This is a genomic window from Bacillus ndiopicus (assembly GCF_000612805.1).
GTDB lineage: Bacteria > Bacillota > Bacilli > Bacillales_A > Planococcaceae > Metasolibacillus > Metasolibacillus ndiopicus.
In genome coordinates, this window is the sequence record NZ_HG964403.1 from 288,358 (window position 1) to 346,028 (window position 57,671).

At 38.5% G+C, this 57,671-nt stretch carries 51 protein-coding genes and 1 riboswitch (2 of these 52 only partly in view); of the genes, 36 read left to right on the forward strand and 15 right to left on the reverse strand.

The annotated features are described in order from the left end of the window. Both TY13_RS01335 and TY13_RS01340 read left to right on the forward strand, forming a co-directional pair. Nucleotides 1-258 carry the end of an ABC transporter permease gene (locus TY13_RS01335; protein ID WP_042470689.1) on the forward strand. 762 nt of this gene lie to the left of the window's left edge, so the window shows 258 of its 1,020 coding nt (coding positions 763-1,020); the start codon falls outside the window, past its left edge; the stop codon is at nt 256-258. Further along, nucleotides 251-1,045, forward strand: a complete 795-nt coding sequence (locus TY13_RS01340; protein WP_042470691.1) for an ABC transporter ATP-binding protein — start codon at nt 251-253, stop codon at nt 1,043-1,045. The genes TY13_RS01335 and TY13_RS01340 overlap by 8 nt, the downstream gene beginning before the upstream one ends. A 19-nt stretch (nt 1,046-1,064) precedes the next feature. Here the strand turns inward: TY13_RS01340 and TY13_RS01345 are convergent, their stop codons facing one another. Continuing rightward, nucleotides 1,065-1,616, reverse strand: coding sequence for an AAA family ATPase (locus tag TY13_RS01345; RefSeq protein WP_042470693.1), 552 nt, complete (start codon nt 1,614-1,616; stop codon nt 1,065-1,067). Between the two features lie 103 nt (nt 1,617-1,719). On the opposite strand from TY13_RS01345, the gene TY13_RS01350 reads away from it, so the two are divergent. Both TY13_RS01350 and TY13_RS19630 read left to right on the forward strand, forming a co-directional pair. After that, nucleotides 1,720-2,112, forward strand: a complete 393-nt coding sequence (locus tag TY13_RS01350) for a nuclease-related domain-containing protein (RefSeq protein ID WP_230199374.1) — start codon at nt 1,720-1,722, stop codon at nt 2,110-2,112. Next, nucleotides 2,060-2,668, forward strand: coding sequence for a hypothetical protein (locus tag TY13_RS19630; RefSeq protein WP_195891641.1), 609 nt, complete (start codon nt 2,060-2,062; stop codon nt 2,666-2,668). Before TY13_RS01350 ends, TY13_RS19630 begins: the two co-directional genes overlap by 53 nt. Nucleotides 2,669-2,795: 127 nt before the next feature. Here TY13_RS19630 and ilvA read toward each other — a convergent pair whose 3' ends face one another. The 5 genes from ilvA to thiD all read right to left on the reverse strand — a co-directional run bounded on the left by ilvA (nt 2,796) and on the right by thiD (nt 7,873). After that, the gene (ilvA, locus tag TY13_RS01360) at nt 2,796-4,061 is read right to left on the reverse strand and encodes a threonine ammonia-lyase IlvA (protein ID WP_042470696.1); all 1,266 of its coding nucleotides are present in this window, start codon (nt 4,059-4,061) and stop codon (nt 2,796-2,798) included. Nucleotides 4,062-4,328: 267 nt separating this feature from the next. Then, a complete protein-coding gene (locus TY13_RS01365; RefSeq protein WP_042472307.1) occupies nt 4,329-5,681 on the reverse strand; it encodes a YjiH family protein in 1,353 nt (450 codons plus the stop codon). A gap of 187 nt (nt 5,682-5,868) precedes the next feature. Beyond that, a complete protein-coding gene (bshB2, locus tag TY13_RS01370) occupies nt 5,869-6,579 on the reverse strand; it encodes a bacillithiol biosynthesis deacetylase BshB2 (protein ID WP_042470698.1) in 711 nt (236 codons plus the stop codon). A gap of 12 nt (nt 6,580-6,591) precedes the next feature. Beyond that, on the reverse strand, nt 6,592-6,942 hold the full coding sequence (locus tag TY13_RS01375) for a YojF family protein (RefSeq protein WP_042470699.1): 351 nt from the start codon (nt 6,940-6,942) through the stop codon (nt 6,592-6,594). Nucleotides 6,943-7,042: 100 nt separating this feature from the next. Further along, nucleotides 7,043-7,873, reverse strand: coding sequence for a bifunctional hydroxymethylpyrimidine kinase/phosphomethylpyrimidine kinase (gene thiD / locus TY13_RS01380; protein ID WP_042470701.1), 831 nt, complete (start codon nt 7,871-7,873; stop codon nt 7,043-7,045). A gap of 140 nt (nt 7,874-8,013) precedes the next feature. On the opposite strand from thiD, the gene TY13_RS01385 reads away from it, so the two are divergent. The 5 genes from TY13_RS01385 (at nt 8,014) to TY13_RS21405 (ending at nt 11,766) form a co-directional block, all read left to right on the forward strand. Beyond that, nucleotides 8,014-8,691, forward strand: a complete 678-nt coding sequence (locus TY13_RS01385; protein ID WP_042470705.1) for a uracil-DNA glycosylase — start codon at nt 8,014-8,016, stop codon at nt 8,689-8,691. A gap of 262 nt (nt 8,692-8,953) precedes the next feature. Then, the gene (locus tag TY13_RS01390) at nt 8,954-9,124 is read left to right on the forward strand and encodes a hypothetical protein (RefSeq protein ID WP_042470708.1); all 171 of its coding nucleotides are present in this window, start codon (nt 8,954-8,956) and stop codon (nt 9,122-9,124) included. Then, nucleotides 9,121-9,384 carry a YwdI family protein gene (locus tag TY13_RS01395; protein ID WP_154661489.1) on the forward strand — a complete coding sequence of 88 codons (264 nt, stop codon included), beginning with the start codon at nt 9,121-9,123 and terminating at the stop codon, nt 9,382-9,384. The genes TY13_RS01390 and TY13_RS01395 overlap by 4 nt, the downstream gene beginning before the upstream one ends. A gap of 39 nt (nt 9,385-9,423) precedes the next feature. Beyond that, nucleotides 9,424-9,801 (forward strand): DUF423 domain-containing protein, encoded by a 378-nt coding sequence (locus TY13_RS01400; RefSeq protein ID WP_042470714.1) that lies wholly within the window; start codon nt 9,424-9,426, stop codon nt 9,799-9,801. A gap of 279 nt (nt 9,802-10,080) precedes the next feature. After that, complete coding sequence (locus TY13_RS21405) at nt 10,081-11,766, forward strand: methyl-accepting chemotaxis protein (protein ID WP_042470715.1); 1,686 nt, start codon at nt 10,081-10,083, stop codon at nt 11,764-11,766. Between the two features lie 92 nt (nt 11,767-11,858). On the opposite strand, the gene gerQ is transcribed toward TY13_RS21405, so the two are convergent. After that, on the reverse strand, nt 11,859-12,134 hold the full coding sequence (gene gerQ / locus TY13_RS01410; protein ID WP_042472310.1) for a spore coat protein GerQ: 276 nt from the start codon (nt 12,132-12,134) through the stop codon (nt 11,859-11,861). Nucleotides 12,135-12,175: 41 nt separating this feature from the next. Next, entirely contained in the window at nt 12,176-12,595 is a 420-nt protein-coding gene (locus tag TY13_RS01415) for a cell wall hydrolase (RefSeq protein ID WP_042470718.1), read from the reverse strand. Nucleotides 12,596-12,661: 66 nt separating this feature from the next. Between TY13_RS01415 and TY13_RS19635 the strand changes: the two genes are divergently transcribed. Beyond that, on the forward strand, nt 12,662-12,883 hold the full coding sequence (locus TY13_RS19635; RefSeq protein ID WP_195891663.1) for a hypothetical protein: 222 nt from the start codon (nt 12,662-12,664) through the stop codon (nt 12,881-12,883). Nucleotides 12,884-13,062: 179 nt separating this feature from the next. Here TY13_RS19635 and hemQ read toward each other — a convergent pair whose 3' ends face one another. Continuing rightward, entirely contained in the window at nt 13,063-13,812 is a 750-nt protein-coding gene (hemQ, locus tag TY13_RS01425) for a hydrogen peroxide-dependent heme synthase (protein WP_042470721.1), read from the reverse strand. 171 nt (nt 13,813-13,983) lie between these two features. Here hemQ and TY13_RS01430 point away from each other — a divergent pair, with 171 nt between their 5' ends. Beyond that, nucleotides 13,984-14,811 carry a lipoate--protein ligase family protein gene (locus TY13_RS01430; RefSeq protein ID WP_042470723.1) on the forward strand — a complete coding sequence of 276 codons (828 nt, stop codon included), beginning with the start codon at nt 13,984-13,986 and terminating at the stop codon, nt 14,809-14,811. A 193-nt stretch (nt 14,812-15,004) separates the two neighbouring features. On the opposite strand, the gene TY13_RS01435 is transcribed toward TY13_RS01430, so the two are convergent. Beyond that, nucleotides 15,005-15,640: an RsfA family transcriptional regulator gene (locus TY13_RS01435; RefSeq protein ID WP_042470725.1), complete on the reverse strand. Its 636-nt coding sequence runs from the start codon at nt 15,638-15,640 to the stop codon at nt 15,005-15,007. A gap of 194 nt (nt 15,641-15,834) precedes the next feature. Between TY13_RS01435 and TY13_RS01440 the strand changes: the two genes are divergently transcribed. The 4 genes from TY13_RS01440 (at nt 15,835) to TY13_RS01455 (ending at nt 24,132) form a co-directional block, all read left to right on the forward strand. Continuing rightward, nucleotides 15,835-16,059 carry a DUF1450 domain-containing protein gene (locus tag TY13_RS01440; protein WP_042470727.1) on the forward strand — a complete coding sequence of 75 codons (225 nt, stop codon included), beginning with the start codon at nt 15,835-15,837 and terminating at the stop codon, nt 16,057-16,059. 169 nt (nt 16,060-16,228) lie between these two features. Then, entirely contained in the window at nt 16,229-17,533 is a 1,305-nt protein-coding gene (locus TY13_RS01445; RefSeq protein WP_195891643.1) for an HD domain-containing protein, read from the forward strand. Nucleotides 17,534-17,808: 275 nt separating this feature from the next. Further along, nucleotides 17,809-18,033, forward strand: a complete 225-nt coding sequence (locus tag TY13_RS01450; RefSeq protein ID WP_042470733.1) for a hypothetical protein — start codon at nt 17,809-17,811, stop codon at nt 18,031-18,033. A 429-nt stretch (nt 18,034-18,462) separates the two neighbouring features. Then, complete coding sequence (locus TY13_RS01455) at nt 18,463-24,132, forward strand: collagen binding domain-containing protein (protein ID WP_042470736.1); 5,670 nt, start codon at nt 18,463-18,465, stop codon at nt 24,130-24,132. Nucleotides 24,133-24,197: 65 nt separating this feature from the next. On the opposite strand, the gene TY13_RS01460 is transcribed toward TY13_RS01455, so the two are convergent. Both TY13_RS01460 and TY13_RS01465 read right to left on the reverse strand, forming a co-directional pair. After that, the gene (locus TY13_RS01460; RefSeq protein ID WP_042470738.1) at nt 24,198-24,881 is read right to left on the reverse strand and encodes a class A sortase; all 684 of its coding nucleotides are present in this window, start codon (nt 24,879-24,881) and stop codon (nt 24,198-24,200) included. 155 nt (nt 24,882-25,036) lie between these two features. After that, nucleotides 25,037-25,222, reverse strand: a complete 186-nt coding sequence (locus TY13_RS01465) for a 2-hydroxymuconate tautomerase (RefSeq protein ID WP_042470740.1) — start codon at nt 25,220-25,222, stop codon at nt 25,037-25,039. Between the two features lie 66 nt (nt 25,223-25,288). Between TY13_RS01465 and TY13_RS01470 the strand changes: the two genes are divergently transcribed. Next, on the forward strand, nt 25,289-25,801 hold the full coding sequence (locus TY13_RS01470) for a YwhD family protein (RefSeq protein WP_042470742.1): 513 nt from the start codon (nt 25,289-25,291) through the stop codon (nt 25,799-25,801). 585 nt (nt 25,802-26,386) lie between these two features. Here the strand turns inward: TY13_RS01470 and TY13_RS01475 are convergent. Continuing rightward, nucleotides 26,387-28,438 (reverse strand): transglycosylase domain-containing protein, encoded by a 2,052-nt coding sequence (locus TY13_RS01475; protein ID WP_042470745.1) that lies wholly within the window; start codon nt 28,436-28,438, stop codon nt 26,387-26,389. 248 nt (nt 28,439-28,686) lie between these two features. Between TY13_RS01475 and speB the strand changes: the two genes are divergently transcribed. From speB to argS, 4 genes are all read left to right on the forward strand, one after another. Then, nucleotides 28,687-29,559: an agmatinase gene (gene speB / locus TY13_RS01480; protein WP_042470747.1), complete on the forward strand. Its 873-nt coding sequence runs from the start codon at nt 28,687-28,689 to the stop codon at nt 29,557-29,559. An 845-nt stretch (nt 29,560-30,404) separates the two neighbouring features. Further along, complete coding sequence (locus TY13_RS19640) at nt 30,405-30,962, forward strand: cupin domain-containing protein (protein ID WP_052344198.1); 558 nt, start codon at nt 30,405-30,407, stop codon at nt 30,960-30,962. 155 nt (nt 30,963-31,117) lie between these two features. After that, nucleotides 31,118-31,552 (forward strand): DUF1934 domain-containing protein, encoded by a 435-nt coding sequence (locus TY13_RS01490; RefSeq protein ID WP_042470750.1) that lies wholly within the window; start codon nt 31,118-31,120, stop codon nt 31,550-31,552. Further along, a complete protein-coding gene (argS, locus tag TY13_RS01495; protein WP_042470752.1) occupies nt 31,552-33,219 on the forward strand; it encodes an arginine--tRNA ligase in 1,668 nt (555 codons plus the stop codon). Before TY13_RS01490 ends, argS begins: the two co-directional genes overlap by 1 nt. Before the next feature lie 50 nt (nt 33,220-33,269). On the opposite strand, the gene TY13_RS01500 is transcribed toward argS, so the two are convergent. After that, nucleotides 33,270-34,136, reverse strand: a complete 867-nt coding sequence (locus TY13_RS01500; RefSeq protein WP_042470755.1) for a VOC family protein — start codon at nt 34,134-34,136, stop codon at nt 33,270-33,272. A gap of 359 nt (nt 34,137-34,495) precedes the next feature. Between TY13_RS01500 and TY13_RS01505 the strand changes: the two genes are divergently transcribed. From TY13_RS01505 to TY13_RS01570, 14 genes are all read left to right on the forward strand, one after another. Then, nucleotides 34,496-35,656: an acyl-CoA dehydrogenase family protein gene (locus tag TY13_RS01505; RefSeq protein ID WP_042470758.1), complete on the forward strand. Its 1,161-nt coding sequence runs from the start codon at nt 34,496-34,498 to the stop codon at nt 35,654-35,656. 140 nt (nt 35,657-35,796) lie between these two features. Continuing rightward, nucleotides 35,797-35,978, forward strand: a riboswitch (cobalamin riboswitch). Between the two features lie 113 nt (nt 35,979-36,091). Beyond that, nucleotides 36,092-37,036: an ABC transporter substrate-binding protein gene (locus tag TY13_RS01510; protein ID WP_042470760.1), complete on the forward strand. Its 945-nt coding sequence runs from the start codon at nt 36,092-36,094 to the stop codon at nt 37,034-37,036. Nucleotides 37,037-37,087: 51 nt separating this feature from the next. Next, nucleotides 37,088-38,092 (forward strand): FecCD family ABC transporter permease, encoded by a 1,005-nt coding sequence (locus TY13_RS01515; protein ID WP_042470762.1) that lies wholly within the window; start codon nt 37,088-37,090, stop codon nt 38,090-38,092. Then, a complete protein-coding gene (locus TY13_RS01520) occupies nt 38,092-39,546 on the forward strand; it encodes an adenosylcobinamide amidohydrolase (RefSeq protein WP_042470765.1) in 1,455 nt (484 codons plus the stop codon). Before TY13_RS01515 ends, TY13_RS01520 begins: the two co-directional genes overlap by 1 nt. Nucleotides 39,547-39,551: 5 nt before the next feature. Continuing rightward, entirely contained in the window at nt 39,552-40,112 is a 561-nt protein-coding gene (locus TY13_RS01525; protein ID WP_042470768.1) for a cob(I)yrinic acid a,c-diamide adenosyltransferase, read from the forward strand. 376 nt (nt 40,113-40,488) lie between these two features. After that, a complete protein-coding gene (locus TY13_RS01530; protein WP_042470772.1) occupies nt 40,489-42,861 on the forward strand; it encodes a (Fe-S)-binding protein in 2,373 nt (790 codons plus the stop codon). A gap of 208 nt (nt 42,862-43,069) precedes the next feature. Then, nucleotides 43,070-44,266: an acetyl-CoA C-acetyltransferase gene (locus tag TY13_RS01535; RefSeq protein ID WP_042470775.1), complete on the forward strand. Its 1,197-nt coding sequence runs from the start codon at nt 43,070-43,072 to the stop codon at nt 44,264-44,266. Next, on the forward strand, nt 44,263-45,111 hold the full coding sequence (locus tag TY13_RS01540) for a 3-hydroxybutyryl-CoA dehydrogenase (protein ID WP_042470777.1): 849 nt from the start codon (nt 44,263-44,265) through the stop codon (nt 45,109-45,111). The genes TY13_RS01535 and TY13_RS01540 overlap by 4 nt, the downstream gene beginning before the upstream one ends. Nucleotides 45,112-45,123: 12 nt before the next feature. After that, on the forward strand, nt 45,124-46,260 hold the full coding sequence (locus tag TY13_RS01545; protein WP_042470780.1) for an acyl-CoA dehydrogenase: 1,137 nt from the start codon (nt 45,124-45,126) through the stop codon (nt 46,258-46,260). A gap of 20 nt (nt 46,261-46,280) precedes the next feature. Then, nucleotides 46,281-47,417, forward strand: coding sequence for an acyl-CoA dehydrogenase (locus tag TY13_RS01550; protein ID WP_042470783.1), 1,137 nt, complete (start codon nt 46,281-46,283; stop codon nt 47,415-47,417). 3 nt (nt 47,418-47,420) lie between these two features. After that, the gene (locus TY13_RS01555) at nt 47,421-48,053 is read left to right on the forward strand and encodes a TetR/AcrR family transcriptional regulator (RefSeq protein WP_042470786.1); all 633 of its coding nucleotides are present in this window, start codon (nt 47,421-47,423) and stop codon (nt 48,051-48,053) included. A 192-nt stretch (nt 48,054-48,245) separates the two neighbouring features. Next, on the forward strand, nt 48,246-51,485 hold the full coding sequence (gene icmF / locus TY13_RS01560; RefSeq protein ID WP_042470788.1) for a fused isobutyryl-CoA mutase/GTPase IcmF: 3,240 nt from the start codon (nt 48,246-48,248) through the stop codon (nt 51,483-51,485). Nucleotides 51,486-52,280: 795 nt separating this feature from the next. Next, nucleotides 52,281-52,832, forward strand: coding sequence for a DNA-directed RNA polymerase subunit delta (rpoE, locus tag TY13_RS01565; RefSeq protein WP_195891644.1), 552 nt, complete (start codon nt 52,281-52,283; stop codon nt 52,830-52,832). Nucleotides 52,833-53,252: 420 nt separating this feature from the next. After that, nucleotides 53,253-54,857, forward strand: a complete 1,605-nt coding sequence (locus TY13_RS01570) for a CTP synthase (RefSeq protein WP_042470794.1) — start codon at nt 53,253-53,255, stop codon at nt 54,855-54,857. A 193-nt stretch (nt 54,858-55,050) separates the two neighbouring features. On the opposite strand, the gene TY13_RS01575 is transcribed toward TY13_RS01570, so the two are convergent. Beyond that, nucleotides 55,051-55,818, reverse strand: a complete 768-nt coding sequence (locus TY13_RS01575; RefSeq protein WP_042470797.1) for an IclR family transcriptional regulator — start codon at nt 55,816-55,818, stop codon at nt 55,051-55,053. A gap of 213 nt (nt 55,819-56,031) precedes the next feature. Here TY13_RS01575 and kduI point away from each other — a divergent pair, with 213 nt between their 5' ends. Together kduI and TY13_RS01585 are read left to right on the forward strand one after the other, a co-directional pair. Next, the gene (gene kduI / locus TY13_RS01580) at nt 56,032-56,862 is read left to right on the forward strand and encodes a 5-dehydro-4-deoxy-D-glucuronate isomerase (RefSeq protein ID WP_042470800.1); all 831 of its coding nucleotides are present in this window, start codon (nt 56,032-56,034) and stop codon (nt 56,860-56,862) included. A gap of 22 nt (nt 56,863-56,884) precedes the next feature. After that, nucleotides 56,885-57,671 carry the 5' portion of a C-terminal binding protein gene (locus TY13_RS01585; protein WP_042470802.1) on the forward strand. It continues 170 nt past the right edge of the window, so the window shows 787 of its 957 coding nt (coding positions 1-787); its start codon is at nt 56,885-56,887; the stop codon falls past the right edge of the window.

Sequence of the window (57,671 nt, forward strand, 5' to 3'; positions counted from 1 at the left end):
GCAATTTTTGGTACAAAAACAATTTTCAGCACAACATTAGCTGTAGTTGTTGGGGCGATTGTTTACCGCATTATTTATGCGATTGCACTACGCATTGATTGGTTAGATACAGGGGACATGAAGTTAATAACAGCAGTTATTGTTATTTTGGCACTTGTTATTCCGCAAGTATTAAATAAACGTAAGCAGCAAAAAAGTAAGGCAAAGCGCTTAGCAGAAAAACAATTGACGAAGCAAGGAGGTCAGCCACTTGCTTAAATTAGAACATATTAACAAGATTTTTAACGAAGGCACACCTGACGAAAAGGTTGCGTTAAACGAGATTAATTTACATTTAGCGCCAGGGGATTTTGTAACAATTATCGGCAGTAATGGTGCAGGGAAATCAACGATGATGAATATGATTTCAGGTGCATTAACGCCTGATTATGGAACTGTTTCAATCGATACTACAGATGTAACGCGCATGCCAGAATATAAGCGTTCACAATATCTTGGGCGAGTATTCCAAGACCCAATGGCAGGGACAGCCCCTTCTATGACGATTGAGGAAAACATAGCTATTGCTTATTCACGTAATGCAAAACGCACTTTGCGTAGAGGCGTGGACCGTGAACGTCGCGATTTTTTCCGTACATCGCTTGAGAGACTACATTTAAACTTAGAAAATCGCTTAAATGCAAAGGTAGGTTTATTGTCAGGTGGAGAGCGTCAAGCATTGTCATTATTAATGGCAACATTCACAAAACCAGCCATTTTGCTATTGGACGAGCATACAGCGGCATTAGATCCCTCACGCGCAGAGCTTATTACGCGTTTAACGAAGGAGCTAGTAGAGGCTGATAATTTAACGACATTAATGGTTACACATAATATGCAGCAGGCTTTAGATTTAGGCAATCGCTTAATTATGATGGATAAGGGACAAATCATTTTACAAATAGATGAGGCAACGAAGCCTGGTTTAACGATTCCAGACTTAATGGCAGAATTCGAGCGCATTCGCGGCGAGAAGATGAATTCGGATCGAGCGTTGTTGGGGTAATGTTCAAAAGCGCAATCTCTTAATGAGGTTGCGCTATTTGAACTATTTTTTGAATGACTAAGTTATTTTCATTATTATCTTCTATTATAAATATATAATCAGCTTCATCACAGGATATATTTGCTGAGGATTCATTTTGTTGTATAAGAATTTGCTCGAAGTTTGAGTGGGGGCCTCTAAATATATTTGTATTTCGTTTACTTTCCTTTATTCTTTTAAAAAGTATTTCATCAGAAATATCAAAATGTACTATAATGCGAATAAATTTCTCTTTAGTGAAAAATTCTTCAAACAACTGCAAGCGACTGCTTTTGCTACGATTTGCATTACACACAATAATATGTAGATTTGTTTGCTCAATGGCATAATCAATAATGTATTTTGAAAGACCGTTTTTTAATGTGTTAGCACCTGATTTAGGTAGTAATTTTTTATAATAAGCATTAATAAACTCAGCATGATTATCTTGATCCATTATAAAAGAGTGATGCAATTCTTTTTCTAATTCTTTAGCAAAGGTGCTTTTTCCACTGTGTGTTTTTCCAACTGTCATAATCAATAGCCGTTTCATTTTTCATCCCCCAATCATGTACTTATCTAATTATAAATGAAAGGAAATTTCCTGGGGAATATTATATAATATTGTCTAAAAAGGAGGGATGTAAGTGATTGTTATGCATAGAAAAATTCCAGACCAGTTACTCTATTTAGAAACATTGTTGCCGAGAAATAGCAGTGATGCAAATTTATTTGAGCAGTATCAAAGGATTAAGGCAGGTTATACAGGGGAATGTAGAGTAGATCGCGAATGGAATGATATTTTTTTAGAGCAAGAGCATTATCTTTTTCATGATTATCAAATTACCAATCAAGCGAAATTCACACATCAAATTGACACGGTTTTTATTTGCCAATCCTTTGTGCTGCTTATTGAAGTGAAGCATATTATTGGACGGTTAGATTTTGAAACACATACACATCAATTTATCCGCACGAAAAGCGATGGCACTCAAAATGTTTATCGTAACCCAATCGACCAAATTGGAACGGCATCGCCTTTTTATTGAAGCGCTTCTTCAGAAATGGGGAATAGAGCTTCCCGTTATACCAGCTGTCATTGTGACAAGCCCCTCAACACATATCGGTATGACCCCACCGCATTATTTCATTTTCCAAGTGACAGGTCTACGCACAAAGCTTCAGCAGCTTATCGAAAAATATTCTCCTAGTATTACAAGCGAGCAATTAAATATTTTAAAAGATTTATTGCTTTCAAGCTATGAGAGAAAGCAATTTTCCATTCCTGCTATTCCAGACAATACAATAGTAGGCGCACTGTGTCCACATTGTCAGCCAGCTGTTCGCATACAGCATTGGCGCGGTAAAAGCTTTCAATGCCATCGCTGTACAAAGCACTTTGATGATGCAATTTTAAAAGGCTTGCGTGATTATAAAATATTATTCGGTGAGACGATAACAAATCGCGCATTTCGGCAGTTTTTTGGGATTGCTGATGTGAAGGTGGCAGGGAATTTGTTAGCACAGCTTAATTTAGAGGGGATTGGGGAGAGAAAAACACGCAAATATATAATCCCAGATGAGGTAACATGGAATAAACTCTGAAAAACGTGGAATAAAACCAAAAAACATGGAATAAACTCCGGAAAACATGGAATAAACTTCATAAAACATGGAATAAAATCCAGAACCCTGAATCCAACAAAAAATCCCCCAAAATAGGGGGACTTAGTTAAACTAATAATGCGAACAATGTACTATCTTTATTAACTTCTTTATAATCAAAGCCATTTTCCTGCATGCGTTCTAGTAAGCCTTGATAATCGTTACGGTGTGCAACCTCGATACCTACGAGTGCGGGCCCGCTTTCTTTATTGTTTTTCTTTGTGTACTCGAATGTTGTGATATCGTCGTTTGGGCCGAGCACAGATGTTAGGAATTGGCGTAGTGCACCGGAACGCTGTGGGAAGCTGACGATGAAATAGTAGAGCAAGCCTTCGTAAATTAATGAACGCTCTTTAATTTCTTGCATACGACCGATGTCATTGTTGCCGCCACTAATAATGATTACAACAGATTTCCCTTTAATTTCTTCTGCGTAAAAGTCTAATGCTGCAACGGAAAGGGCACCAGCAGGCTCAGCAACGATTGCGTGTTTATTATATAAGTCTAAAATCGTTGTACATACTTTGCCTTCTGGAATTAGTATGATATCGTCCAAATACTTGCGGCAAGTATTATAGGTGTTTGAACCAACACATTGTACAGCTGCACCATCTACGAATTTATCGATTGAACCAAGAGCAGTAGGTTTATCATTGGCAAATGCCGCTCTCATGCTACCTGCACCAGCAGGCTCGACGCCGATGATTTTGCTAGTAGGAGAGAGGTTTTTTACGTATGTTGAAACGCCCGCCATTAAGCCACCACCACCAATACTACCGAAAATATAATCAATTGGCTCTTCGATATCATTCATAATCTCGACAGCAACTGTACCTTGTCCAGCAATAACATCAAAATCATCAAAAGGATGGATGAATATTTTCTGGTTTTCCTCACAATATGCTAAAGCACTTTTTGCTGAGTCATCAAATGTGTCGCCCGATAAAACTATTTCTACATAACTCCGACCGAACATGCGGACTTGATCAATTTTTTGCTTTGGTGTTGTTTTCGGCATGAAAATTGTTGCTTGAATTTGCAAATGGGCGCATGCATAGGCAACACCTTGTGCATGGTTACCAGCACTCGCACAAACAACGCCAACTTCACGTGCTTGTTCTTCAATTTGTTTTATTTTATAGTATGCACCTCGCAATTTAAATGAGCGTACATGCTGTAAATCTTCGCGTTTTAAATATATGTTTGCCCCGTATTTTTCAGATAAGTAGTCATTTTTTTGAAGTGGTGTATGTGCAACAACATCCTTTAAAAAATGATGAGCAATTAAAATATTTTCTACAGCAACGCTTTTTGATTGTGCAACTTCTTCCATATATAGCAACCCCCATAATCAATTACGCCTCGGTGTAATTGGTTCAGATTTCTTTAAAACTTATGCTATCCACCTAAGGCTTTATCCCGATTCTTTGCTTTATTGCTCAATCAAGATAAAATATTTATTAATTCTAACACAAATTAATGACGAAATGTTGAAAATATTTAGTTAATTTGAATGTTTACAAAATGTTCATAATGAAAGCGCATACGTTTGGAAAAATAAAAAAAACCACATGAAATACTCATGTGGTCATAGTCGAGCTTAGAAAATCCAATGTGCAACTGCGGCAACGATTGGAATTGAAATGATTGTGCGGATTAAGAATATAATGAATAAATCCCATAATTTTAAAGGTAATCTTGTTCCTAAAATTAATCCACCAACCTCTGATAAGTAAATTAATTGTGTAACAGAAACTGTTGCAATGAAGAAACGTGTCATATCTGATTCGATGCCAGCGCCTAAAACAGATGGCAACAGCATGTCGGCGAATCCAACAATCATTGTTTGAGCTGCTTCGCCAGCTTCAGGAATTTGTAGCATCGCTAAAATAGGTTCAAATGGCATACCTAAAATGCGGAAGAAGCTTGTGAACTCTGCTAACACTAAAGCAATTGTAGCAAATGCCATAATAATTGGCGTGACAGCAAGCCACATTTCAAGCACGTTTTTAGAGCCAGCTGCAAAAATATTCCCCAAATTTTTATTTTCCTCAGCTTTTTCTAATGCATTTTTTAAACCGAATGAGAATACATTAAAGCCTTCTGCTACTTTTTCACGTTCCCCACTTGGAGTCTTACCATTGTAAAATTTATCTGGCTTTTTGCTTAATGGATAAATGCGTGGCATAATAAGCGCCAATATAATCGTTGCCAAAATTACTGTACCGTAAAATTGTAGGAAATACTGCTCAATGCGAATTGTTTCAACAACGACTAAACAGAATGTAATTGATACAACTGAAAACGTCGAAGCAATTGTAGCTGCTTCACGCGCAGTATAGTTGTTTTCTTCATATTGACGATTTGTTAGTAGAACGCCAATTGTGCCATCCCCAACGAAGGAAGCAAGACAGTCAATAGCGGCACGCCCTGGAATTTTAAATAATGGGCGCATAATCTTAACCATCATCGAACCGAAGAAATCAAGTAAACCGAAGTCCGTTAATAATGGTAGTAATAAACCAGCGAAGAAAAACAGGACAAACATATATGTAACGAGACCGCCACCAGGATCAAGTAAAATACCCGCTGTATCATCACTATTTATTTGCTTTGGACCGAAATCAAATAAATACATTGTCGCAAAGATGGCTGCTAATACACGAACAATTGTCCAAAACCAATTAACACGGAATAACGAATCCAACAATGTGTTTGTACCAACACGCTTTGGGAACGCTTTAATGATAAGTGCGCCTGCCGCTGCGATAGTAAAGATGATAAGTGCGAACCAATGAATAAACGGCTCAACGATACCAGCAAGATAGTTAGCTAGTAAAGCTATAGGTACTTTGATACCGCTTTCAGTACCTACAGGAACGATAAATAAAAAGACCCCTAAACTAGATAATGCAATAAATAAAAACCAAATGTAAAACGAATGTTTTTTCATAATATATAACAATTCTCCCCCCTTATATATTCTGAATAATTATAAAATAGATGTATAAAAAAAGCTACAATATTTTGATGCGATATAAGGGGAGTAAGGGTTTGGCAGAAAATGGGGTTATGCAAAAAAGCCCGTAAAGATGGCTGAAAGGGGATGTAGGCTCACACCTATATCCCCTTTCAGTTTCCTAATATTGTACACGTTGAATTGGCTCGCCAAGTTCATCTGGTTGTTGGATTACATAAAATTTTTCAATATTTAACCAGCTTTCACTCATCGGTTGACCTTCATCTACACGCTTTGCTGTTTCAGCCATCATCCAAGCTGTTTGAGAAGCATGTGCTTGCAATGCTTTTACTTTATAGTCTTTAACACTCTCAATATTAACTATAACATGTGGTTCACCAAGCTCCGCTAAAGTGTTGTTTGCAAATGCACAGCCTAATAGACGTGGGCGCACTGTTTTATCAATGCGACTCACAGCCTCTTTCACAGCACGTGCTGTAGCTTCGTGATCTGGATGCACAGCATAGCGAGGGTAGAATGAATAAATAACAGATGGATTTAGTTCTTCAATTAATGATGTTACGAGTTGCACCATTTTTTCATCATCTTCAAATTCAATCGTTTTATCGCGTAGACCCATCATACGTAAATCAGGAATCGCCATTGCCTCACATGCGGCAATTAGCTCTTGACGGCGAATTTCTGGTAAAGATTCACGTGTAGCAAACGGCGGATTGCCTAAATTACGTCCCATTTCACCAAGCGTTAAGCAAGCATATGTAACGGGTACGCCCATCTGGTGATATAGTCTAGCAATACCTGCGACAGAAAAGGCTTCGTCGTCAGGGTGTGGGAAAATAATTAATACATGACGCTCTGAAGGTAATGTCATTTCTTTCACTCCTTAATAAGAAAATGGTGTTTCGCTAATTTGCAGCGCTATAGCAAGCTTACCTGTATAATCTAAGCCAGCCATTAATAAGCGTCCATGTTCATCTAGTTCATAGTGTGTAATGCCTTGAGCATATACCCATCCATGCTCCATTTTTAATCCGATACGATGCGGTGTGTCATCAACTACTTTTCCAAGCTCATAACGAATTTTTGCATTGCGAATAAAAGCACCAGCGTTAAAAACCTTCGTGTCAAAATGACTTGCATAAGCGCCATTCGTCGTTTCTAAATGAATATAAACATCTTTATTAGCAAAAGAATTAAGCAATTCCTGAAGTGTTTCGATATGTACCTCTTTCATTTATCGGAACCCCTTTCTAAACTATCTAAATGATAGTATAGTAGAATTTTTTTCAGAATGAAAAGAAGATGTCTCGTGAATGCGAAACATCTTCAAATAATTAAATTTCAGTAACAGTAATTTCTGGTGCACCAAAGCGAGATTTAGCTCCATGCATTACTGGACCTACATATTCATTTAAAGCCCAACCATGTGCAATAGCAGCTGAAACGAATTCCTTCGCTTCAATAACAGCATCTTCTACAGAAAGGCCGTTTGCTAAATTTGCACAGACACTTGCAGCGAATGTACAGCCTGCACCGTGATTATGAGTAGATTCTACTTTCTCAGAGGCAAGCAGCTTGAATGAAGTGCCATCATAGAATAAATCAACGGCTTTGTCTGATGCTAATGCTTTGCCACCTTTAATTACGACATTTTTCGCACCGAGTTCATGAATTTTTGTGGCAGCAGCCTTCATTTCCTCAATTGTTTTTGGTGTACCCGTTCCAGCAAGCTGACCTGCTTCAAAAAGGTTTGGCGTTACGACTGTTGCATACGGCAGCAAATGTTCAATCATTGCTGTTGTATTGCCAGGGTTTAATACCTCATCCTCTCCTTTACATACCATTACCGGATCAATAACAACAATATTTGTGCCAGATTTTTGAATTGCATTGCTCGCAATTTTAATAATTTCCTCTGTTGAAAGCATGCCTGTTTTAATGGCATCCACTTTTGTTGATAGCGCTGTATCGATTTGCTTTTGCAATAGCTCTGTTGGTAGTGGCGTTACTTGATGGTGCCAGCCGTTCGGGTCCATCGTTACGACTACAGTTAATGCGACCATACCATATGTGCCGTGCTCCTGAAAGGCTTTTAAGTCCGCTTGCATACCCGCACCAGCAGATGTATCAGAACCAGCAATTGTTAATGTCTTTTTTAATGTCATAGTTGAATACCCCTTTTAAATTGATTTACATACAACTATACATTTATTCTGACTTTATAAAAATAGTCAGAAATTGTTTTTTCTTTAATGTCAGATACTGAGGAATCTTGTAGTATACTATTTAAAAAGAGGTGAGTTTTATGGTAAAACAAGTATTTAACAACGACTGGCAGCAAGTAATTGGTGATGAGTTAGAAAAGCCATATTTTAATGAGCTACGTTCATTTATTGCAAAAGAATATAGTAATGAAACGATTTATCCGAAGCAGGAAGACGTTATGAATGCCTTCCATGCAACGAGCTATCAAGATGTAAAGGTTGTTATTTTAGGGCAAGATCCATATCATGGACCGAATCAAGCACATGGTATGAGCTTCTCAGTACAGCCAGGTATAGCACAGCCCCCAAGTCTCCGCAATATGCTACAGGAGCTACAGGATGATTTAGGCTATCCACTTCCGAATCATGGCTATTTAATGAAGTGGGCACAACAAGGCGTACTACTATTAAATACAGTATTAACTGTGCGAGCTGGACAAGCACATTCACATAAGGATAAAGGCTGGGAGCAGTTTACTGATGCCGTTATTGAAAAGCTTGCAGAGCGTGAGGAGCCCATTATCTTTATTTTATGGGGAAGACCGGCACAATCAAAAGCGTCGATTATTAAGCGAAGCAAAACAGCACACGTTATTTTACAGGCACCACATCCAAGCCCATTAAGCTCGTATCGAGGCTTTTTTGGTAGCAAGCCATATTCAAAGGTGAATGCTCAGCTAACGGAATGGGGCAAAGAGCCAATCGATTGGAGCCTATAAAGAGAAACTTCAATCGGTGGGAGAGTTCCTCATCCCACACTGATTGTTGATAGAAGAACACAAGCTAAGAACTTCATATCCTGTGAAAACGCTTGTGTGACCAACATCGTGTTGGTCTCAATTGGGCTTTTATTGACAGTTATCGTCCACTTACCCCTTTGGTTTTTCTAAAGTCTTGAGGTGGGCGTCTTACTCCTGCGGTTACTAATCGCAGAAAAAAATACTGTCCGTAAATGTAGGATAAATATAGAGGAGGAGAATCATGGCAGTAAATTGTTTTAAATGTCGTTATTTTCGCGTTACGTGGGAGCCTGCAAATCCTAGAGCTTGTGCGGCATATGGCTTTAAAACAAAGCAAATTCCTTCAGCTGTTGTGAAACAATCTTCTGGAATGGACTGTTTAAAATTTGTACCGAAGCAGGAGGGAAAATGATGATTTCATATGACGTATTATTGAATCAATTAGAACAACACGTCATGCAAGCAAAAAATGCAGCAAACGAACAGGAAATGCGTGAACAATTGTCAGCAGTACGTGCGCTATGTGATGTTGTACTGACTACAAGTAGCAAACCACAAGTTTCGACACAAATGGCAGTATCACTACCACAACTGTCAACGCCACAGTTACCTACACAATCAACAACATTACGTGAAAAGGACGCGAATGGTGATTCGATATTTGACTTTTAATAGAAAGTATCAATCGCATATTAAGGAAGGATGTTATAGATGAAAGGTTCTATTATTTCGGGTGCAATCCATGGCTTCCTAGCTGTTGCACTTGGTGCATTTGGCGCGCATGCTTTAAAAGGTATATTAGATGATTATAGTACTGGGATTTGGGATACTGCAGTGCAATATCAAATGTTCCATGCATCAGCGCTAATTCTTATTGGTATTTTAATGAGCGCTAAAATTTTTGGTGAAGTAAAGCAGTTAAAAATCGCTATGATTTGCTTTAATTTAGGAATTATCTTTTTCTCAGGTAGTTTATTCATTTTGGCGATAACTGGAATAGGTGTTTTAGGTGCAATTACACCGATTGGCGGTGTCCTATTTTTAACATCATGGGTGCTTGTTATTGTAGCAACTTTAAAAAAAGCATAATATAAAAAGCTGTTCAAAAAATTTTTTTTGGGCAGCTTTTTAGTTTTTTAAGTTGTTAAAATTCTTGAAAAAAGATGTTATATTTAGAGAAATAAAAATTTAAATTATTCAAGTAAAAAGGCCTGCTGGAGGGGTTTGAAAGCAGTGAAAAAATACTTATTGCTTTGTTTTTCTAATGAATTATAGAGGGGAAGTTTATTTTCTGAATGCATTTATAGTCGAAAAGGACTGTTTTTGATACATAGTAAGCATGATCTGAATTAAATGGAGGAAGTAATTATGAGTATAGGAAAAAAATTGAACCTAGTATTTCTTACAGTTATTTTATTATTAGTAGCCTCTACTATACTTAGTTTTTGGAATTTGACGAATGTCGAAAAAAAGGTAGATGAAGCATTGGATGTTCGTGTAGCGACGGTACGTTCAATTGACCAAATTAAGCTTGCGGGTGCATCACAAGGCTTGTTTGCACGGGCACTTGTTATTGAGTATACACAAAAGAATGATGATAATTTTGTACGATTTAATACGCTTTTGAATGAGGAGATGAAGCATTTAGATGAACTGATTATTTCCCAGCAAATGCAAGATTACTATACAGATTTAACGGCAGCCGTAGATGCGTTTAATGGTGTTGCGGAGAAGTATTTAGCAGCTATTCGAATGGGAGATGAAGATTACGCATTAAATTTAGTAATCAATGATTTGCAGCAGACTAATAAAAATATTACAGAACTGTCTGAAGAAATATTGGCCTTTCAAGAGGAACAGCTAGAAAATGCTGTGGATGCATCGAATTTAGCGATTAGCATGTCGAAAATTATATCAATTATTGCATTAATTATCATTATCCTTGTTAGTATCATTGCGATTATTTACACTCGTCGTTCTATTACATTGCCGTTAGTGCACATTACGAAATCAACAAATGTTGTTGCAACAGGTGATTTAACAGAGCCTAACATGCAGGTGCAAAGTAAGGATGAAATTGGTCAATTAGCGACAGCATTTAATACGATGAAAGATAGTTTAAAAAGCCTAATTGGCAATGTTCAATCAAATACGGAGCAATTAAGCGCAGCAGCAGAGGAACTATCAGCTAGCACAGAGCAAGTAACTGCTACTTCTACTGATGTAGCACGTCGAGTAGCAAATACAGCAGAAGTATCTCAAGAATCATCAAACTCAGCTAATGAAAGTGCGTCTGCGATGGAGGAAACAGCTATTGGTGTGCAACGAATTGCCGAGTTTGCTCAAACATTGTATTCAAGTTCGGAATCTGCTCGCTCGACAGCGAATAATGGTGGTTCTATTATTCAAGATGCTAAAGAGCAAATAGAAATGATTAATCATTCTACTGTCCAGGTTAACGAGCTCGTACAAAAATTGACCCAACAAACAGCAGAAATAAGCGAGATGACGAAGGTCATTACTGATATTACGGACCAAACGAATTTATTGGCACTTAATGCGGCAATTGAAGCGGCGCGGGCGGGTGAGCATGGGAAGGGATTTGCTGTTGTAGCAGACGAAGTTAGAAAGCTTGCTGAGCAATCGAAAAATTCAGCAAATAAAATCGTCACATTAACAACAGAAATTCAACTGGATACAGAAAGTGTAGAAGAGGCTGTTAATAATTCCTTGTTATCTGTCAAAGATGGTGTGCGTATTATGGGAGAGGCAGGAGAGGCGTTCCAAGCAATAGGTCTAGCTATTGAGGATATGACTACACAAATCGAAGAAATATCCGCAACATCTCAGGAATTATCTGCAAGTGCTGAGCAAGTATCAGCATCTGTCACTGGCATTGCCACTGGGGCTAAGAACTCTGCTGCTGATATAGAAATGATAGCAGCCGCAATGGAAGAGCAATCTGCGACGATGGAGCAAGTAAGTGAAGTTGCCATAGGTTTAAGTGAAAATGCTCAGGAGTTACAGCTTGAAATAAGCAAGTTCCGCATATAATGAAGGAACTACCGGATATTTTCCCTTGAAAATATTGATAGAAGCCATAAGGGGCGTTGAGAAAGCTAAAACTTTCCCAACGCCCTCTTTTTTTATGGTGTTTGCGTAAAATAAGCTAATTCCTCATCAAACTCTGCGTAATCAAAATAGATCATTGGAAAGAGGAAGCGGTGATCCGTTTTCAAATCCCGTATAATGGCATGATCGCGTCCAGCTGCCTCCACAACCCCGCGAACTGTTTTTGAATTTTGTCCATTTATAGCATTATCGAATGAAAAATAGAACACACCTGGCTTCCCACGATTTAATCTTAAAATATTTTCAATATAAGATTCCTCTCGTCTAGGTGGTGATGGCATTTGTTGCATAGGTGGTGTCCAATAATAAGTCAAAAGAACATCCTTTCATTTTAAATAGTTGGGCAATCACTTTCCGTTGGTGCGAAAAAGCAATGCGACTTAAAGCGTCCCGTATTCCATTGACCATACCATTGAGCAGGGCAGCCCCCGCTTGGCATGAAAAACCATAATGAGCGCGTAGCGGGATGGAATCTTTCCCCTCTAATTACACGTTCAGCTAGGCGAATATCTTGTGGCCTTGCCCGTTGATAAAAATAACCTTTTGTCGTCGCCTCAAAGCCTCCTGGTCTTTGAAAAACCATATCCTCTATCGATCTGACATCTGGAAAGTCTAAGCAATCTGCAAGCACACGATTTACACCGACGTTACCAACCATTAGCATACCTAATTCGCCATCTCCTTCAGCTTCAGCCCGCATTAAACGGGCAAGTAAAGCTGTTTGTGCCGTAGTTGTTGGGACAACAGCGATACAATAAACCCCCTTTTGACACTAATGTATGCAACAACTAGTAAAAAATATGTAGAATCGCCTGTATTGGCAAATAGAAAAGTGCATATGCTAGGTGGGACAAGAAAAGAAGAGGTGATGAACATAAGCAGCATATTTAGCATATTGCTCAGTGCAGTTTTAGCCTTTTTGATCGCAGCTTACTTTGAGCAACCGCTACATTGGTATTTGTTCATTCTAATTGTTTGCATCGGCTTCTTTATTCAGCTTATTATCATCATTTTGCAAGCGCCAGATGAGCTGGAGTGAAAAGTTCGTTAATATTGTTTAAATCGGATGTGAGCGCTCAAATACTAGAAAAAATGGTTCGATTAAGTTGAAAAGGCGCTTAAAAAGTATTAAAGCGAACGAGATTTTCTTAAGAAGCACAAAAGGCAATCAGGAAAGTATAGATGTGCCTCTGTCTCTCCCAATTGCCTTTCATTAAATTATACAGTTAAAAATTTCACTAGCTTTTCTTTGTCCAAAATGTTGCCAACAAAGAATGAGCCGAACTCGCCATAGCGTGCTGATACTTCGTCAAAACGCATTTCATAGACAAGCTTTTTAAATTGTAATACGTCATCAGAGAATAGTGTAACGCCCCATTCGTGGTCATCGAAGCCGACAGAGCCCGTAATGATTTGTTTTACTTTACCTGCATAGCCACGACCTATCATACCATGTGAACGCATTAATGCCTTACGCTCATCCATTGATAGCATATACCAGTTATCATCATTTTGACGACGCTTGTCCATAGGATAGAAGCATACATATTGAGAACGTGGTAGCTCAGGATACAGACGTGCACGAACGTGTGGGTTTTGATAAGGATCTTCGTTTGATTCTCCCGCCAAATAGTTCGATAATTCTACAACAGATACATAGGAATAGCTAGGAATTGTAAAATCAGCAATCGCTAATTTATTAAACTCAGCTTCTAATTGTTGCAGCTCATCCATCGTTTCACGCAGTGTCATTAACATGAAATCTGCTTTTTGTCCGACAATAGCATAAAAGGCATGTGCACCTGTTTTCGCAACATCAGCCTCGTTTAATTTTTCTAAATAAGCGACAAACTCCTCTACTGCTGCTGTGCGCTCCTCTACAGAAACAAGTTTCCAAGAAGCCCAATCAATTGAGCGGAAATCGTGTAATGCATACCAGCCATCTAACGTAATTGCTGCTTCGTTCATTTATCAAACACTCCTTTTAATTGAACATCATTCTCTTTTAGTTTAGCACATCTGCCTACATACTACACATTCCTAAGCGATAACTGTCATGATTTTGCCATGACTTTTCAGCGCGAAGCTGTTCGTGTATGCTAGAGAATAGTTGAATTCGTTATATTGGAGAGATTAATTATGGAACACTTTTTACAAACTTGCGAGTGGAGACTAGTAGACGAATCGAATTTACAAGCACGTTCTCCATTAGCATCATTTGCAATGGACGATACACTTTGCCACTTAGTTGGGCATAAGATGACTACACCAACAATTCGGACGTGGGTACATAAGGAATCTGTTGTGCTCGGTATTCAAGATCATCGTTTACCATTTATCGAGCAAGGAATGAATTTATTAAGTGAACAGGGTTACACACCTATTGTGCGAAATTCAGGTGGGTTAGCTGTTGTACTAGACCCTGGTGTACTCAATATATCGCTTGTTATTAGCGAAAATGAGCAGCCATTATCGATTAATTCAGCATTCGATATGATGGTGGAATTTATTAAAATGTTACTTCCAGAAATCGCAGAGCAAATTGAAGCATATGAAATAGTAGGCTCCTATTGTCCTGGCTCATATGATTTAAGTATAGGTGGAAAAAAATTCGCAGGAATTTCGCAAAGACGTATGCAAGGCGGTGTCGCTGTACAAATTTATTTATGTATAGAAGGTAGCGGAAGTGAACGTGCAGAGCTAATCAAACAATTTTATGAAAAAAGCTTACAAGATGAGGAAACAAAATTTCAATATCCACGCATTAAACCGGACGTTATGGCATCATTGCAGGAATTAACAGGTACAAATATGACGGTTGTTGATACGAATTTACGCATACAGCAAATGCTACAACAAAAAGAATTAGACTGGGTGCTTGCTCCTTTGCAGCCTTCTGAAAATGAGCTGTACATGCATTACTTACAACGAGTTTTGCAACGTAATCAAAGTATGTTGGCAAAGTAATTTCGAGAGAATATCAAATAAACAGGGGCTGTAAGAAAAAGGAATGTTTTTTCTTACAGCCTCTGTTTCTATATTAAATATTTGCTAAAAGTCTTGCTCCTGCGGTTACTCGTCGCAGTAAAGGCTTTGCTCCTGCGGTTACTTATCGCAAAGAGCGTATCTGAAAATAGCTTTTCAGATACGCTCTTCCATACTACAATTGTATTTCATCATTTTCTAAGGGAGAAGAGATTAAGTTACCGTTACGTTCCATCTTAAAGATAGGGGCAATACGTTCTTCCTCTTCATCTAATGCTACAAAGCGACGTGCGCGATTCATAATTTGTACAAATTGCTCGTAGTCTTCGCGGATTGCTATATTTTCCTTGCGAAGCTTATCGAGCTCTAGCTCTAGCTCTCGATTTTTTTCGGTTGCCGTATTTGCTAAGTAACGCCATTTTGAGCTTTCCGTATCACCTGTTCCATGCTGTAAACGCATTAAATAAGCAATAACAATATCTAAAGACAACGTCGATAATGGGATGGATTTCGTATCCGCTCCGTTGTCTGCTGTAACAAGTATATGCTGCGCACGACGACGAGATGGGTTGCCTAATGCTCGCAATCTCTCTTTACGTTCTTTTTTTGCTTGCGATAATTGCTCCTCATACATTTTACGAACGACTGCATTCCAGCGAAAACCGCAGGCAGCTGCTGTACGATTTAGCGCATCCCCAACTTCATCAAAAGCATTTAATTGCGTACTTCCATCTTTTACATGTCGTAGCACGGCCTCTGCTAACAGCTCATCATTTTCTTTTAACCAAGCATCCTGTCTTACTTTCATTATAAATCTTACCTCCTACAATGTTCATAGTTTGATTGTTCATTACTAAGCATGACCATTTCTCGAATTATTTATGCAGAGTTCATATAATTTTTCGTACTTTTGGGGAGAAAATAGAATTTCGCTTGAATGAAAGTGCTGCCATAAGCTAAAATAGCTAGTAGATTAAAAGTGAAAATAGAAAGGTGTTGACTCTAGTGGCAAACGAATTTCGAGTTTGCGATGAATGTCAGGCCGTTAATTTAAAAACGTTAATTCCGAAATTAAAAGAAATTGATCCCGAAGCAACGATTGAAATTGGCTGTCATTCATATTGCGGTCCTGGCCGTAAAAAAACATTTACATTCGTAAATAGTAGACCAGTTGCTGCATTAACCGAAGATGAGTTAATGGAAAAAGTACTGGCTAAATTAAAAAAATAAGTTTTACTATTAAGAGGAGGTTGTCATAGAAACCTCCTCTTTTTTGTACTCTTAAAGCCAAATTAATCAAATGCCCCATTTACATTGCATCGATAGAGGACTTTCCTCTCTAGAAATGGTAAACTAAATGTATAATTTTTACTGAAAGAAGAAAAAAGGGGGAGTGACAATGGACTATGCAACAGCAAAACTAGCAGAAGAGAAAGTATTTAAAGACCCTGTACATCGTTATATCCATGTGCGTGACCAAGTCATTTGGGATTTAGTTGGTACAAGGGAATTTCAGCGCTTGCGACGCATTCGCCAGCTTGGTACGACGTATTTAGTATTTCATGGTGCAGAGCATAGTCGCTTCAACCATTCACTTGGTGTCTATGAAATTGTACGGCGCATTGTTGATGATATATTCACGAGTAGACCTGAATGGGATGCGTCAGAGCGCTTGTTAGTTCTATGTGCGGCATTACTTCATGATTTAGGGCACGGCCCATTTTCTCATGCATTCGAAAATGTTTTTGCAACAGATCATGAAGAATTTACTCGTGCTATTTTGCTTGGTGATACAGAAGTGAATGCTGTACTACGCCGAGTTGCATCTGATTTCCCCGAAAAGGTTGCACAAGTTATTGAAAAAACATACCCAAGCAAGCTCGTTGTCAGTTTGATTTCAAGCCAAATTGATGCGGATCGTATGGATTATTTACAACGTGATGCATATTATACTGGAGTTAGCTACGGTCATTTTGATATGGAGCGCATATTGCGTGTTATGCGACCACGCACAAACCAAGTTGTTATTAAGGAAAGTGGTATGCACGCGGTAGAGGATTACATTATGTCGCGCTATCAAATGTATTTACAAATCTATTTTCATCCTGTATCACGTAGCGCAGAAGTAATTTTGAATCATATATTAAAACGCGTTAAAGCCTTGAGTGAGGAAGGCTATTGGTTTAAGCATGCGCCAATTCATTTTAAACCATTTTTCAAAAATAAAATAACATTAGAGGATTATATTGCATTAGATGAAAGTATTATGCTGACCTATATTCAATTTTGGATACAGGAAGAGGATACGATTTTACGTGATTTAAGTAGTCGCTTCATCAATCGTAAATTATTTGGCTATATTAATATGAATCCACAAGAAGAGCCTCAACGCTTTGCACGCTTGCAGCAATTATTTAAGCAAGTAGGCGTCGATCCAACCTACTATCTTGTACACGATTCAACCTCTGATTTACCATACGATTTATATCAGCCAGGTGTAGAAACAGGGAAGCTACCTATTATGTTGCAAATGGCAAATGGTGAAATGCGTGAGCTATCACAGGAGAGTTCACTTGTTGATGCAATTGCGGGGAGACTAAAAACGGATCATAAAGTGTATTACCCTGAGGAAATAATGTTAGATTGTAAAATTGAGGCGAGTATTAAGCAGGAATTACATCTTCTACTTCAAAATCATTGTTAAAAATTATATAAAAATAACTAAAAGTGTAGACAAAGTAAACCTAAGCTTTGTCTGCATTTTTTTGTTCTTTTATATGAAAATAGGACTAGATTAAATGGTTTTTTTGTGAAAATGGGTATTTAGGATTATTAAATATTTTGTTTATGAATCCGATTAATGAAATGTAGGTAATAAATCATTATAGATTTGTGTTTTATTCAGGTTTCAAGAATTATATGAAATGATAATATTTACAATTCAGAGAAATATAATGAATGGATGAAGGAGTAGAGAAAATGAAAAAAGCGAGTACAACAATAGTTGTCTTAGTAGCATCTTTAATCATCATATGTAGCCCAATAAAAGCATCGGCCGCATTGATTGTGGTTGAGGCTCCAACAACTGGGGTAAGTTCAGTGGCAAACTTTGACTTAATAGATACTGAAAATAAGAGTACAAAGCCTATGTTATTAAAAAGTATTAAAAATTTAATGAATAAAATAAAAAATAGAGGGTGTTAGGAAAGGTATATTCAAGAATACTTTCTAACAATTAAATGCCTTTTTTAAACAAAAATGTGAAAACAAAACGAATGATCTGTAGAATTGGAAATTGTATAGAATCTGTTTAGACGCTTTCCGTAGAATAAAGATAAAAACATTTAATCAAAAATTCAAATTGAAATAAGCATTAAACATGTGCCGGTGCTTTGAAGGGGGTGAGGCAAATTTTTATCGGCTTGTTACAAAAAATGAATACACGCAACATTGAGAGCAGACAACAAAGATACCTTGTCTCCACTAAACTTCAAAGATTGAATGTGTGTTCTACCATGACGACTAACTAAACATAGGAAAAGCGTTTTGCCGAAAGTTTGTAGTAGCCAGTGGTTACATGTCGTCAGCAAACAAATAGGGGCAAACTCTTCAACCTAAGAAAAGGAGAGAGACATGAGGAAAAAGATTAATATTGCAATGCTGACAATGCTATTAGTGTTCCAGACGTTTATCGGACCACTGTCGGTATTTGCGGATGAAACAACTATTCCTGAACAGCCGCCAGCAACGGAAGAATCGGATGATACTGAAGTAGGTGGAGGAGCTGAGCTGGGAGCAGGAGATGAAACTACAACAACACCTGATTCGGCCGATGTGACAGTGCCGCAAGCAACACCATTGAATGTAGGGCCATTTGCAGCAGCTTCAATGGATGGTGATGTAACATTAACTTTTGTAAACTTAATAACAGGCGGAAAGACAATTACGAATGCTGCTGAGGCAGCAGGTGTTGAACCAACTATCGGGCAAGCTGTAGATTTAAACTATGATTTTGCCATTAGTGGAACAAGCGATTATGGTGTAGGTTCGGATTTCAAATTCCAATTACCACCTGCATTACTAAACTTCAGTCCTGAGTCACTAAGTGGTACAGTTTCACTTGCGGAAGGCGATGTTGAATTTAGCTATACAACAGTAGGAAATACAGTAACTCTAACGCTAATTAAAGGTGAAGTTTTAGATGGAGAGGAGTACCAAGGTAAGTTAAACTTCAAAGCTTGGTTCGACGAAAGTGGTGCTAAAGAAGGTTTTGATCAAGTTTTAGAAATCCCTATTCTTGGTGAAGATTCTATTGAAATTCCATTTAAATTTAAACCACAAATTAACGGAAATAAACAGCCATTAACGAAAAAAGGTACGCCTAGAATTACAAATGGCGAGCGCTTTATTGACTGGGAAGTTTGGGTAAATGAAAGTGGCCAAGAGTTAGAAAATGCTACGATTACAGATACGCTTGGTGAAGGTCATGTATTAGATGGTGCCGTAACAATAGAACGTTATCCATTTACTTTAAAAGATGGTCTTTCAAATACTTCTGATGATTCTAAAACAGCAAGTAGCCTATCAGACATTGTATTAGACAATGGTTACTATGCGTATAAATTAACATATACAACCAAGGTGGAACGTGAAGCTACTAAAGAAACAGAAGAATTCACTAACGCTGCAACATTTAAAAATAACGGGTCAAATGTGGCTACGCGAAATATTAAAGTAGACCATATCTACGGTACGAAGCTAAAGAAAGAAGCGATTACAGAAGATAAATACAATGCAAAGTGGGAAATTCAATATAACTACTTTGGTTCAAAGTTTGCTAGTAAAAAAATTACGGATACTATTAATGGTCCACATGTAATTAAAGATGGTACCGTTCAAATTTTCCATGTAACAGTTGATACAGCTGGTAATGGTACAAAGGGGACTCTAGTTACTCCACAACCGACGATTGCTATTACAAATGGCGGTAAAACTTTGGAAGTAGAACTAGAATCTCCAAACGGTGAAGCTTACATTATTGAATATGAAACAGAGCTTGACGATGAGTTTTATGTTGGACCAGGTGAATCGGTATCAAATAGCGCAAAATATGATGCTGAAGAATCTTCGGATGGCTTCAGAATTTCTGAAGGGATTTTCACAAAAAATCGTAGTGGAATTAACTATGATAAAAAGGAAATTACATGGACATTAACAATCAATGCTGAAAAGCCGATGAAAGATGTTGTAATTACAGATACAATTACTAAAATCGATGGTTATACGCGACAAACTTTGATAGAAGATAGTTTTACTGGTCTCCCATCAGGAGTAAATCCTACAGACATTGTAAAAGATGGAAAAGGCTATATCGATAGCTTCACGTTAGCGCTAGGTGATTTAAGTCAAGGAAGGTACACAATTACGTACAAAACCAAATTTGATATTGATGCAAATGGTGCTACGTATGGTGTGTATGGAAATACGGCTGACTTAGATTGGAAAGGTAGCACAGATAGTTATCACTTAACTAAAAATGCAAATTATGATCCAGGTAGCAGCCCAACTGGTAAAAATGGATATAAAGAAGGCTCATTTGATCATGTAGAGCAAGTATTCAACTGGAAACTAGCAGTTAATATTAATAAACAACCAATTAATGGTGCTATTTTAGAGGATACAATTTTGGAAGGGCATAAGTTAGTATCTGGTAGTGTTAAGGTTTATAAATTAGACTTAACGGTAAGTGAAAAGGGTCAAAAAGCTGAAGAATTAATAACTGGTCGTACTATTAATGAAACAGACAAAGGTTTCACTCTCAAATTTACTGAAAATACAACTGATGCTTATATCGTTGAATATCAAACTGAGGATGAGGATGAGATTATCGGGCATAGTGGTGGAGGTACTTATGGTAATACTGCCGAATTCACTACCATTGATAATAAAACGTTCCCATTTGAAGCAACTGCAACTGTGCAGCACGCAAATAAATTAATTACTAAAGATAGCCCTAGTCAAAATTCAAATGAAGAAACGATTACGTGGACAGTAAAAGTTAACGAATCCCATTCAACGTTAGGGAATCCAGTAACATTAACAGACAAAATGTCTACAAATCAACTAATCTTAAAAGATACATTTGAAGTACGTGAAATTAAGATGAACGTGCAAGGTATCCACTCTTATGGAGATTGGGAGCAAATAACGCCTACATTTGACGAAGAAAATAACAGCTTCTCGCTTGATTTAGATTTAAATCAAAAAGGATGGGAAGTACGTTATACAACATTCTTCACAGGTGGTCCAGACGAAACATTCTCTAATAAGGCGTCTATTAGCTATGCAGGAGCTACAAATGAAGCTGTAAATGAAGCACATCAAGAAAATATTAAATTTAACTTTAACGACTCTAGCGGTGCGATTACTGCAACGAAGGGTGACCTGAAAATTAAGAAGATTGGTTATAACCCTGTAACAGGCGAAAGTAAAGTTCTTTCAAATGTAGAGTTTATTGTATATAACAGAGCTGGAACAGTTGAGCTTCAACGAGGCACAACTAATGAAGAAGGAATCGTAGAATTTGATCAACTTCGCTATGGTTACTATAAATTAAAAGAAGTTGCAGTTGATGGCTATAAGCCAATAAATACACAAGAGATACGCATTTTCAATGAAACTAACTTCCTTACAAATGGTGGGAAATATTATGAAGTAGTTAATGAAGCGGATGTACCAGGACCAAGCTGTACAATTTTTGAGATCGAAGTGTTCAACATTGACGGCAAGCCAATTACAACTGGTGACGTTGTACTGAAAAATATCCAAACGAGCGCAGAAACTACTCATAATGTAAATTCGGGGAAAGTAACATTACCGGCGAATTTCCTAGCAGGTACTTATCAAGTAACACATTCAACAGAAGGTATACTGGGTGAGGTTGTAGTTAAGTATGATACAGATTGTAAAGATTTTGTGCAGCCAGCACCAGCATGTGATGACTTCATAGTTGTTGTTAAAGATGCAAACGGACAAATTCGTACAGACATCACAGAGTTAACATTAAAGCAAGGTTCTATTGAAGTGAAGCAAACACCTGACGCAAATGGTAAATTCGTATTTGATTCAAATGGTAAAGACCCTGTTAATGGTGTAAAACCAGGTCAATATGATGTTTACGAAGGCAAGCAATATTTAGGTACTGTGACATTAACCTATACAGAGGCTTGTGGTTATGAGTTTGTAATCACTCAAGCGCCAACATGTCCAATATTCACATTAACGGTGAAGGATATTGATGGTAAGTTAGTAACTGATGGAACTAAAGTAACTGTGAAAAAAGTAGATGGTACATCAGTAGTTACAGATGAATTAACTGTAAATGGTGAAATCACATTAGGAGATGGAACTATAGCAGGTGGCTTAGAGCCAGGTGAGTATACTGTTGAAGTAGGCGGTAAAGAGGTAGGTAAATTCACGACTAATGCAGATTGTAAAGCAGAGGTTCAACCATTACCAGCATGTCCAGCATTTACATTGAGTATTGAAAATGAAGATGGACCATTAAAAGCAGGTACTAAGGTAGTAATTGAAAACAAAGCAACAAATGAACAATTTGAAGCAACTGTTGTTACAGATGGTAAAATTACATTTGCAACGAATGAAAACGGCAAGCGATATACGATTGAGCCAGGTGAATATACAGTTGTATCCTATGAGATTGAACCTGGGAAATCGGTATCATTTGGAGAGGATTTCACAGTTACTTATACTACAGATTGTAAGGATGAAGTGAAAAAACCTCGTGCATGTACGCAATTTGAGATTACAGTAATTGGTCCAGATGGTACAACACCAAAGGTTAATACAAAAGTAATTGTAGAAGATGAAAATGGTGTTGAGAAAGAGTATACAACAGATGGAGATGGCAAAATCACATTACCATCAACACAACAACCTGGAAAAGTAGTAGTTTATGAAGTAAATCCAGACAACTCAAAAGGTGAGAGAATTGATGAAGTAACTGTGACTTATACCGACGATTGTAAAGGCACAGTAATCAAAAATTCTTGCTCAGACTTCACATTAACAATAAACAATAAAGATAATCAGCCAGTTGGTGCTAATGTGAAGATCACAATTAAGGATAAAGCTGGTGTAACTGTATTAACAGGTACGACTGATGCAAATGGTCAAATCAAATTTGCAGACAAAGCAAAATTAGAGCAAGACAAAGAGTATGATGTTTACAATGAAGCTGATGTGTTATTAGGCAGCATTAAAGTAAGCTACACTGATGAGGTATGTGGAGCAGTTGTGAAAGTACCTGAAAACGCTTGTCCACTATTTACATTAGAAATTCAAAATGTAAATGGTACACCACGTGCAAATGTTTCATTTGTTGTGAAAGACGCAACGGGTAAAACAATTGTAACAGGTACAACAGGCGCAGATGGTAAGGCAACAGTTCCTTATACAGTTGAACCAGGAACATATGATGTGTTTGAAGGTGCAACAAAAATTAACTCGATTACTGTGAAGGATTGTGCAGCAGTTGTGAAGCCTAATCCACCAGTATATCCACCAGGTGGCGGTGGAGACGGAGGCACACCTCCAGGAACAGAAACTCCTGAGAAGCCGACAACACCTCCAACTGAAAAACCGGAGCCAGAAAAACCAACAACACCAGGTGAGGAAACTCCAGAGCCAGAGAAGCCAACGACACCAGGCGAAGAAACTCCAGAGCCAGAGAAACCAACGACACCAGGCGAGGAAACTCCAGAGCCAGAGAAGCCAACAACACCAGGTGAGGAAACTCCAGAACCAGGGAAACCGACAACACCAGTTGAGAAGCCAGAAAAACCAACTTCTCCAAAGGTAGAGGAAGTAATTAAAAAGATTCCAAATATCCCAGGTATTGTTCCGGTACCACCAGCACCAGGTTCAGAGGATCCAGTACGCTATGACGTACCAAACATTCCAAAAATTGTTGAGGAATTAGCGAAAGATCCAACGAAATTACAACAAACAATTAAAGATTTAGAAGCATTTATTAAGCAATATGAAGCATTATCTCCAGAGGAGCAAGCGTATATTGATGAGCTTGTGAATATGGATTTAGTAAGAAGTCTTCTAAATGAATTGCAAAAAGCAGCGAATGTACTTGCAGCAGCAAATAATAATCAAAACAAGCTGCCACAAACAAATGATGCAAAACAAACAACTACAATGGTTGTAGGCTTTGTATTAATGGCACTAGGTTTCGTATTATTACGTCGTCGTTTTATGACATCAGAGAAATAATCACAAAATGAAACCCCTTAAGCAATGGATAACCCATTTGCTTAAGGGGTTTTCTCTATTTTAATCTAACTAGCGATTTTAGTTAGCGCTTCTGGTGGTGCACTTAAATCATATTGCTTTACAAAGCTTGCCTGCACAAGAAGCCTACGCACGCCTTCATCAGCACAGGTGATTAATGTTAATAGCGTTTCGTCTGCTATATCCTCAATAACATGCACAGCAGTTGCTTCCACTACTTCAATCTTTGTAATGTGGTATTCGTAAATGGCATTAGCGTCTGTTAAATAAATAGCATCACCGATTTCAGTGCGATAGAGTGGCCCGAATAAAATATCGCGGTCCTCAAAATAATGGGCAGCTAAAGCATAGTTGCCTTGCCCCATTACTTGTTCCGGCTTCATCGTACCAGCACCGACTGCTAATGCGTTTTTACCTACTCCTTTTAAAATAGGGAGTTGCATATTCACCTTTGGAATGCCAATGCTACCAATGACAGGGAGGTCTTTGCGGTTTGCTTGTGCTTGTAACACTTCCCAAATTGATAAAGATTGTACCTCTTCAAAGTCAAAGTCTGCTTCTAGCGCATCGTTAAATTCAATTGCTTCTGAAGATGTTGAAACAGTTACAAGTTCCTCGCTTAAACGTTGTACTAAAAATGCTTGAATTGGTTTAATAAAAATAAGGGTAAGGCCAACTGCAAACAACGCAATAATTGCCAAGATATTTAAAGTCGAGCGTAGTTTTTTCATGATTAATATAACACCAACCTTATACAAAAGAGTGCTTAAATATAGAGGGGGATACCTGATGTTTATTGGGATAAGCCCCAAAACACTGCGTTAAAATAGCAAATGCTGTCTAAAACGTGGATTCATGCACCATTTCTAGACAGCCTTTATCTTGATTATTTATCCATATGCAGTACGCCTGCTTTAGCGTAATGATTTGGTGACATTTCTTCGATAATAATTGAAATGTTTTCTTTTGGAGCATTCACTGTTTTTGAAACAGCTTCAGTTACTTCTTGCACTAACGCGCGCTTTTGCTCATCTGTGCGACCTTCAATCATTTTAATTGTGATGATTGGCATAATATTGCCCCCCTCTATGTAATTTAGTGTATATTATTAATAATAGCACAATTGGAGGTATATGAGATGTTTAATGAAGAAAAACCAAAACAAAAAATGGGCTTTACCATTATAAAAAATGACCCAACTGATGGACATAAAGGATTCGGAATCGGTTCTTTGACATTGGAAAACGTTTCCCCTGTTATTATAGATGTTGAAGAGCAAACAGCCATTGTTGATATTGGCGCAATGCATGCAAAAAGCGATGTGGAGCGAGGCATTAAATTTACAGTAAATCGTGAGGATTCAGCAGGTGGTAAAAATTACTGGCTCGTCTGGGTAACGATTGATCATAAAGAGGATGGTCCTTACTACGCGGGCGTAACGGCATGTGAAATGGTTGTGAATCGCGAAAAGCGCAGAGGTTATAAAATTTTAGCTGATCATGTTAATAAAATGGATAAATCCATGAAGCGTCATATAATCGTAGATCATATGGATGATGTATCGAAAAAAGTACTTGCTGATTTTTTACAACAGCATAATAGCGAACTATGGCAACGCAGCGATGTGAAGCTTCACAATGATTTAGCCTAATTTAAGGCGATTAGCATATTAATTAAGAAATTCATGATACTCAAGAGGGAAATGTCGATGAGCTGAGGGATTTGCAGAGAGGTTAGAGGAAAACGCAGATAACTTGAGAATTTCGCAGATAAGTCATGAGAAAGCGCAGATAACTTAGGAAATTGGCAGACAAGTTATGATGAAACTCAGATAATCTAAGAAAACTCGCTGATACTTTCAAAAAGCACCAAATACAAAAGCTTAAATATAAATTAGCCCTTTCAATCACCAATTGAGTTACAGTCAATCTTTTTTTGGCATATTGCTGAAAAATAGATGAACAAAATGTGACAATTGCCTTCATTGTGCATAAGGTGGTTGAAAGTGCTCATGAAAAAAAGTACACTTGTATATAAGGCTTGCAGCTAGTGAGCTAGGACACTTGGTAAATGGACAAGCTATGAGAGCTATGCGGCATTTGAACCAACCCAAGCCGAATGCCCCATGATTCTCATGCTTTCGTTTGCCATAAAAGAAGGCTCTTTCTTCCCACGGAAACCGTAATTCCGGGGAAGAAAGAGCTTTTTTGATTTCGGTTCTATTTATTAAGACGCATTAGTTTCGCCAAAAGTTGCGTAATACTTCAAAGTCAAGCCAGTTCCCCCACGTATCTGGTTCAAAGATTTCAAAGGAACGACACTTTTCAGTTGGTACATCTGACTCCTTAAGGTAAACAAGTCGTTGCTTTGGACATGCATCCATCCCAAGCTTGCCTGTTTCAATATCAACAACAACGCCTTGAACCCCATCAGGTACTGGGAATACTTCATTCGCTTTACCGTTATGAATTGCTTCCATAAAATCAATCCACACTTGCTTTGTTGCGGCCATATCTTCTTGAACAGATAAAGTTTTGCCCTGGTCATAGCCATTCCAAACACCTGCTGTAATACTTGGAGTGTAGCCAACTAACCATTGGTCACTAATTGTTGTGCCAGATTTAGCGGCATACGTATGAGTCATACGTCCACGAATGGCAACACCCGTTGCAGGTGAGTAATCGCTATATATTGGATCGAATATGCCTGTCATCATATCTGTCAGTAAGTAAGCATCCTGTTTAGATAAAACCTGTTTTGTCTCAGGAGCCGTATATTTATAGACGACATCTCCTTGGGCATTTGTAATCGATAAAATTGTGGTTGCGTTGCGTTTTTCACCTTCAGCGGCAATTGTGTTATAGGCATTCGTTAAATCATATAATGATGTTTCGATAGTCCCAAGTGCAATAGAAGGGTTGTCCTTTTCGGTATAATTTAAATCAAAGCGTTGTAACATTTCACGAAAGGCTGTATAGCCAACTTGCTCTAATGTTTTTACAGCATAAATATTGTCAGAAATGGCCATCGCCTGTGCAAGAGACATATCCTTTGCAGCAAACTGTCCGTTAACATTTTGTGGCTTATACGTAGCACGCCCATTATCGTAAGTGAATATAGTTTCACCTACATTTAAGAAAGTTAGCGGCGTAAAGCCATTTTCTAATGCGGCTGCGTATAGGATTGGTTTAATGGATGATCCAGGTTGTCTTTCAGCAAGTGTAACGCGGTTAAAGGAGCTTTTACTATAATCGCGTCCGCCAACTAGTGCGGTTACAAAACCTGTTTTGACATCCATGCTCACGAGGCCAACCTGCAAATCGGTATTAGGCATATTCTTTTGAACCGCCTGCTCAGCTGCTTTTTGGTGTGCTTGATTTAATGTCGTTTTAATTGTCCAGCCACCTTCACTAATATTCATATTTTTAGACTCTAATATTTCGCTGGCTTCTGTCCATACTACATCTAGGAAGTAGGGAGCAATGGATTTATTTGCGACCCATTCACTATTTTTATAAACAAGTTCCTCTTTTTCAGCATGAGCTTTCTCGTTAGCGGTAATCTTCTCCTGCTGCTCCATTAAGCTTAAAATAAGCTTTTGACGATTCGTCGCCTTTTCTAAATTGGCAATCGGAGAATAATATGTTGGACCTTTAGGGATACCTGCAAGCATCGCTGCTTCTGCCAAAGTGAGATCACTTGCTGACTTACCGAAATAATAACGACTCGCTGCTTCAGCGCCATACATGCCATGTCCATAGTAGACAGTATTTAAATAGCCTTCTAAAATTTCATCCTTTGAATAAAAGATTTCCAAACGATAAGCATATAATGCTTCGTTTATTTTACGTGTCCATGATTTTTCATGAGATAAATATAAATTTCGGGCGTATTGTTGTGTTAATGTGCTTGCTCCTTGTACTTTACGACCCGCTTTAATATCGGCAAGCACAGCACCTGCGATACGGGAGTAGTCAAATCCGCCATGTTTATAAAAATCTTTATCCTCAATAGCAACAGTAGCCTCCGCTAAATATGGTGACATTTTATCTAGCTCTAGCCAATAGCGACGCTCTGATTGAAAGTAATCTCCAATTTGATTATCATGCTGATCTAAAAAAACTGTTGCCTTAGGTACTGTCAGTGTCGGCGCTCCTGCAATTTGTGCATATATGCGAAGTGATAGTAACGACACAGCGACAGCGCTGAGTATTGCAACTGTAAATAAGGCAAGTCTTTTAGCAAGGCGCTTACGTTTTTTTTGGCGAATATAATGTTGTCGTTTCATTAACAATCACCTCGTTGTTCGAGTGCTAGGCACATATTTTGTGTTATGTATAGTATGTGTCTAGACACTTAATTTTCATACAAGCATCAAAAAAATCTTTGAGCTTGTGTATATGTATACGAATAATGTCGAATAAAGGTTTCGTATTAGGCTACTTGCGCATAATAGTCAGAATAAAATACAATAAATATGGCATTAACGAGATGCATCGTTGAGAACCGAATAATAAGAAGCAGGTGAACGACAATATGAGATTCGATGAAACATATTCAGGTAACGTATTTATTAAAAGTCATCCAAATTACGAAGAATCAAAGGCTGTTTTATATGGCATGCCAATGGATTGGACAGTAAGCTATCGTCCAGGCTCTCGCTTTGGCCCAACGCGCATTCGTGAAGTATCGATTGGATTAGAGGAATATAGCCCTTATTTAGATCGTGAATTAGAAGAAGTGAAATTTTTCGATGCAGGAGATATTCCATTACCATTCGGTAACCCGAAAAAATCGCTAGAGGAAATTAAAGCTTTTGTGCGCCAACTATTAGCAGATGGCAAAGTACCAATTGGTATGGGTGGAGAGCATTTAGTGTCCCTACCTGTTATGGAAGCGGTATATGAAAAATACGAGGATTTGGCAGTAATTCACTTTGATGCTCACACAGATTTACGAACTGATTACGAGGGGGAGCCGTATTCACACGCTACTCCTATCCGTAAAATTGCTGAGCATATTGGACCGCATAATGTATACTCATTCGGCATTCGCTCTGGCCTAAAGGAAGAATTTATTTGGGCAAAGGAAAATGGTATGCACATTTCAAAATTTGAAGTACTGGAGCCATTAAAAGAAGTGTTGCCAACTCTTGCTGGTCGCAATGTTTATGTAACAATCGATATCGACGTACTTGACCCAGGACATGCACCAGGCACAGGCACTGTAGATTGTGGCGGTATTACACCGAAGGAATTACTTGCTTCCATTCATGCAATTGCCAGCAGTGGTGTTAACGTTGTTGGTTTCGATTTAGTAGAAGTAGCACCAATTTATGATGTATCTGAAATGACAGCAAACACAGCAGCGAAGATTATTCGTGAAATGATTCTTGGCTGGGTGAAATAACAGAGGCTTTATAAACGTTGATATGAAGCGGTTTGAGTGGGGTTTAGTTAAGAGCTAGCCAGGGATATTAAAATTCAAAGACTGCTATTAAGGCAACCTTGACGAGTCCTATCCACATGCTACAATAAATACGCAGCATCTAGCTCACTTCCTTTTTTCTTGAAAGGAGGTGCACTATTTGCCAAAATCATCACGACAAAGAAGAACAAAGCTAAAAGAAAGAAAACAGCGTAAAGAAAGGCTAACCATCTTTCGATACGTAACGGATGTATTCCGTGTGATAGATACCGTCTATCGTTTCTTTCGGATGATGCTGTAACAGGAAGCAACATTCAGTATTTTTACTGGGTGGTGTTTTCTTTTTAGACATAAAAAAACGCCCGAGAACCACTCGGACGCTGCACTACATGCCTAGATTCTCACGACAAAGAATCTTGCTACTGCTATCTTAACCCCAACAATTGAAATCGTCAAGGCTTTCATAGTGTATGTAGTATTAGACAGGGTTATTCATAGACAAAAAGACATCCGAATCAGGAAAAATAAACTATACAAGAAGGGCTTTTTTCAAAATATCCATTGTATCTAAAAGAAGGTTTATAAATTGTGAACATATTACTTCTATAGAATATAGATTAACGCTTCAGCAACATCCTTATAATGATGGGTTATTAAAAAGACAGTCTGGATGCTGGCATTGTACAGTATTAATGAAGTATCTATAGCTATTAGAGGAGATAGTTAAATTGCTGTTTTCTTTTTCGTCCCCATCCGATATGAAATAACAATTTTTAACCTTAGCATTTTATAATGAACCGACATGAAGTATTAGGAGAGTGAAAGAAATGCTAGCAGCAACGGTACAACACAAATATACAGGTGAGCAAATTACCTTTATAGAAACAGCAAAGGAGACGAATGGACACCACTTATTAATTGAGGTGACATTGCCTCCAAATGGAGAAGGGCCGCCCTTACATTGTCATGATGAGTTTATTGAAGAATTTACGATTTTAGAGGGAATATTAACAGTTACAGTTGGAGAGCAGGATTACACTTTATCCGCTGGTCAGTCAATAATCGCTGAACAGGACATACCACATACATTTAATAATCGCCACGATGAAGGTGTGTGTTTTCGTGTAAAACTAACACCACCATCACAGTTTGAAGAATCGGTTCGTATCCATTATGGATTAATGGATGATGGGCTTACGAATGAACAAGGTGTACCGAAAAATATTTTTCATCTTATTTTAATTTTAAAGCTGCAAAACACGTTAATAACAGGGAAGTCGCTGCGTATGCAAAGAGGTTTGTTTAGCATTTTAGTAAGTGTCGGAAAGCTATTTAACGTGTATAAACCGTTAGAAAAGTATACAGGTAAAAAAATACGCATTTGATTAAATCGAATAGCTTTTCAGAAATATTGCATGGAAGGTGTGGGGTAGGCAGAGGATAGTGCCTACTCTACACCTTCTTTTCTTCTTGCCTAAACGATGAAAACCATCCTATAATAGTAAGGTTATAGTCATTGATAAAAAGGAGTGTACCGCGCATGCAGGATGTAGGAAAAAAGGTGAAAATTAAGCTTGTGTCATCCATTATCCCGACAGACGGTGACCTCGAAACGTATGAAATATGGCTACAAGGCTCCTATGTAGAAAAAGCAGGTAGTTACTACTTGCGCTATGAGGAAGTGCAAGAAGAGGCACGTATTCGAACAACGGTAAAACTAGCCAATGGACAGGCCTTTATTTTACGTGGAGGCGATGTCAATATGCGCTTACCGCTTAATATTGAACAGAAGGAAAATGGGCATTATGAAAGTGTCTACGGCACATTGCCGCTCGTAACAAAAACACATGCCTTAGCATTTGAGCAAAATGAGGGTAATATTCAAGGCCGATTTATTGCACATTACGATTTAGTTGTAGGTGGTGCAGTAGCTGGCAATTATAAATTAGAAATTCACTATACGGAGGTACAATAATGAACGCTGTTGAGCAATTACAACAATCTATTAAAACAGCTTTAGCAAATGCAGTTGCAAAAGCACAATTGGTTGAAGAGGGTACGGAGTTAAAAATTCATTTAGAAACGCCAAAGGACAAGGCCAATGGAGACTTTGCAACGAATATTGCGATGCAGCTAACGAAGCTAGCGAAAAAGCCACCGCGTGCAATTGCAGAGGCAATTATTGAAAATATTGATTTAGCTGAAGGCAATATTGAAAAAATTGATATTGCAGGACCAGGCTTCATTAACATTACAGTACGTAAGGATCTGTTAACAGGCGTTGTTAAAGCAGTATTTGAGCAAGAAGAGGCATATGGACGAGGGACTTCAGGCGCAGGAGAAAAAATACAGGTCGAGTTTGTATCAGCGAACCCAACAGGTGACTTACACTTAGGTCATGCTCGAGGTGCTTCCGTGGGAGATTCATTATGTAATGTATTAGATTTTGCAGGCTATACAGTATCACGTGAATATTATATTAATGATGCTGGGAATCAAATTAACAATTTAGCTTACTCATTAGAAGCTCGCTACAAGCAGGCATTAGGTATGGAAGCAGAAATGCCAGAGGATGGCTACCACGGTCCAGATATTATTGGCATCGCGGATAAATTAGCAAAAACATATGGTACAAGCATTTTAGAAAAATCAGATGAAGAGCGCTTCAAATTTTTCCGTGAGCATGGCTTAAAGCTAGAGCTTGAAAAATTACAAAACGACTTGAAAAACTTCCGTGTTGAATTTGATGTATGGTACTCAGAAACATCATTATATGAAAACGGTAAAATCGAAGTAGCATTAGATAAATTACGTGCTAATGGTCATGTTTTTGAAGAAGAAGGGGCAACTTGGTTCCGTTCAACAACATTTGGCGATGATAAAGATCGTGTATTAATTAAAAATGATGGATCATTTACTTATTTAACGCCAGATATTGCTTACCATGAGGATAAAATTGTGCGTGGCTTTAATAAGCTTATTAACATTTGGGGCGCTGACCATCATGGCTATATTCCACGTATGAAAGCGGCAATCGAGGCGCTTGGCTACGGGCGCGATACGTTAGAAGTAGAAGTTATTCAAATGGTACAGCTTTATAAAAACGGTGAGAAATTCAAAATGTCAAAGCGTACTGGTAACGCGGTAACAATGCGTGAGCTAGTAGAAGAGGTAGGCTTAGATGCAGTGCGTTACTTCTTTGTGAAAACAGCGGGCGATTCACATATGGACTTTGACCTTGATTTAGCTGTGTCGCAATCAAATGAAAATCCGGTATACTATGCACAATATGCACATGCGCGTATTTGCTCGATTTTACGCCAAGCGAACGAACAAGATTTACAAGCAAGCTTGGATAATTTACAGCTATTAACGGCTGAAAAAGAAGTAGATGTACTGAAAAAAATAGGCGCATTCCCACAAGTAGTAGCGGATGCAGCGAAACACCGTACACCGCACCGTATTGCGAACTACATCCAAGAGCTAGCAGCAGTATTCCATAGCTTCTACAATGCAGAAAAAGTAATAAACGTAGACGACAAGCAATTAACAGCAGCACGTCTAGCATTAATTACATCTGTACGTATCACGTTAGCGAATGCTTTAAAATTAATCGGTGTAAGCGCACCAGAGAGAATGTAATTGAAAAAGAGGCTGAGGATGTCGGAGAAGTCGACACCCTCAGCCTTTTATTATTCTTGGCGAGCTTTTTTAAGTTCTGCAATATTGATGCGTTTCATTTTTTGTAATGCTGCGCCTACTCGTTTATTTTCTTCTGTAGTACCTCCACCTAGTAGCTCACTCAAATTATGCGGAACAACTTGCCATGATACACCAAACTGATCCTTTACCCATCCACATTGCTCTGCTTGTGGAATATATGATAGCTTTTCTATGAAATAGTCTATTTCAGCTTGGTCTTCGCAATTAATCATAAACGAAAATGCCTCATTGAAGTGGAATGGTACATCGTAGCTATTATCCATCGCTGAAAAGTTTATGCCTTCAAGTGTAAAGGCTGCCATATTCACCTTTTCTTCATTTTCTTCAAATTTTTTTAATAGATTGATTTTGGAGTCGCTAAATACTTCAGTGTAATAGCGAATAGCTTCTTCTGCTTTCCCACAAGCGACATTAGAAAATAAAAAATGGGGTGTAATTTTTTGCTTCGTAACACCTTGCTCTGTAAGGCTGAGCTGCCAAGAAAGACCGTAGCGATCTTGAATCCAGCCAAACCATTTACTAAATGGATATTCAGCTAAAGGCATTAATGCTATACCACCTTCAGAAAGAGCCTCCCATTTTGCATTGACCTCTTCCGCTGTCTCACATGCCACCATAAATGAGATTGATGGATTTAATGTAAAAGGAGCGCCTGTGCCAATTGATTGAAATTGCTGTCCCGCTAATTTGAAAGTTACTAGCTCAGCATCACCTGATGGTGTATCTTTCATCGTTTGTACATCGATAATACTAGAATCTTCAAACAAGCTCTTATAAAAAGATGCAGCTTCTTCTGCCTGCTTGGCATACCATAAAAAAGGAATAATTTTTTGCAATGTAAACGCCTCCCATCATATTTAACATACTTTAAATTTTACTTGAAAAGTCGTATCAAACAAACTTTTATCCCGTATTAACAGACTGTACTTTTGCGACGAGTAAGCGCAGGAGCACCAGACCCCACTTCAAAATATCATATAAAATCGAGATGTTTAAATGGAAAATCAAACAGCCTGTAAAACTCAATCAGTGGGGGATGAGGGGAAAACCTCCGCTAATTGAAGATTCACTTTAACAAATAATTTATAAAACCTATAAAAAAACTATGGATAAATTGTTGACTTCCATTTCTGCTAATCGTACAATCACTTTCAACATCATTCGAAATGAATAAAAATAAGAGGGGGCCGTTATTGTGAGTAAACAGCTTTTCATTAAAACGACAGAACAGCGTCAGTGGCTAGAAAAAATTGCTACGCTTGAGGAGACGTTTAAAAGTCGGTCACAGCAAATTGATGAGCTTGGAAGCTTCCCACATGAAAATATTCGCGCTTTAAGGGAAATAGGCTATACGAAAATTACGTTACCAAAGCAACTTGGTGGTGAGGGCTTCACTATCTATGATGCTGTTTTATTACATGAAACATTAGCAAGCTTTGATGCAAGTACAGCATTGACTATTGGCTGGACACTGTTAACAGTAGGCGATTTATTTGAGCATGGGGAATGGAAGCCAGCAAAATTACAAGATTTTGCACGGGAAGTGGCAAATGGTGCCATCATTAATCGAGCAGTTAGCGAATTTGCAATGGGCAGTCCTACACGTGGAGGTAGACCGACAACAACTGCGAAAAAAACAGCATCTGGCTGGTTAATTAATGGTCGTAAAAATTATACGACAGGTGCACCAGAATTAGATTATTTTTTGACGTCCGCTTGGATTGAGGACGAAGAGAAAATTGGATTTTTCCTTATTCCGCGTGATGCACAAGGTGTCACAATTGATGAAACATGGGATGTCATTGCGATGCGTGGAACAGGTAGCCATGATTTAGTGTTGCAAAATGTTGAATTACAGCCATCTGATTTAGTTGAAATTCCAAATAACTCTACAGGTTTTAAAGTAAAAGGTTGGTCATTACTCGTCCCTGCTACATACTTAGGTATTGCGCAAGCCGCACGTGATTACGCAGTTCATTTCGCGACGACGCATAAACCAAACAGTTTAAATGCACCCATTAGTGATTTGCCAAACGTGCAAACGCTTATCGGCGAAATGGACTTAGCACTTGCAACAGCTCGTTTCACACTTTATGGAGCAGCAGAAGCATACACAGATCCGGCTCGTAAACAGCTTGTACAGCATGAGCTCAATATCGCTAAGTATGTTGTAACGAATAATGCATTACAAATTGTTGATAAGGCGATGCGCTTAGTTGGAGCAAAAAGCTTACAGCGCAACAATCCACTACAGCGTTATTACCGCGATGTGAGAGCAGGCCTACACAATCCACCAATGGACGATATGACAATAAAGAAATTAGCTGAAGCAGCTATTCAACAAGCAAAAGGATAGATTTTACATGTCAATTAAGAAATTATTGCAATCTACATGAAGAATACAACTATCATATTTAGCACCTACACAATCTCAATTTTTCCGCTATAATTGAAGTAGAGGCATTGAGATAGATTCATTGCTAGTGAAGAAAAAGTTCATAGTGAAACACTAAAGGTTCTTTGTATATGACAAAGAGTAAAAGGGAAATCAGTTAGAATCTGATGCGGTCCCGCCACTGTAAATGCTAATTTCTAGCGATATGCCACTGAATTTTCGGGAAGGTGCTAGAAATGTTTGATGCATAAGCCAGGAGACCTGCCTTTCGTGTAACGCCAATGATAGCCTACGAGGATAGGGTGGCGACGCTATTAATTAGCGCTCCCTTTGTAATCTCTCGTATTTTGCGAGGGATTTTTTTGTGTTATTTTATTTAATTAGGAGGAAATTCAAATGAAGAAATTTTGGTCAATCATAATGACAACGCTGTTAGCGACAGGCTTACTTGTAGCATGCGGACAAGATGGTGACAAGGAGCAACAAACGCAAGGTGAACAGCAAACAGAAGCGGTCGAAGCAGCCTTTCCTGTGACGGTAACAGATGCTTTAGGAAGAGAAATTAAGCTTGAGCGTGCGCCAGAAAAAATTGTATCATTAGCACCGTCAAATACGGAAATTTTATTCAGTTTAAATTTAGGCAATGAAGTTGTTGGAGTAAACGACATGGATGATTATCCACCAGCAGTAGCTGAAAAAGAAAAAGTTGGTGGAATAGAATTCAATATTGAAAAAATAATTGCTTTACAGCCTGATATTGTTTTTGCGCATGAAATGAGCATGTTTTCATTAGAGCCTGCAATGGAGCAGTTGGAAGCAGCAGGCGTAACAGTGTTTGTAGTTAAAGATGCAAAAACATTTGAAGAAACATACACAACGATGGAACAGATGGGGACTCTAACAGGTAAAGTTGCGGAAGCAAAGGAAATGGTAGAATCTATTAAAAATAAGCTTGCTGATATCCAAGCGAAAGTTAAAGGGCAAGAAGAAAAATCAGCCTTTGTCGTTGTAGGTATGTCTCCTGAAATATATGCAGCTGGTAAAAACACATTTATGGATGAAATGCTAAAAGTAATCAACGTGAAAAATGTAGTAGAAGCAGAAAGTTGGCCACAATATAGCCCAGAGGATTTTGTAGCAAGCAATCCAAGCACAATTATCGTAACGTATGAGGAAGATATTGACGCAGTCGTAAATAATCCTGCTTTTGCTGAAATGGATGCTGTGAAAAATGACGCGGTTTACATGGTAGATGGCAGTATGACAAGCCGTCAAGGCCCTCGCATTGCTGATGGGGTAGAATCAATTGCAAGGGCAGTTTATCCTGAGTTATTTAAATAAATGGAGCTGTCTAGGTTTTCCTGAGAACCTGATTAAAGGTAGGCGTTTTTATTGAGTCAAAATAAAAAAGGAGTAATTGCATATGTTATATCGCTTGCATTATTACTCATAAGTATATGGTTAGGAATAGCGGTAGGTTCAGTGAACATACCGCTCTCTACTTTATGGGATAAAGAAACTGACCCTACAGCTTACAGTATTTTATGGAATATTCGTATGCCACGTGTAATGCTTGCTGCGCTTATTGGCGCATCGCTAGCAATTGCAGGCGCAGCATTTCAAGGATTATTAAAAAATCCACTCGCGGATCCGTATACGCTTGGTATATCGTCAGGTGCATCGGTCGGTGCAGTAGCAACAATCTATTTTTCAATCTCCCTTCCGTTGCTTGGTACTTTTACATTGCCAGTTTTCAGTATGCTTGGCGCAGCTATAACGATGATTATCGTTATGACGTTTGCACGCCTAGTTGATCGAACGATGAAAATGGAAACATTAATTTTAACAGGTGTTATTTTTAGTTCCTTTTTAGGCTCTTGTATCTCATTGATGATTGCTTTAACAGGCGAGCAGCTACGCTTAATTATGGGCTGGTTACTTGGCAGTGTGTCAATGCGTGGCTGGCCATATGTGCAGATGATTATTCCATTTGTCATTGTAGGAGTACTTTTAATCTGGCTTAACCGCCGTGAATTAAATGCGATGATTTATGGAGAAGAGCGTGCAAAGCATTTAGGTGTTGATGTTAAGCGCAGTAAATATATTATTTTAGCTGGTGGTTCAATGCTAACAGGAGCTGCTGTTGCCGTTTCGGGTACAATTGGCTTTGTAGGGCTTGTTGTACCACATATGGTGCGCATGATTATTGGTGCGGATCATCGTTTGTTACTTATGTTATCGTTCATTAATGGAGCTAGCTTACTAGTGATTTGTGACTTAGTGTCACGTACAATTATTGCGCCAACAGAGCTACCAATTGGTGTAATTACAGCATTTATCGGTGCACCCATTTTTGCTTATATTTTTTACAAGCAGCGTAGAAAAGGGGGGGCATGATGTTAAAAGTAGAGCATATTTCTGGCGGCTACGGAGCTACACCTATTATTAAAGATGTATCATTCACAGTGCCAAAAGGGAAAATATTAGGTATTCTCGGACCAAATGGTAGCGGGAAATCCACACTTTTAAAAGTTATTAGCGGTGTTCTTCCAGCAAGTGCTGGTCGCATTTTACTTGATGATAAAGAAATTAACACCTACTCGACAAAGGAGCTTGCGAAAAAAATGGCGGTGTTGCCACAGTTACACGCCAACGCTTTTTCTAACTCTGTACGTGATGCGGTATCTCTCGGGCGTTACCCACATCAATCAAGCTTTTTTGCAAGCTGGTCAGAGCAAGATGAACAGGCAGTGCAAACAGCGATGATGCAAACTGGTGTGCAGCAATATGAGCATGCTTATTTAGAGTATTTATCAGGTGGGGAGCAGCAGCGTACATTTATTGCACAGGCACTTGCACAATGTGCGGGCTTATTATTATTAGATGAACCAACGAATCATTTAGATATTGCCCATCAGCAGCAAATATTAGATATGATTCGCAAGGAAGCGTTAGAATGTGAATTAACGGTAGTATCAGTTTTTCATGATATGAACTTGGCTTCATTGTATTGCGATGAACTTTTGTTAATGGATAAAGGACAGGTGAAGGCATTCGGCAAGCCGCATGAGGTGTTGCTTGAAACACAAATTGCAGGAGTATATGGGGCAAGGGTAGCCACATATGCACATCCAGAGCTACCGAAACCCCAAGTGACACAACTACCAAAGCTGAAGCAGGAAAATTTATTTGCGGCAGTTACAATGGAGCACTTCACAATTACCGATAACTTTGTGCAATTTCAAGCTGACGCACCGTTAAAGGTTATATCATCGGCAGTCTACAATGCGGGCATGGGCTGGTATACGACATTTATTAATCGTACTGTTGAGCCTACTTATTATTATGAAAATATGAAAGAAGAGCTACTGTCTTTTTTAACTGCACGTGGGTTTGTACCAACAAATACCGTTATGATGCTTACGGCACTTGAAGCACAAAATGCTGTAATTGAATCGTATGCGGACGGTCTTGTTATCGTTGCAGTAACAGCGGGCGTTGGCAATGCAGTGGATGTGACGAGGGCGTTTGAGCAAGACGAACAGCCACATATCGGTACAATTAATACATGGGTTATTATTAATGGCAAGCTATCTGATGAAGCGTTTTATCAAGCAATGATTACAGCAACAGAGGCGAAAACGAAGGCATTGGCAGAGGAAAACATACGTGATGCTAGAACTGGTACAATAGCAACAGGCACAAGTACAGATAGCCTTTTAATCGCAGCTACACAAATAGGGGATGAAATGCCTTACGCAGGCCCTGTTACAACAATTGGTAAATGGATTGGGCGCGGTGTTTTTGAGGCTACTTCAAAAGCAATTGCTAAATACAAAATGGAAGGATGAGAGAAATGAAATTGTACACAAAAAAAGGCGATACAGGAAAAACGAGCATTATCGGACGACGAGTAGATAAGGATGATTTGCGCGTTGAGGCATACGGTACGATGGATGAATTAAATTCAATTATAGGCAAAGCAATGACGGAGCTAGATAAAGAATTATTCCAAGATATTTTAGCTGATTTAGAAAGTATTCAGCATGAATTATTCGATGGTGGTGGCGATTTAGCGAATGTTATGAAGGAGCGCATTTACAAGCTAACAGAAGCACCGATTGAAACAATGGAAGCACGCATCGATGTGTTGGCAGACGAAGCACCACCATTGAAACGCTTCATTTTACCAGGCGGCACTCCTGCAGCGGCGACACTTCATATCGCACGCACAGTGGCGCGCAGAGCAGAGCGTCAAACTGTTACATTGATGAAGGCTAACGATGACGTATCACCAGTCGTACAAAAATATTTAAACCGTCTATCAGACTATTTATTCGCAGCAGCACGTGTAGTGAATTCCAGAGTTAATGTGGCGGATGTTGAATATGTTCGTAGCGCGGATGTTTTTAAATAAAGATTTGGGAAAGCAGGTGTTTATCCTGCTTTCCCAATTTTTTTGTGGATTAACTTTGGCTTTGAGATGGAACGTGGAATAAACTCCTGAAAACGTGGAATAAATTCAAAAAAACGTAGAATAAACCTTAGAAAACGTGGAATAAAATCCCCCGATTAAACAAAACAAGCAGCGAACTGTGAGATAGATTAAGTAATATTGTGTTGACTGAATGTTCATTCATAATTTACAATGTAATTACTTTAATTCAGCTAAAGATTCTCTTCTCTATAAGGGAAGGTGAAAAAAATCTCCCAATGATTGAAGATTCACTTTATAATGGGGGAGAGCATTCAAAGGGGTTTGCTAATATAGTAATTCATGAGGGGGAAAAACAATGAGCACATTGTTAATTGTGAATTGGGTAGCGTTTATCATAGTAGTGCTGTATGGGGCAGGGCTATTTGTGTACTTACTAAAAACTCGCTACGAATTTATCAAATTAGGGAAAAAAGAAGAATTTAATCAAAAGATGTCTGACCGAATTAGCGACATTATAGAAAAAGTATTCGGGCAATCCAAGCTATTAAAAGATAAAAAAATGGGTATAGTACACGTACTATTTTTCTATGGTTTTTTACTCGTTCAGCTTGGGGCAATAGATTTAATTTGGAAAGGCTTAAAACCTGGCTCGCATTTGCCATTTGGTCCGCTTTATCCGTTCTTTACATTTTTCCAAGAAATCGTAGCATTAACGATTTTACTAGCAGTTGTTATTGCATTTTATCGACGCTACGTGGAAAAGCTTGTCCGTTTAAAGAGAGGCTTGAAAAATGGCCTTGTATTAATTTTCATTGGTGGTTTAATGATCTCGACACTAATCGCCAACGGAATGGGCTTAATTTGGCATGATCATGGCTTTACAGGCTCAGAGCCAGTAGCATCAGCTATTGCGTTTATTTTTGGTTTCTTATCACCAAAAATTGCAGCAGCAATTTTCTATATGGCATGGTGGGTGCATTTATTAATTTTATTAACATTCTTAGTTTATGTACCACAATCAAAGCACTTCCACTTAATCACAAGTATTTTCAACGTTTTCTTAAACCGTCAAGAGCGAATGGGAACACTTCGTCCAATCGACTTCTCAGCACTGGAGGAAGCAGAGGATGAAGATGAAATGCCAGCGCTTGGGGTAGGGAAAATTCAAGACTTTACACAAAAGCAATTAATCGACCTTTATGCATGTGTAGAATGTGGTCGTTGTACGAATATGTGTCCAGCAACTGGAACAGGAAAAATGCTGTCACCGATGGACTTAATTGTTAAGTTACGTGACCATTTAACATTTACTGGTGCCGTAGTAACGAAACAAAAACCGTGGGTACCATATCAAATGTTTAAAAACACACAAGGAAACCAACTAGCTATGGCTGCTGGGGCAGAAGGCGCGGTTATTGAAGATATTTATAGCCCATCATTAATCGGTGATGTTATTACAGAAGAAGAGATTTGGGCTTGTACAACTTGCCGTAACTGTGAGGACCAATGCCCAGTTATGAATGAGCATGTTGATAAAATTATTGATTTACGTCGTTATTTAACGATGACAGAAGGTAAAGTGAATCCAGATGCACAGCGCGCGATGACAAATATCGAGCGTCAAGGAAATCCATGGGGCTTAAACCGTAAAGAGAAAGAAAACTGGCGTGAGCTTGATTCATCAATTTCGATTCCAACTGTTAAGGAATTGAAAAAATCGGGCGAGGAAATGGAATATTTATTCTGGGTAGGCTCAATGGGCTCATTCGACAATCGTTCGCAAAAAATTGCATTGGCGTTTGCGCGTTTAATGAATGAGGCAGGCGTGAAATTTGCGATTTTAGGTAATAAAGAGAAAAACTCAGGTGATACACCACGTCGCTTAGGAAACGAGTTTTTATTCCAAGAGCTAGCGACAGCAAATATTGATGAGTTTGAGAAAAATGATGTAAAGAAAATCGTTACAATTGATCCGCATGCGTATAATATTTTCAAAAATGAATATAAAGACTTTGGCTGGAATGGTGAAGTATTGCATCATACTGAGCTGCTCTACGATTTAATTCAGCAAGGTCGTTTAGTAATGAACCATAAAGTAGAGGAAACAATTGTCTTCCATGATTCTTGTTACTTAGGTCGTTACAATGATGTATATGATCCGCCACGTGAAATTTTAAAAGGCATTGCAGGTGTGAAGCTTGTAGAAATGGAGCGTAACCGCGAAACAGGTATGTGCTGTGGCGCTGGTGGTGGCTTAATGTGGATGGAAGAGCATGTCGGCAATCGTATTAACGTTGCACGTACAGAGCAAGCATTAGCAACAGAGGCTTCGGTCATTTCTTCTGGTTGTCCTTACTGCTTGACGATGTTATCAGATGGTACGAAGGCGAAAGAAGTAGAAGATACAGTTGGTACATTCGATATCGCAGAAATTCTAGAGCGCGCAGTTTTTGGTGACAAAGTAGTGGAAGCACCAGTGGAAGTAGATGAAGTGGAAGCTCCTGTTGTAGAAGCAGAGCAAACAGTAGCAACTAAACAAGAGGTAGCTGTGGAAACAACTATAACAGAGCAAGTGGAAGAAACTGTAGAGATAACAGAAACAGTCTCTGAACAAGTAGAGGCGACAAGTGAAACAGAACAGGTTGAAGCAATAGCTGAAGAAGCACAGTCCGCTGTAGATTCAGAAGCATCTGCTACTGAAGAAACTTCAACAGAGAAAAAAGAATAACAAATCAATAGAGGCAGTACAAAGTACTGCCTCGTTGAATTTAATGTGCGGGTCAACCGATGCTAGCAATCTAGTTCAAAAAAGCTCAAAACAATAATTGAAAATTCACGCTCTTTCTAGTAGAATTTGAACTAATAGTACGAATAAATATTTTTTTATACAGTAACTGAGCGAGCGTTCAGTCAAAACTAAACAAGGGGTGTTTATTTTGAATAGAACAGTCATTTTAGATGGTGCACGTACAGCATTTGGTAAGTTTGGGGGAAGCTTAGCAAGCTTGCAGGCAAGTGATTTAGGTGGAGCTGCAATTAAAGCAGCGCTAGAAAGAGCCAATATTGAACCGGAAAATGTTGGGGAAGTTATTATGGGAACAGTATTGCAGGCTGGGCAAGGGCAAATTCCTTCGCGTCAAGCTGCAACGAAGGCTGGAATTCCATGGGGTGTTAAAACAGAGACAATCAATAAAGTATGTGCATCTGGTATGCGCAGTGTGACACTTGCAGATCAGTTGATTCGATTAGGGGACGAAGAACTGATTGTGGCAGGAGGTATGGAGTCGATGTCCAATGCACCGTACTATTTACCAAAAGCGCGCTTTGGATTACGTATGGGCGATAGTCAGCTTATAGATGGCATGGTTTTTGACGGACTATCTTGCGCATTTGATCCACAGCACGTACATATGGGGACGTACGGCAATCAAACTGCGGAAGGCTTTAACATTACACGTGAGCAACAGGATGAATGGGCATTGCGTAGTCATCAGTTAGCATTACAAGCAATGGAAGCTGGTAAACTAGCAGAGGAAATCGTAGCAATTGAAATTCCTCAACGCAAAGGTGATGCAGTTGTTATTAATACAGATGAAGCACCAAGAGCTAGCACAACTTTGGAAGCGCTATCAGGGTTGAAATCAGCGTTTAGTAAAGATGGTACAATTACGGCTGGTAATGCACCAGGAGTTAACGATGGGGCATGTGCTCTTGTTTGTATGAGTGAAGAGCAAGCAAAGCGTGAAAACCGCAAACCGCTTGCGACGATTATTGGGCATGCAGCAGTTGGGGTTGCACCGCAGGATTTCCCACAAACGCCGGGAATTGTTATTCAAGCATTGCTGGACAAAACGGGTAAAACTTTAGCAGATATTGATTTATTTGAAATTAATGAAGCATTCGCAGCAGTAGCACTAGTTAGCAATAAAATCGCTGGACTTGATGAAAGCAAAGTAAATGTCAATGGTGGTGCGGTAGCATTAGGTCATCCGATTGGTGCTAGTGGTGCACGTATTATTTTAACTTTAGCTTATGAATTACGCCGTCGTGGTGGCGGAATTGGTATCGCTGCAATTTGTTCAGGTGGCGGTCAGGGGGATGCAATTATGATTGAAGTGGGGGCAGAAGAATGATTCAAAAAGTAATGGTAATTGGTGCAGGACAAATGGGCTCAGGAATTGCACAGGTGTGTGCACAAGCGGGTTATACAGTTCTATTAAATGATATTAAGCAAGAATTTTTTGAGCGTGGCTTAGGGGTTATTACAAAAAATTTAACACGTGATGTAGAAAAAGAGCGTAAAACAGAAGAAGAAAAGCAAGCCATTTTAGAGCGTATTACAATGTCAATAGATTTACAGGATGCAAGTGATGTAGACATCGTTATTGAAGCAGCTGTTGAAAATATGGAAATTAAACAATCTATTTTTAAGCAGCTTGATAGTATTGCACCAAAGCATGCTATTTTAGCAACGAATACATCAAGCTTACCAATAACAGAAATCGCAGCTGTCACAACTCGACCAGAGCAAGTAATAGGTATGCACTTTATGAATCCAGTACCTGTAATGAAGCTTGTAGAAATTATTCGCGGGCTTGCGACAACAGATGAAGTATATAAAGCTGTGGAAGATATGACAGTGAAACTATCGAAAACACCTGTAGAAGTAAACGACTTTCCAGGTTTCATTTCGAATCGCATCTTAATGCCGATGATTAACGAGGCAATTTATGCACTTTATGAAGGCGTTGCAACAAAGGAAGCGATTGATGATGTCATGAAGATGGGTATGAATCATCCAATGGGACCATTAACATTAGCAGATTTTATTGGCTTAGATACATGTCTATACATTATGGAAATTTTACATGAAGGCTTTGGTGATAGTAAGTATCGCCCTTGTCCATTGTTACGTAAATACGTAGCGGCAGGCTGGCTAGGTAAAAAATCAGGTCGCGGCTTTTACGTATACAACTAGGAGGAATACACGATGGAATTACGTTTTACAGAAGAACAGCAAATGATGCGCAACATGGTGAAGGATTTTGCTGAAAGTGAAATTGCCCCTTTTATTGAGCGTATGGAGGCTGGCGAATTTCCTCGCGAAATTTTAAAGAAAATGGGCGAGCTTGGTTTAATGGGCATTACAGCACCTGAACAGTATGGCGGCTCAGAGATGGATTTTACGTCTTATATTTTGGCAATTAATGAATTGTCTAAAGTGAGTGCTGTTGTTGGCGTTATCTTATCTGTTCATACATCTGTCGGTACGAATCCAATTCTTTATTTCGGCAATGATGCACAAAAAGAAAAGTATGTTACGAAGCTAGCTACAGGCGAATATTTAGGCGCCTTCTGCTTGACAGAGCCAGGTGCGGGTAGTGATGCAGGCTCATTAAAATCGCGCGCAGTAAAAGAGGGGGACCATTATAAAATTAATGGCTCTAAAGTGTTCATTACAAATGGTGGGGAGGCAGATGTCTATATTGTCTTTGCTTCAACAAATCCAGAGCTAGGCTCGCGTGGTGTTTCAGCATTTATCGTAGAAAAAGATACGCCAGGGCTAATTATCGGTAAGGATGAGCATAAAATGGGCTTGCATGGCTCTCGCACTGTACAGCTAACATTTGAGAATATGATTGTTCCTGCTGAAAACTTACTAGGAAATGAAGGGGAAGGCTTTAAAATTGCGATGGCTAACTTAGATGTTGGTCGTATCGGTATTGCCGCACAAGCATTAGGTATCGCAGAAGCTGCATTAGAGGCGGCAACAGCCTATGCTAAGGAACGTGTTCAATTTGGTAAGCCTATTGCTGCACAGCAAGGCATTGGCTTTAAGCTAGCAGATATGGCAACAGCGGTTGAGGCGGCAAAGCTACTTGTTTACCGTGCAGCAGATTTACGTTCAAAAGGATTACCGTGTGGGAAAGAAGCGTCAATGGCAAAGTTATTTGCCTCGAAAACAGCAGTACAAGTCGCGATTGATGCAGTGCAAGTATTTGGTGGCTATGGCTATACAGAGGATTATCCAGTGGAGCGTTATTTCCGTGATGCAAAAGTAACGGAAATATACGAAGGCACAAGCGAAATTCAACGACTTGTAATCGGAAAAAATCTATTGAAATAGGTACAAGGGGGACTAGGGGAATGAACTTTCAATTAACAGAAGAGCATGAGCAATTACGTGAAATGATTCGAGATTTTGCATTGAATGAGGTAGCACCAAGTGCAGCAGAGCGCGATGAAAACGAAGAGTTCGATCGTGCAATTTTTGATAAAATGGCGGAGCTTGGTTTAACGGGTATTCCATGGCCTGAAGAATACGGTGGCGCAGGCTTTGACTATCTTGCATACTGTATCGCAGTAGAAGAACTTTCTCGAGTATGTGCATCAACAGGCGTAACATTATCAGCACATACATCATTAGCAGGCTGGCCAATTTATAAATTCGGTTCAGAAGAACAAAAGCAAAAATACCTTCGCCCAATGGCAGAAGGCAAAAAAATCGGAGCATATGGTTTAACAGAGCCGGGTTCAGGTTCTGATGCTGGTGGAATGAAAACTTATGCGAAATTAGATGGCGATCATTATGTTTTAAATGGTTCGAAAATCTTTATTACAAATGGTGGTGTAGCGGATATTTATGTTGTTTTCGCTGTAACTGATCCTGAGGCAAAGCATGGTACAACGGCATTTATTGTTGAGGCAGATATGCCAGGCTTCTCTGTAGGGAAAAAAGAGAAAAAACTAGGCATTCGTTCATCACCAACGACAGAAATTATTTTTGATAACTGCCGTGTGCCAAAGGAAAATATTTTAGGTGAAGTCGGTCAAGGCTTTATTATCGCAATGAAAACATTAGATGGCGGTCGCAACGGTATAGCAGCACAGGCGGTTGGTATCGCTCAAGGCGCATTAGATGCATCAGTTGAATATGCAAAGGAACGTGTACAATTTGGCAAGCCAATTGCGGCAAACCAAGGTATTTCATTTAAACTTGCAGATATGGCAACAGCAGTTGAAGCATCACGCTTATTAACATATCAAGCGGCGTGGCTAGAGTCGAATGATTTACCATATGGTCAAGCTTCAGCAATGGCAAAATTAATGGCGGGCGATACGGCGATGAGCGTGACAACTGAGGCAGTACAAATTTTTGGTGGCTATGGCTATACGAAAGATTATCCTGTAGAGCGCTTTATGCGCGATGCAAAAATTACACAAATTTACGAAGGTACGCAAGAAATTCAACGCCTCGTAATTTCTCGTAATTTAACAAAATAATATATGGCTAAAAGCAAAGAAAAACTGCAAGTTGAAACGTCTGTCAAAGATGCACAACTAATTGAATTTCGCCGCCAACAAATTATTAATGCAGCGATTGTGTTATTTAAAGAAAAAGGATTTCATCGCGCAACTACACGTGAAATTGCCAAAGTAGCGGGTTTTAGCATTGGTACATTATATGAATATGTGCGTACTAAGGAAGATGTACTGTATTTGCTATGTGACCATATTTATCACGAAGTAAAGCAACGTCTTGCTAGTTTTCCGCAACGTTCAGGTACTATCGATGAGCTGAAGGAAGCCATTAAGCAATACTTTTTATTAATCGATAGCATGACAGATGCCTTTACAATTATGTATCAAGAATCCAAATCATTATCGAAAGAGGCGCTACATTACGTTTTGAATAAAGAGATGGAAATGGTCGCCCTCTTTCAAAATATATTAGAAAATTGCTCTGAATTAGGGGTCTTAAGACTCTCAGAGCAAGAGCTATTTTTAGCAGCGAATCATATTGTCATTCAAGGACAAAGTTGGGCTTTCCGCAAATGGGCGCTGCATAGACATTGTACAATCGACGAGTTTATTGAATACCAAATGGATACTTTTTTGTTCGGTATTATACGCAAGTAATAGGGAAAAATTTTTAGCTAAAAATTAGCGCAAATTGCATAACGGTTACGTATGCAACTTGCGCTTTTACTTTAATTAATAATTGTCCAAATATCCAAAAAATTATATATGTGTTTTAAGTATCAGCCCTAAAACAGCCACGGTTGATTAAAAAGGAAAAATGTTTACAGGCAAGCGAAAGGGGAAAGAGCAATGGAAAAAGTAGAAGTGTATCGTCCGAAGCATCATGTACGGTTTGTAACGGCATCTAGTCTATTTGATGGTCATGATGCATCTATTAATATTATGCGCCGTATTTTACAAGCGAGCGGTGTGGAAGTCATCCATTTAGGACATAACCGTTCTGTTGAAGAGGTTGTCAATGCAGCTATCCAAGAAGATGTGCAAGGTATTGCCATTTCTAGCTATCAAGGCGGGCATATGGAATATTTCAAATATATGTACGACCTTTTGCGTGAGAAAGGTGCACCGCATATTAAAATTTACGGTGGCGGTGGTGGTGTTATTTTACCACGTGAAATTAAAGAGTTACATGAATACGGCATCGCAGGTATTTTCTCGCCAGAGGATGGACGTGTACTAGGTTTGCAGGGGATGATTAATCGTCAAATTGAGGGGACTGATTTTTCAACGTTGCAAGGCAGCTATTTAGAAAAATTAGAGCAGCTTTCAACGGATACACCAGAAATTTTAGCGAATTTAATTACGGCAGCGGAAATTGGCGGCGATGACGTTCAGCCTTTATTAGAAGAAGCACGTGCAAAATCCAAGCATACGCCAGTGCTTGGTATTACAGGAACGGGTGGTGCAGGGAAGTCCTCGTTAACGGATGAGCTTATCCGTCGCTTCCTTCAGGAGTTCCCGGAAAAGAAAATCGCCATTATTTCAGTGGACCCTACGAAGCAAAAAACAGGTGGTGCGCTACTTGGTGACCGTATTCGTATGAATGCAATTTTCAACAATCGAGTTTATATGCGCAGCTTGGCGACGCGTAACTCACATACGGAGCTTTCTGCGTCGATTGGTGATGTACTTGATATCGTGAAAGTTGCTGGCTACGATTTAATCGTTGTTGAAACGAGCGGTATCGGTCAAGGGGATGCTGAAATTACGAAGCATACGGATTTTTCGATGTATGTGATGACGAGTGAATTTGGTGCGCCGACACAGCTTGAAAAAATCGATATGATTGATTATGCAGACATTATCGCGATTAATAAATTTGAGCGTAAAGGCTCCGAGGATGCACTGCGCCAAGTACAAAAGCAATACCAGCGCTCACGTGAATTATGGACTGCTAATTTAGATGATATGCCTGTCTACGGCACAATTGCGAGTCAATTTAATGATAAAGGCACAAATTCTTTATTTGCAGCGCTTGTCAAAACGATTAATGAAAAATTTGACATCAATTGGGAAACATCATATGAGCAATCAGTGAAAACGCAAAAGCAAGATGTTATCATCCCAAACGATCGACGCTATTATTTACGTGAAATTACAGATACAGTGCGAGGCTATCATAAAAAAGCAGAGCAACAAGTTGAATTTGCACGCAAATTATATCAGTTAGAAGGAACTAAGCAGCAGCTTGCTACATCAGAAGAAGCGTTAATTGCGTCCATTGATGCACTAATCGAAGGGGTTAAAAATGAGTTATCTGCTGAATCAAAACGTATTTTAGCGAATTGGGCATCTTTAAAAGAAGCGTATGCAGGTGAAGAGCTTGTAACGAAAGTACGCGATAAAGAAATTCGTACAATTTTACGAACAACATCGTTATCAGGTACGAAAATTCCGAAAGTTGCATTGCCGAAGTTTGTAGATTACGGTGAAATTTTGCGCTGGGTTTATGCAGAAAATGTACCAGGTGAATTCCCATATACAGCAGGGGTATTTCCATTTAAACGTGAAGGGGAAGATCCGAAACGTCAATTTGCTGGAGAAGGAACGCCAGAGCGTACGAATAAACGCTTCCATTATTTATCAAAGGATGACGATGCAAAGCGTTTATCAACTGCCTTCGATTCGGTGACATTATATGGAGAAGACCCACATATCCGACCAGATATTTATGGTAAAGTCGGAGAATCAGGTGTGAGCATTTGTACTTTGGATGATATGAAAAAGCTATATGCAGGCTTTGATTTATGTGCACCTTCTACATCTGTATCGATGACAATTAACGGACCAGCGCCGATAATTTTAGCGATGTTTATGAATACAGCAATCGATCAGCAGGTGAAAAAGCGTGAAGAAGAGCTAGGTCGTACATTAAGTGTAGAAGAATTTACTGAAGTACGTGCAAAAACGCTTCAAGTTGTACGAGGAACAGTGCAGGCGGATATTTTGAAGGAAGACCAAGGACAGAATACTTGTATTTTCTCAACGGAATTTGCGCTGCGTATGATGGGCGATATTCAGCAATATTTTATCGATAATAAAGTGCGTAATTACTACTCGGTATCAATTTCTGGCTATCATATTGCGGAGGCTGGGGCAAATCCAATTTCACAGCTTGCCTTTACATTAGCAAATGGCTTTACTTACGTGGAATACTATTTAAGCCGTGGCATGCATATCGATGATTTTGCACCGAATTTAAGCTTCTTCTTTTCAAATGGTTTAGATCCTGAATATACAGTAATTGGTCGAGTGGCACGTCGTATTTGGGCAATTGTAATGCGTGATAAATATGGTGCAAACGAGCGCTCGCAAAAGCTGAAATATCATATTCAAACATCTGGACGTAGCTTACATGCACAGGAAATTGATTTTAATGATATTCGTACAACGCTACAAGCGTTAATGGCATTACAAGACAACTGTAATTCGTTGCATACAAATGCCTATGATGAAGCTATTACAACGCCAACTGAGGAATCTGTACGCCGCGCAATGGCGATCCAAATGATTATTACGAAAGAGCATGGCTTGTCGAAAAATGAAAATCCGCTACAAGGTGCGTTTATCGTCGAAGAGTTAACGGATTTAGTAGAGCAGGCTGTGCTAGAGGAATTTGATCGTATGAATGATCGTGGTGGTGTACTCGGTGCTATGGAAACGCAATATCAGCGTGGGAAAATCCAAGAAGAATCCATGTATTATGAGCATTTGAAGCATTCTGGAGAGCTTCCGATTATCGGCGTTAACACATATTTAAATCCAAATCCACCGTCAGCAGAGCAAATTGATAGTATGGAAATTGCACGTGCTACAAAAGAGGAAAAGGATTTACAAATTGCTAACCTAGAAGCGTTCAAAGCTCGTCATGTAGAGCGTGCAGAGGAAGCGATAAAGCGCTTAAAGCATGCAGCAGTGACTGGTGGCAATATTTTCGCAGAATTAATGGACACTGTGCAAGTAGTGAGTTTAGGTCAAATTACGAAAGCATTATATGAAGTGGGCGGTCAATACCGTCGTAATATGTAATGAGTAAGGAGCTGTTTGAAAAATCATTTTAGAACAGCTCCTTTACACGTGGATGCATGAGCCCATTTGTGTGGATTTTCTATAAGAAGCTGAAAACGCAGTTGATTCCTGTAATGGTTGACACCCTTTCCACTGGGGATTGTTCCAATATATTATTATCGATGATGAGCCAAAAAATTAACTTTCTGGACAGTTCTTTATTTTGTATTGCAAATGAAAAAATTTTGTAAAATACGGGTAAAATAATATATCTCGATGTTAAAATTGCAGTATACTTATTTATGCGTATTATCTATACAAAAAAGGCGAGGTGGCTAAATGAAAAGCTTTCTAACATTTATGGTAATTTTAACGGGCTTATTCGCCACCTTTATGTTGTATAATAGACAAATGGCTTCAATTCCTCTATTGCTTTTGTCAGCATTTTTCTTCTACCTAGGTGCAAAAGAGGTAGCAAAAATAAAAAACAAGAAATGAAGCTAGCATAGTAACGCTATGTTTGTATATAATGGATATCATGATTTAATTTTGGTTCAGCAAATGTATTTGCGCGAAAGAGAAGCGTGAGATGCAAAAAAAGCTCATAGCGAAATGAATGTATATTCTTTGTTTCGTACAGTAGATGTACAAACGCTCACTGAATCAAGGAGAACTTGCGGCGGTTGTCACAAATTTTGAAGAGTAAATGCTAGCGTGAGCTCTAAAAAATCTGAATAAAAATGAGCCTTGGCTCGATTGATTATTAGGACTACGCCCAAAATTAAATATATGCAAAAAGAAAGGACGTGCACGAATTTGAACCTTCGTGAAATGACAAAAGAGCAATTAGCAGAAGAGTCTTTAATCGACTTAGCATACGCAATTTTAGAAGAAAGAAAATCACCACTCTTATTTGCTGATTTATTAAAAGCAATTCAAGCATTTAATGGCCAAACTGAAGAAGAGCTAAAAGCGCATTTAGTTCAATTTTATACAGATCTAAACATAGATGGTCGTTTCTTATTAAACCATGAAAACGGCTGGGGCTTACGCACATGGTATAAGATTGAAACGATTGAAGAAGAAACTGCGCCAACAGTTAAAGTTCGTAAGAAAAAATCGAAGTTGGCTGAAGATGAAGAGGAAGAATTAGAAGATCTTGATGAAGAAGATATCGGCTTTGAAGAAGACTTCGATGAGTTTGTTGAAGAAGAGGAAGAAATTGAAGAAGAGCTAATCGACTTCGATGACGAAGAAATTGAAGATATCGATGCTGATATTGATGAAGATTTAATTGAAGAAGATGATGAGTTCCTTATCGATGAGGAAGAAGAGCTTGAGGAAGAAGAGGAGGAAATCGAAGAGTAATACTGCTTTTGACATAAATTAAATTGTCATAAGTAAAAACTCTTGACTTCTTTTCCGCTTCCGTATATTCTTTTATTTGGGCTCCTTTAAAAAGGAGATTGACCGGATAAGTAATACGCTCCCCCCTGCAAAATACATGCAGGAGAGGAGCGTTTTTTTTGTTGTTTATCTTGATTCAGTAGGAAATTCCTTTTTCTATAAGAAAGAGTTGAATACTTATTTTGCTTTTTTAGATGGGTATCCAAATACTCGTTGAACCAAGATATCGTCCCCGATGGATGTCGCAGATTTTTTGAACAAGGTCGGAAAAAATCTAGACGCAATTATGCCAATGCGTAATTGATTTTGGCTAATATACTCACAAAAACTTGATTTCCTATGAATAATCAAGTTTTTCATATTTTGAAGGAGGAATACAGGATGACAAAGTATATTTTCGTAACAGGTGGCGTTGTATCTTCACTAGGTAAAGGGATTGTAGCTGCATCATTAGGCCGTTTATTAAAAAATCGCGGATTAGAAGTAACAATTCAAAAGTTTGATCCATATTTAAATATCGATCCAGGTACGATGAGCCCTTATCAACACGGTGAAGTATTCGTAACAGATGATGGTGCTGAGGCAGACTTAGATTTAGGTCATTATGAACGTTTTATCGATATCAATCTTGGTAAACATTCAACAGTAACTTCAGGTAAAGTATATCAATCTGTATTAAATAAAGAACGTCGTGGCGATTATAACGGCGGAACAGTTCAAGTAATTCCTCATGTAACAAATGAAATTAAAGATCGTGTTCAGCGAGCGGGTCGTGAAACTTCTGCGGATGTTGTTATTACAGAAATCGGTGGTACTGTAGGGGACTTTGAATCACTTGCATTTTTAGAAGCAATTCGTCAAATGCGTACAGATTTAGGACATAACAATGTGATGTATGTTCATTGTACGTTAATGCCATACATTGCAGCTGCGGGGGAAATGAAAACAAAACCAACTCAGCACTCTGTAAAAGAATTACGTTCATTAGGTATTCAACCAAACATAATCGTATTGCGTACAGAGCAGCCAGTACCACAAGAAATGAAGGAAAAAATTGCGTTATTCTGTGATGTTCGCTTAACAGATATTATTGAATCTCGTGATGTAGAGCATTTATATGAAGTGCCATTAAACTTACTTGCACAAGGCTTCGACCAAATTGTATTAGATCATTTCGGCATTAAAGCACCAAAAGCTGATATGGAAGATTGGAAAGAGCTTGTTCATAAAGTGAAAAACTTAGAAAATAAAACACGTATTGCACTAGTAGGAAAATACGTGGAGCTTCAAGATGCGTATATTTCTGTAGTAGAAGCATTAAAGCATGCAGGCTATGTATACAATTCGGATATCGAAATTGATTGGATTAACGCCGAGGAAGTAACAGCTGCTAATGTTGCAGAGCTATTAAGCCACGCAGATGGTATTTTAGTACCAGGAGGCTTTGGTGATCGTGGTGTTGAAGGGAAAATTGAAGCGATTCGTTTTGCACGTGAAAATGATGTGCCGTTTTTAGGTATTTGCTTAGGTATGCAGCTTGCAACAATTGAGTTTGCGCGCAACGTAATGGGCTTAGAAGCCGCACATTCAACAGAATTAGATAAAGATACAAAATACCCAATTATTGATTTCTTACCAGAACAATCTGAGAATACAGATTTAGGTGGAACTTTACGTTTAGGCCTATATCCATGTAAGCTAAAAGAGGGTTCAGTAGCACGTAATGCATACAATGGTGAAGAATTAGTGTACGAGCGTCATCGCCACCGTTATGAATTCAACAATGAATTCCGTGAAGCGATGGAGGCTGAAGGCTTAGTGTTCTCAGGCGTTTCACCTGATAACAAGCTTGTAGAAATTGTTGAACTACCAGAGAAAAAATTCTTCGTTGCTGGACAATTCCACCCAGAATTAATCTCTCGCCCTCAACGTCCACAACCATTATTCCGTGAATTTGTTGGTGCTGCATTTAACAATAGAGGGTAAAATATGATGCAAAAGGTAGTGTATCAAAATGATTTTGAGACACTACCTTTGCGCCGAGGAAGGCGGCATCTTATTTCTGCAATTACTCGTTGATGCAACTACAGTAGAAGCACATGTTTCTAACAATTAATTAATCTAAAAGTTAAGGCTGTCCAGAAAGGAAATTCTTTTTGGGCGGCCTTATTTTCATTTTCTATTGCACTTTTGCATGCCCTAGCTGAAGAGAAATAGAGCTTGAGGTATTTAGTACTTTTTCAATTAATTCTTCTTGTATTCTTTGGAGGGTTATACGATGAATAGGTCCAGAAATACTAAAGCTGGCAATTATTTTCCCTGAAAAGTCATAAATTGGCGCAGCGATACATCGAATTCCTTCTTCATTTTCGATATTATCGAGAGCATACCCATTCTTTCGGATTTTATTAATCTCATTTACTAAATCAGATGATGTTAAAATTGTATTTTCTGTGCGCTGTATAAATTGAATTTTATCAATTGTTTTATGCAACTGTGTATCATCTTTCCCTGATAAGAGTACTTTTCCAGTACCAGTACAATACATAGGTGCTCTACTGCCAATGCGGGAGTACATACGTATTGTTTGATTGCTCTCTATTTTATCTATATAAACAATTTCTCCATTTTCCTCAGTACATAAATGTACAGTTTCGTTTACTTCATGAGCTAATTTCTCTAAAAGTGGTCTTGCTATAGAAATCAAACTTGAGTTATTTAAAATGTTTCTTGTTAAATATAAAGTTTTGTAACTAATATGATAGCGTTCAGTTTCTACATTTTGATGAACGTATTGCAGTTCTATCAATGTTGATAATAATCGGTGTACTGTGCTTTTGGATAGCTTTGTTTCAGTAGCCAATTTTGTAATTTGCATACCATCTGGATACTTAGATAAGTGTTCTAATATGATAAAAGCTCGTTCAATAGATTGCACGATTGCCATTATATTCTCCACCATTTCCTAAAATTTCATAACCTTTATCAATCATATGCGAAAATAAGTTGTTTTGTAAATGCTATATAGAAATCCAAAATAATAGTTTACAGAAAAATTAAATTGTTCTTGTAATTAAGAATTATAACGCATATAATATTTTTATGGAACATAGTTCTGCATAGTGGAACTAAATTATTTCGTTAATAGGGAGGAGAAAAAATGCGAATTGTATATGCACATCATCCAGAAGATGTGAAGAATTACACGACAGAAAAATTACGTGAAGAATTTTTGATGGAAAAGTTATTTGTCGAAAATACTGCAACATTCACTTATAGCCATGTAGATCGAATTATTTATGGTGGTATCTATCCAATTGATAAAGCAGTTACGCTAGATGCTAGCAAAGAATTAGCTGCTACATACTTTTTAGAAAGACGTGAAATGGGTGTAATAAATATTGGAGGGGCAGGACGTATTTACTGCGATGGCGATATTTATGACATTGACAACAAAGAAGCTCTTTATATAGGGAAGGGTACGAAGGATTTGTACTTTGAATCTATTGATACAAGCAAACCAGCGAAATTTTATATAAATTGTTGCCCTGCGCATATGAAATATCCAACGCTAAAAATTGGTAAAGATAAAGCAATTCAACGCCCAATGGGGACTAGTAGCAATATGAATAAACGTGTCATTAATCAATACATTCACCCTGACGTGCTAGAAACTTGCCAGCTAAGTATGGGGATGACTGTACTTGAAGAGGGAAGTGGTTGGAATACTATGCCATGCCATACGCATGAACGACGTATGGAAGTGTATTTCTATTTTGATATGGAAGAAGAAACTAAAGTATTTCACTTAATGGGGCAGCCTTCTGAAACTCGACATATTGTTGTATCCAATGAACAGGCGGTGCTATCACCTAGTTGGTCGATTCACTCAGGTATTGGTACAAAAAACTATACATTTATATGGGGAATGTGTGGAGAAAATTTAGATTTTGATGATATGGATCATGTTGCAATGAAAGATTTGAAATAAAAAATGATATTAGGTGATAAAAATGAAAATTATTATTTCTGATTGTGATCATGCAGATATTAATATAGAAAAAAATGTCTTAGGAAAAAATAGTGTACCTTTTGAATTACAGCAAAACAAAACAGAAGAGGACTTAATAAAAAATTGCCAAGAGGCGAGCGTTATTATTAATCAATATGCTCCTTTTACAGCAAGGGTACTTTCGCAGCTACCTCATTTGAAATTAATTGTACGCTACGGTGTAGGAGTTAATAATATTGATTTAGATGCAGCATCAAAGCAAGGAATACAAGTTTGTAATGTACCAGATTATGGAACACATGAGGTTGCAGATCATGCTTTAGCTTTAATGTTAGCGCTTACAAGAAAAATTACGAAGATTAATAACTGTGTAAAAAATGGTGATTGGGATTACCAGCAAAGTGTTCCCATCTATCGCCACAGTGAACAAATCGTCGGAATTATTGGGGTTGGTCGTATTGGCTCAGCATTCGCCCAAAAGGTACAAGCACTTGGCTGTAAAGTAATAGCTTATGATATTTCGGCAGAACGCAAAAAGAATGACCCAAATTTATCATTTATCGAATTTGTAGAATTTGATGAGTTAATTCAGCAATCTGATATTATTTCCATACATTGTCCGTCGGATAATGCTATGAATTTATTTAATAAAGATGTTTTTGAAAAAATGAAATCAACTAGCTATTTAGTAAATGTTTCGCGCGGGGGAATTATTGATGAAGAAGCTCTCTATGAAGCTCTAATCTCAAAACAAATTGCTGGAGCTGCGCTAGATGTTGCTACGAAAG

What these genes read in the sequence shown, in the direction of transcription:
- TY13_RS01520 (WP_042470765.1), top strand. Translation starts at nt 38,092, where the DNA reads ATGTTAAAAGTAGAGCATATTTCTGGCGGCTACGGAGCTACACCTATT.
- kduI (WP_042470800.1), top strand. Translation starts at nt 56,032, where the DNA reads ATGCGAATTGTATATGCACATCATCCAGAAGATGTGAAGAATTACACG.
- TY13_RS01525 (WP_042470768.1), top strand. Translation starts at nt 39,552, where the DNA reads ATGAAATTGTACACAAAAAAAGGCGATACAGGAAAAACGAGCATTATC.
- TY13_RS01575 (WP_042470797.1), bottom strand. Translation starts at nt 55,818, where the DNA reads ATGGCAATCGTGCAATCTATTGAACGAGCTTTTATCATATTAGAACAC.
- TY13_RS01465 (WP_042470740.1), bottom strand. Translation starts at nt 25,222, where the DNA reads ATGCCAATCATCACAATTAAAATGATTGAAGGTCGCACAGATGAGCAA.
- TY13_RS01445 (WP_195891643.1), top strand. Translation starts at nt 16,229, where the DNA reads ATGGACTATGCAACAGCAAAACTAGCAGAAGAGAAAGTATTTAAAGAC.
- TY13_RS01490 (WP_042470750.1), top strand. Translation starts at nt 31,118, where the DNA reads ATGCAGGATGTAGGAAAAAAGGTGAAAATTAAGCTTGTGTCATCCATT.
- TY13_RS19640 (WP_052344198.1), top strand. Translation starts at nt 30,405, where the DNA reads ATGCTAGCAGCAACGGTACAACACAAATATACAGGTGAGCAAATTACC.
- gerQ (WP_042472310.1), bottom strand. Translation starts at nt 12,134, where the DNA reads ATGCAACAAATGCCATCACCACCTAGACGAGAGGAATCTTATATTGAA.
- TY13_RS01570 (WP_042470794.1), top strand. Translation starts at nt 53,253, where the DNA reads ATGACAAAGTATATTTTCGTAACAGGTGGCGTTGTATCTTCACTAGGT.
- TY13_RS21405 (WP_042470715.1), top strand. Translation starts at nt 10,081, where the DNA reads ATGAGTATAGGAAAAAAATTGAACCTAGTATTTCTTACAGTTATTTTA.
- TY13_RS01540 (WP_042470777.1), top strand. Translation starts at nt 44,263, where the DNA reads ATGATTCAAAAAGTAATGGTAATTGGTGCAGGACAAATGGGCTCAGGA.
- TY13_RS01375 (WP_042470699.1), bottom strand. Translation starts at nt 6,942, where the DNA reads ATGAAAGAGGTACATATCGAAACACTTCAGGAATTGCTTAATTCTTTT.
- TY13_RS01350 (WP_230199374.1), top strand. Translation starts at nt 1,720, where the DNA reads ATGCATAGAAAAATTCCAGACCAGTTACTCTATTTAGAAACATTGTTG.
- TY13_RS01400 (WP_042470714.1), top strand. Translation starts at nt 9,424, where the DNA reads ATGAAAGGTTCTATTATTTCGGGTGCAATCCATGGCTTCCTAGCTGTT.
- TY13_RS01470 (WP_042470742.1), top strand. Translation starts at nt 25,289, where the DNA reads ATGTTTAATGAAGAAAAACCAAAACAAAAAATGGGCTTTACCATTATA.
- argS (WP_042470752.1), top strand. Translation starts at nt 31,552, where the DNA reads ATGAACGCTGTTGAGCAATTACAACAATCTATTAAAACAGCTTTAGCA.
- icmF (WP_042470788.1), top strand. Translation starts at nt 48,246, where the DNA reads ATGGAAAAAGTAGAAGTGTATCGTCCGAAGCATCATGTACGGTTTGTA.
- hemQ (WP_042470721.1), bottom strand. Translation starts at nt 13,812, where the DNA reads ATGAACGAAGCAGCAATTACGTTAGATGGCTGGTATGCATTACACGAT.
- TY13_RS01345 (WP_042470693.1), bottom strand. Translation starts at nt 1,616, where the DNA reads ATGAAACGGCTATTGATTATGACAGTTGGAAAAACACACAGTGGAAAA.
- TY13_RS01550 (WP_042470783.1), top strand. Translation starts at nt 46,281, where the DNA reads ATGAACTTTCAATTAACAGAAGAGCATGAGCAATTACGTGAAATGATT.
- TY13_RS01475 (WP_042470745.1), bottom strand. Translation starts at nt 28,438, where the DNA reads ATGAAACGACAACATTATATTCGCCAAAAAAAACGTAAGCGCCTTGCT.
- TY13_RS01390 (WP_042470708.1), top strand. Translation starts at nt 8,954, where the DNA reads ATGGCAGTAAATTGTTTTAAATGTCGTTATTTTCGCGTTACGTGGGAG.
- TY13_RS01510 (WP_042470760.1), top strand. Translation starts at nt 36,092, where the DNA reads ATGAAGAAATTTTGGTCAATCATAATGACAACGCTGTTAGCGACAGGC.
- TY13_RS01385 (WP_042470705.1), top strand. Translation starts at nt 8,014, where the DNA reads ATGGTAAAACAAGTATTTAACAACGACTGGCAGCAAGTAATTGGTGAT.
- TY13_RS01545 (WP_042470780.1), top strand. Translation starts at nt 45,124, where the DNA reads ATGGAATTACGTTTTACAGAAGAACAGCAAATGATGCGCAACATGGTG.
- speB (WP_042470747.1), top strand. Translation starts at nt 28,687, where the DNA reads ATGAGATTCGATGAAACATATTCAGGTAACGTATTTATTAAAAGTCAT.
- TY13_RS19630 (WP_195891641.1), top strand. Translation starts at nt 2,060, where the DNA reads ATGTTTATCGTAACCCAATCGACCAAATTGGAACGGCATCGCCTTTTT.
- TY13_RS01430 (WP_042470723.1), top strand. Translation starts at nt 13,984, where the DNA reads ATGGAACACTTTTTACAAACTTGCGAGTGGAGACTAGTAGACGAATCG.
- TY13_RS01555 (WP_042470786.1), top strand. Translation starts at nt 47,421, where the DNA reads ATGGCTAAAAGCAAAGAAAAACTGCAAGTTGAAACGTCTGTCAAAGAT.
- TY13_RS01530 (WP_042470772.1), top strand. Translation starts at nt 40,489, where the DNA reads ATGAGCACATTGTTAATTGTGAATTGGGTAGCGTTTATCATAGTAGTG.
- TY13_RS01460 (WP_042470738.1), bottom strand. Translation starts at nt 24,881, where the DNA reads ATGAAAAAACTACGCTCGACTTTAAATATCTTGGCAATTATTGCGTTG.
- thiD (WP_042470701.1), bottom strand. Translation starts at nt 7,873, where the DNA reads ATGACATTAAAAAAGACATTAACAATTGCTGGTTCTGATACATCTGCT.
- TY13_RS01395 (WP_154661489.1), top strand. Translation starts at nt 9,121, where the DNA reads ATGATGATTTCATATGACGTATTATTGAATCAATTAGAACAACACGTC.
- ilvA (WP_042470696.1), bottom strand. Translation starts at nt 4,061, where the DNA reads ATGGAAGAAGTTGCACAATCAAAAAGCGTTGCTGTAGAAAATATTTTA.
- bshB2 (WP_042470698.1), bottom strand. Translation starts at nt 6,579, where the DNA reads ATGACATTACCTTCAGAGCGTCATGTATTAATTATTTTCCCACACCCT.
- TY13_RS01450 (WP_042470733.1), top strand. Translation starts at nt 17,809, where the DNA reads ATGAAAAAAGCGAGTACAACAATAGTTGTCTTAGTAGCATCTTTAATC.
- TY13_RS01455 (WP_042470736.1), top strand. Translation starts at nt 18,463, where the DNA reads ATGAGGAAAAAGATTAATATTGCAATGCTGACAATGCTATTAGTGTTC.
- TY13_RS01365 (WP_042472307.1), bottom strand. Translation starts at nt 5,681, where the DNA reads ATGAAAAAACATTCGTTTTACATTTGGTTTTTATTTATTGCATTATCT.